The 57,671-nt window shown below is 62.6% G+C and carries 33 protein-coding genes and 4 tRNA genes (2 of these 37 running past the window's edge); 6 read left to right on the top strand and 31 right to left on the bottom strand.

Annotated elements, in window-relative coordinates; all coding sequences use genetic code 11:
- The 9 genes from HX866_RS22420 to HX866_RS22380 form a co-directional block, all read right to left on the bottom strand.
- On the bottom strand, positions 1-1,724 hold the beginning of the coding sequence (locus HX866_RS22420; protein ID WP_177140422.1) for an amino acid adenylation domain-containing protein. Its footprint begins 2,089 nt before the window's first position; only the first 1,724 of its 3,813 coding nucleotides appear in the window; its start codon is at positions 1,722-1,724; its stop codon lies off the left edge, out of view.
- Positions 1,721-10,738, bottom strand: a complete 9,018-nt coding sequence (locus HX866_RS22415; RefSeq protein WP_177140421.1) for a non-ribosomal peptide synthetase — start codon at positions 10,736-10,738, stop codon at positions 1,721-1,723. Before HX866_RS22415 ends, HX866_RS22420 begins: the two co-directional genes overlap by 4 nt.
- Positions 10,739-10,740: 2 nt before the next feature.
- The gene (locus tag HX866_RS22410; RefSeq protein ID WP_177140420.1) at positions 10,741-20,277 is read right to left on the bottom strand and encodes a non-ribosomal peptide synthetase; all 9,537 of its coding nucleotides are present in this window, start codon (positions 20,275-20,277) and stop codon (positions 10,741-10,743) included.
- A 46-nt stretch (positions 20,278-20,323) separates the two neighbouring features.
- Positions 20,324-24,925, bottom strand: a complete 4,602-nt coding sequence (locus tag HX866_RS22405; RefSeq protein WP_177140419.1) for a condensation domain-containing protein — start codon at positions 24,923-24,925, stop codon at positions 20,324-20,326.
- 75 nt (positions 24,926-25,000) lie between these two features.
- Positions 25,001-25,981, bottom strand: coding sequence for a TauD/TfdA family dioxygenase (locus HX866_RS22400; RefSeq protein WP_177140418.1), 981 nt, complete (start codon positions 25,979-25,981; stop codon positions 25,001-25,003).
- A 188-nt stretch (positions 25,982-26,169) separates the two neighbouring features.
- Positions 26,170-27,120, bottom strand: coding sequence for an ABC transporter substrate-binding protein (locus HX866_RS22395; protein ID WP_371316799.1), 951 nt, complete (start codon positions 27,118-27,120; stop codon positions 26,170-26,172).
- Positions 27,121-27,148: 28 nt separating this feature from the next.
- Positions 27,149-28,195 (bottom strand): FecCD family ABC transporter permease, encoded by a 1,047-nt coding sequence (locus HX866_RS22390; protein WP_371319278.1) that lies wholly within the window; start codon positions 28,193-28,195, stop codon positions 27,149-27,151.
- The gene (locus HX866_RS22385; RefSeq protein WP_371316801.1) at positions 28,192-29,172 is read right to left on the bottom strand and encodes a FecCD family ABC transporter permease; all 981 of its coding nucleotides are present in this window, start codon (positions 29,170-29,172) and stop codon (positions 28,192-28,194) included. The genes HX866_RS22390 and HX866_RS22385 overlap by 4 nt, the downstream gene beginning before the upstream one ends.
- Positions 29,169-29,972 (bottom strand): ABC transporter ATP-binding protein, encoded by an 804-nt coding sequence (locus HX866_RS22380; protein ID WP_177140417.1) that lies wholly within the window; start codon positions 29,970-29,972, stop codon positions 29,169-29,171. The genes HX866_RS22385 and HX866_RS22380 overlap by 4 nt, the downstream gene beginning before the upstream one ends.
- Before the next feature lie 292 nt (positions 29,973-30,264).
- Between HX866_RS22380 and HX866_RS22375 the strand changes: the two genes are divergently transcribed.
- Both HX866_RS22375 and HX866_RS22370 read left to right on the top strand, forming a co-directional pair.
- Positions 30,265-32,475: a TonB-dependent siderophore receptor gene (locus tag HX866_RS22375; protein WP_177140416.1), complete on the top strand. Its 2,211-nt coding sequence runs from the start codon at positions 30,265-30,267 to the stop codon at positions 32,473-32,475.
- Positions 32,476-32,973: 498 nt separating this feature from the next.
- A complete protein-coding gene (locus HX866_RS22370; protein WP_177140415.1) occupies positions 32,974-33,330 on the top strand; it encodes a BrnA antitoxin family protein in 357 nt (118 codons plus the stop codon).
- A 135-nt stretch (positions 33,331-33,465) separates the two neighbouring features.
- Here the strand turns inward: HX866_RS22370 and HX866_RS22365 are convergent.
- The 4 genes from HX866_RS22365 to HX866_RS22350 form a co-directional block, all read right to left on the bottom strand.
- A tRNA-Gly gene (locus HX866_RS22365) sits at positions 33,466-33,541 on the bottom strand.
- Between the two features lie 3 nt (positions 33,542-33,544).
- Positions 33,545-33,620 (bottom strand) — tRNA-Glu (locus HX866_RS22360).
- A 105-nt stretch (positions 33,621-33,725) separates the two neighbouring features.
- A tRNA-Gly gene (locus HX866_RS22355) sits at positions 33,726-33,801 on the bottom strand.
- A 2-nt stretch (positions 33,802-33,803) separates the two neighbouring features.
- Positions 33,804-33,879: transfer RNA gene (locus tag HX866_RS22350), tRNA-Glu, on the bottom strand.
- Between the two features lie 343 nt (positions 33,880-34,222).
- On the opposite strand from HX866_RS22350, the gene HX866_RS22345 reads away from it, so the two are divergent.
- Positions 34,223-34,981, top strand: coding sequence for a hypothetical protein (locus HX866_RS22345; protein ID WP_177094615.1), 759 nt, complete (start codon positions 34,223-34,225; stop codon positions 34,979-34,981).
- Positions 34,982-35,047: 66 nt separating this feature from the next.
- On the opposite strand, the gene HX866_RS22340 is transcribed toward HX866_RS22345, so the two are convergent.
- Positions 35,048-35,392 (bottom strand): YggL family protein, encoded by a 345-nt coding sequence (locus HX866_RS22340; RefSeq protein WP_177094613.1) that lies wholly within the window; start codon positions 35,390-35,392, stop codon positions 35,048-35,050.
- 231 nt (positions 35,393-35,623) lie between these two features.
- Here HX866_RS22340 and dacB point away from each other — a divergent pair, with 231 nt between their 5' ends.
- The gene (dacB, locus tag HX866_RS22335; protein WP_177140414.1) at positions 35,624-37,078 is read left to right on the top strand and encodes a D-alanyl-D-alanine carboxypeptidase/D-alanyl-D-alanine endopeptidase; all 1,455 of its coding nucleotides are present in this window, start codon (positions 35,624-35,626) and stop codon (positions 37,076-37,078) included.
- Positions 37,079-37,115: 37 nt separating this feature from the next.
- Here dacB and rlmKL read toward each other — a convergent pair whose 3' ends face one another.
- A complete protein-coding gene (rlmKL, locus tag HX866_RS22330) occupies positions 37,116-39,383 on the bottom strand; it encodes a bifunctional 23S rRNA (guanine(2069)-N(7))-methyltransferase RlmK/23S rRNA (guanine(2445)-N(2))-methyltransferase RlmL (RefSeq protein WP_177094609.1) in 2,268 nt (755 codons plus the stop codon).
- Positions 39,384-39,999: 616 nt separating this feature from the next.
- Between rlmKL and rmf the strand changes: the two genes are divergently transcribed.
- Positions 40,000-40,215: a ribosome modulation factor gene (gene rmf, locus HX866_RS22325; protein ID WP_002553055.1), complete on the top strand. Its 216-nt coding sequence runs from the start codon at positions 40,000-40,002 to the stop codon at positions 40,213-40,215.
- 116 nt (positions 40,216-40,331) lie between these two features.
- Here the strand turns inward: rmf and HX866_RS22320 are convergent, their stop codons facing one another.
- From HX866_RS22320 to ppsA, 13 genes are all read right to left on the bottom strand, one after another.
- Complete coding sequence (locus tag HX866_RS22320) at positions 40,332-41,354, bottom strand: quinone-dependent dihydroorotate dehydrogenase (protein WP_177105687.1); 1,023 nt, start codon at positions 41,352-41,354, stop codon at positions 40,332-40,334.
- A gap of 87 nt (positions 41,355-41,441) precedes the next feature.
- Entirely contained in the window at positions 41,442-42,062 is a 621-nt protein-coding gene (locus tag HX866_RS22315) for a winged helix-turn-helix domain-containing protein (RefSeq protein ID WP_371319277.1), read from the bottom strand.
- A gap of 287 nt (positions 42,063-42,349) precedes the next feature.
- The gene (locus tag HX866_RS22310; protein ID WP_177094602.1) at positions 42,350-42,643 is read right to left on the bottom strand and encodes an acyl carrier protein; all 294 of its coding nucleotides are present in this window, start codon (positions 42,641-42,643) and stop codon (positions 42,350-42,352) included.
- Positions 42,640-43,095: a SycD/LcrH family type III secretion system chaperone gene (locus HX866_RS22305; RefSeq protein WP_256344978.1), complete on the bottom strand. Its 456-nt coding sequence runs from the start codon at positions 43,093-43,095 to the stop codon at positions 42,640-42,642. The genes HX866_RS22310 and HX866_RS22305 overlap by 4 nt, the downstream gene beginning before the upstream one ends.
- Positions 43,096-43,141: 46 nt before the next feature.
- A complete protein-coding gene (locus HX866_RS22300) occupies positions 43,142-43,951 on the bottom strand; it encodes a helix-turn-helix domain-containing protein (RefSeq protein ID WP_177125074.1) in 810 nt (269 codons plus the stop codon).
- Positions 43,952-44,073: 122 nt separating this feature from the next.
- The gene (locus HX866_RS22295; protein WP_177094597.1) at positions 44,074-45,057 is read right to left on the bottom strand and encodes an OmpA family protein; all 984 of its coding nucleotides are present in this window, start codon (positions 45,055-45,057) and stop codon (positions 44,074-44,076) included.
- 107 nt (positions 45,058-45,164) lie between these two features.
- Positions 45,165-45,755: an RNA polymerase sigma factor SigX gene (sigX, locus tag HX866_RS22290; protein ID WP_177094595.1), complete on the bottom strand. Its 591-nt coding sequence runs from the start codon at positions 45,753-45,755 to the stop codon at positions 45,165-45,167.
- Between the two features lie 91 nt (positions 45,756-45,846).
- Positions 45,847-46,671, bottom strand: coding sequence for a mechanosensitive ion channel family protein (locus HX866_RS22285; protein WP_100940800.1), 825 nt, complete (start codon positions 46,669-46,671; stop codon positions 45,847-45,849).
- 2 nt (positions 46,672-46,673) lie between these two features.
- Positions 46,674-46,925, bottom strand: a complete 252-nt coding sequence (locus HX866_RS22280; protein WP_371315529.1) for a CrfX protein — start codon at positions 46,923-46,925, stop codon at positions 46,674-46,676.
- A gap of 58 nt (positions 46,926-46,983) precedes the next feature.
- Positions 46,984-47,979: a zinc transporter ZntB gene (locus HX866_RS22275; protein ID WP_177094593.1), complete on the bottom strand. Its 996-nt coding sequence runs from the start codon at positions 47,977-47,979 to the stop codon at positions 46,984-46,986.
- A gap of 27 nt (positions 47,980-48,006) precedes the next feature.
- Positions 48,007-48,498 (bottom strand): ribonuclease E activity regulator RraA, encoded by a 492-nt coding sequence (gene rraA / locus HX866_RS22270; protein WP_177094592.1) that lies wholly within the window; start codon positions 48,496-48,498, stop codon positions 48,007-48,009.
- Between the two features lie 153 nt (positions 48,499-48,651).
- On the bottom strand, positions 48,652-49,641 hold the full coding sequence (locus tag HX866_RS22265) for an alpha/beta fold hydrolase (protein ID WP_177094591.1): 990 nt from the start codon (positions 49,639-49,641) through the stop codon (positions 48,652-48,654).
- A 190-nt stretch (positions 49,642-49,831) separates the two neighbouring features.
- On the bottom strand, positions 49,832-52,207 hold the full coding sequence (ppsA, locus tag HX866_RS22260) for a phosphoenolpyruvate synthase (protein ID WP_177094590.1): 2,376 nt from the start codon (positions 52,205-52,207) through the stop codon (positions 49,832-49,834).
- Positions 52,208-52,382: 175 nt separating this feature from the next.
- Here ppsA and ppsR point away from each other — a divergent pair, with 175 nt between their 5' ends.
- The gene (gene ppsR, locus HX866_RS22255; RefSeq protein ID WP_100940806.1) at positions 52,383-53,201 is read left to right on the top strand and encodes a posphoenolpyruvate synthetase regulatory kinase/phosphorylase PpsR; all 819 of its coding nucleotides are present in this window, start codon (positions 52,383-52,385) and stop codon (positions 53,199-53,201) included.
- Positions 53,202-53,332: 131 nt separating this feature from the next.
- Here the strand turns inward: ppsR and prpD are convergent, their stop codons facing one another.
- From prpD to acnD, 3 genes are all read right to left on the bottom strand, one after another.
- A complete protein-coding gene (prpD, locus tag HX866_RS22250) occupies positions 53,333-54,817 on the bottom strand; it encodes a 2-methylcitrate dehydratase (protein ID WP_177140412.1) in 1,485 nt (494 codons plus the stop codon).
- Positions 54,818-54,824: 7 nt separating this feature from the next.
- Positions 54,825-56,009, bottom strand: coding sequence for a 2-methylaconitate cis-trans isomerase PrpF (gene prpF, locus HX866_RS22245; RefSeq protein WP_177140411.1), 1,185 nt, complete (start codon positions 56,007-56,009; stop codon positions 54,825-54,827).
- A 168-nt stretch (positions 56,010-56,177) separates the two neighbouring features.
- Positions 56,178-57,671, bottom strand: partial view of a Fe/S-dependent 2-methylisocitrate dehydratase AcnD gene (gene acnD, locus HX866_RS22240; protein WP_177140410.1) — the 3' portion only. 1,104 nt of this gene lie beyond the right edge of the window; the window shows 1,494 of its 2,598 coding nt (coding positions 1,105-2,598); the start codon falls outside the window, past its right edge — the gene reads right to left on this strand; the stop codon is at positions 56,178-56,180.

Here is a 57,671-nt window from a genome sequence, read left to right as displayed (position 1 = left end):
GGTTTGCCACTGGTGCCGGAGGTGTACAGCACATAGGCCAGCTGTTCGGGCGCAGGCGCGCTCGACTCAGTCCAGGGCGTGCCCGCGCTGACCGCCGACCAGCTCAGGCCCGGGATCGACGTCTCGGCAGCCAGGTCATCCAGATGCAGCAAAAGCCGGGGCCGCGCGTCGTCGAGAATGCCTTGCAGGCGCAATGGCGGCTGCTGCGGGTCCAACGGCAGGTACGCCGCGCCCGCCTTGAAACAGGCAAGCATGGCAATCAGCATCTGCGCGCCACGCGGCAGGTACAGGCCCACCACCTGTTCGGCACCGGCACCGGCGCGATGCAGATGGCCGGCGACCACGTCGCTCAAACGGTCCAGTTCGGCGTAGGACAACAGCCAACCGCCATCACGCAAGGCCGGATGCGTGGGCTGGCGCCGGGCGTGCTCGCGAAAGCTCGTCACCAGATCGGCATCGGCCTGCGCCGGGACCGGCGTTTGCATGACTAGGGCATCGTCCGCCAACAAGGCCGAGACCTCATCCAGCGGAGACTGCGAATGGCTCAGCAGGTTATCCAGCCAAGCATGATAGCGACGCAACAACAGCGTTATCTGCCCGCGAAGATACAGACCGTTGTCATGAATCAGCAGCAACTGGCCGGCGCCGTGGGCATCAAGGCTGCAATGCAGGAGCAGTTCGACCGGGCCGTCGAACGACAGCGGTTCCAGCACCTGGCTGGCCGGCGCGTGCAACAGTCGCAGACCGGCCTGCAAAGCACCACGCCAGTCGGGCAGCACCTGGGCCTGGGCCACGTACTCTTGCCAATCGACGGCGTTTTCCACCTGGCGCGCCAGTTGCCGGGCCAGGCTCAGCCAGTTGCTCTGCGCCGACAACTGCATCAGCAGCGGCAGCGGCTGCTCGAACAGGCCATAGGCGCCCGCCAGCTCTTCATAGTCATCACGGGGATCATGCATCAACACCAGTTGCGCGTGGGCCTGGCCCTTGAGGCGCCCGAGCAAGGCGCCCCAGGCCGCCAGCAACAGTTGCTCAAGGCTCACCGACTCACGCCGGGCCAATGCCTGCAAGGCCGCCAGGGTACTCGGCGACAGCGCCTGGGAAACCGCTTCACGCTCACCGCTGGCCTGGCCGTAACGTTCGATCAGCCGTAGTCCCGGGGCCTGGGCAAAGTTCAGGTTGCGCCAGAACTGCGCGCCCTGTTCCGCATCCTCATCCTGCAACAGGCCATTGACCCATTCACTGTACTGGCCGTACTGCATCGCCGGCTCGGCGTCGGGGCTGTCCGGCACCGATGGCGCCACACCCAGCAAACGCGCCTGCAACTGGACCACGCTGCGCAAGTCCAGCGAGCAGACCGGAAACGCCAGCAGCAGTTGTTCGCCCAGGCTCCAGGCCAACACATCGGGACGCTGCGCCCGGTCGCGCAGGTGCTGCCGGGCGGCGGCCTGCCAGGTCGAAAAGTCGGCGCTGGCGGCATCCGCCTGACGCCAATCGAGGTCAACGTCGGCACCCTCTGCCACGATCTGCCGCAGACCGGTGGCCCCCTCCGGACGCACATAACGCAGGCGCAACGCTTCATGCCCCTGCAACACGTCGAGCAGGCGCCCGCGCAGCGTCTCGGCGGCAACCCCGGGAAGGCTCAAGCGCAGCCAGTGCCACGCCTCATGGCCGCCCTCGGCCAGGTGTTTTTGCTGTGCCGACAACGGCAATCCAAGGTTCATCATGCTGTGGTCTCCACGGCCGGTGCGGCCACGACCTGATGCCGGGCGTAGATATCGCCCATGGCCACGACAATTTTGCGTTCGCCGTCGAACGGATCCCGCGCATGGGCGGCGAGCATGTTATCCAGCATCACCACGTCGCCCTGTTGCCAGTCAAAACGCACGGCACAGCGGTCGTAGGCGGCATTGATCGCCTCGATCGCCTCGGGCTCCAGTGCCGAACCGTCCCCGTAATACACCTGACGGGGCAGCGCCTGTTCACCGCCGAGGAGGAACTGCTCGCGGATGTCGGCGTCGAGGAACGCCGGATGATAGAGCTGGACCTGGTTGAAGAAGCTTTCTTCACCGGTGATCGGGTGCAGGATCACCGCCGGGCAGACCTGGCGGGTATGCAGGTCATCGGCACCGCGCCATTCGAAGGCAATATCGCTTTCACGGCAGACGCGCTCCACTTCGGCCCGGTCTTCGGTGCGGAAGAAATGCTGCCAGCTGACATCGATGTCACGGGTAAAATTGCGCACATACATCAATTGCCGACGACGCAGGTTGTCCTGCAGCCAGCTCGGCAACGCCCGGTAGACTTCACGGCTGTCGACAATCGGCGTGGCCCCGCCGACCGTGGCCGGGATCTCGCAGTAGAACCACTGACGCCGTGGCCAGCGATGCTGGTGCGCGCTTTCGTTGTGGAACAGGATCATCCGGTCCTTGGGGTACGGCGTGGACTTGTAGATCTTGTTGCCGCCTTCCTTCTTCGGCAGGTCGCCGTACTGACCGTACAGCTCCGGGCACAGCGCCTGGCAGAACTGTTCGAAATCCGCCGGGGTCGGCAGATCGAAACCACGGAACAGGATCCCGCCATGGGTGCGCAACCAGCCTTCGACCTGTTCGCGGTGGGCTTGGGCCCAGACCGCCGGCGCCAGTTCGCGCTCACGGACCTGCACCAGCAAAGGGAACGGCGAATCGGCGCGCAACGGCCGGGTTTCAATCGGTTCGAGCACTGCGGCCGGGCCGCTCTGGCGCAGCTTGCCGAGTTTGCTCATTTTGCGTTGCACGGGGTTATCCGTGGACATGGAAGCCGCTCCCTTGGCGGAAAGAATTTCAATAGGCGTGTCGGGACGTTCCAGCGCCTGCTCCAGCAGGTCGGTGAAGGCGTCGCGCAGGCGCTCGACCGTGGCATGTCGGAACAGGCTGCTGCGGTAGACCCAGCGCAGGCTCAGCTCATCGCCGTCTTCGCTGGCAAACAGCGCCATGTCGAATTTCGAATGGTGCTGTTCGGCACTGATCGACACTACCTCGAGGCCACCCAGACGCTGCTGTTGGCGTGGCGTGTTGTCGAGCACAAAGAGGGTTTGCAGCAATGGGTGAACATTGCTCGCACGGGGCAGTTGCAGCCCTTCGACGACCTGGTCGAACGGCGTGTCCTGGAACGCGAACGCCTCCAGGCAGACCTCGCGCACCCGCAGCGCCTGCTCGCGCAGACTCAGCTCCGGTTGCGGACGCAGGCGCAAGGCCAACAGGTTGACGAAGAAACCGATCAGCCCTTCGGTGGCCGGGTGTTCGCGGTTGGCGACATCGGTACCGATCACCAGGTCGCGCCCCTGGGTCTGCTGTTGCAGGACCACGCCATAGGTCGTCAGCAGCAGCATGAACAGCGAAACGCCGCTGTCCTGCTGCAGGGTTTTCAAGCGCTGCACAGTGGCGGCACAGAGGCGGAAATCCACCGCGCTACCGGCGCCGTCATCATGCTCGGGGCGCGGAAAGTCGAACGGCAGCGGCACCTGCGGCGGAATTCCGGCCAGGGTCCGTTGCCAGAACGCGACACCTTGCCGATGACGCTGTTGCAATGCCGTCGAGGCTTGCCAGACCGCGTAGTCGACATATTGAATCGGCAACGCCAGCAGCGCCGGCTGAGTGCCCTGGCAGTAAGCTTCATAGCTCTGGATCAGCTCGTCGACCAGGATCGCCCCGGACCAACCGTCCGAGGCCACGTGGTGCAGGACCAACTGCAGCACATGCTCCCGGGGCGCGACCTGGACCAGCGCGGCGCGGATCGGCGCATCCCGGCCAAGGTCGAAGACCGCCAGCGACAGCTCGCGCAAGCGCGCGGGCCAGTGCTGTTCATCGAGGCTCAGCAGCTGCAGTTCGACCGGCAGATGCGGATGAATACGCTGCCGGCCTTCGCCATTGATCGAGTGATAGGTGGTGCGCAAAATGGCATGGCGCTCGATCACCTGTTGCAGTGCCCGCGCCAGTGCCTCCGACTGCAGATCACCGCGCAGGCGCACTCGGGTGCTCATGTTGAAGCCGCTGTCCTGCGGGTTCAGTTGCTGCATCAACCAGACCCGTTGCTGGGCCGACGACAAGGGTTGATCGTGCTGCACATCCACCCGGGCAATCACCTGGTTCAGCGCTTCACCTTCGCCCAGGCCGTCCAGGCGCGCCGCCAGTTCAGCCAGCACCGGGGTTTCGAACAACCAACGCAACGGCATGTCCAGCCCATGCTCACGCAAGCGCGAGCGGACTTGCGCGGCCATCAGCGAGTGTCCGCCAAGCAGGAAGAAATGCCCATCGAGCGGGATCTGCGCACGCTGCAGCACCTGCGCCCAGATGACGCCCAAACGTGCAGCATTCTCCGACCAATCCGCAGTGGACTGCACGGCCACGGGGCTATCGATAAACTCCAGCGTCGGCAATTGCTTGCGGTCGACCTTGCCGTTGCTGTTCAACGGCAGGTGCTCAAGGCGGCTCAGGTGCGTCGGCAGCATATACACCGGCAAGCGCTGGCCCAGGTGCTCACGCAACGCCTCTTCGTCCACGGCGGCGTTTGAGTCCGCGACCCAGAAGGCCGCCAGGTGTTCACCCTGCACGACCACCACGGCCTGTTTGACTGCCGGATACATCAGCAACGCGGCCTCGATTTCGCCCAGTTCAATGCGGAAACCGCGCAATTTGATCTGGTCGTCCGAGCGGCCGAGGTAATACAACTGGCCGTCCGCCTGCCAGCGCACCAGGTCGCCGGTTCGATACAGGCGTTCGCCCTGGCCGCCGAACGGGTCGGCGATAAAACGCTCGGCCGTCAGCCCCGGTTGCCCGGCGTAACCACGGGCAAGTCCGGCACCGGCGATGTACAACTCGCCGACGCAGCCCGGTGGCACCTTGCACAGAGACTCGTCGAGCACATGGCAACGGGTGTTGAGCAGCGGACGGCCAATCGGAACGACCACCTCGTCACCGTCGCTGACCTCCCCATAGGTGGACCAGACGCTGGTTTCGGTCGGGCCATAGACGTTGATCAACTGGCTCAGTTCAGTGCGCAGTTGGTCCGCCATCTCCCGGGGCAGCGCTTCGCCGCCCGCCAGCCCCAGGCGACCACTCAGCGCCTGGCGGTCGTTGTTGAGCAACAGGTTCCAGGTCGCCGGCGTCGCCTGGATCAGGTCCACCGCCTGCTGCCGGATCAATTGCCCGAGCAGCAATGGATCAAGGCGCTGCTGTTCGTCGGCAAGGACCACGGTCGAGCCGCGTACCAGCGGCAGGCAAAGCTCCAGGCCGGCAATGTCGAAGGTGATGGTGGTCAGGGCCAGGTAACGTTGCACGCCCTCCAGCGGCAGCGCCTGCTCCATCGCCAACAGGAAGTTGGCGAAGTTGCCACGGCTGATCTGCACACCTTTGGGCTGCCCGGTCGAGCCCGAGGTGTAGAGCGTATAGGCCAGGCGGTGCAGGCCGATATTCAACTGCGGCGGGTATTCGGGCTGTGCGCTCAGGTCCAGCTGCGCCCAGCGCTGTGTGCTCAGGCCTTCAGGCAGGTCGCCCGCCGCCGGCAGTTCATCACACAGGTACAGCCAAGGCTGCGCCCGTTGCAAAATGCTGTTCTGCCGGGCCGGCGGATGGCTCGGATCGAGGGGCAGGTACTGCGCCCCGGCCTTCTGAATCGCCAACAGGCAGATCAACAGCCGTTCGTCACGGGGCAGGCAGAAAGCGACCGTGGCCTCGGCCGGCACGCCCTGGTTCAACAACCAGTGCGCCAGGCGGTTGGCCCGGGCTTCGAGCTGACGATAGGTCAACTGCCGCTCACCGCAGAGCAGCGCCACGGCATCGCCGTGAACACTGGCTTGATGCTGGAAGCGCTGGACAAAATCCATCTCCGCCGTCAACGCCCGCGATTCGCCATGCTCAGGCAAAGTGGCCACCGAGGCCAGCGGCAGGTCGTTGAGACGGCTCTGCACATCGACTCGGCTCAGGCTCTCCAGCAGCCCCAGATAATCCGTCACCAGACGCTCGGTGGTTGCCGGACGGAACAAGGCCGTGGCGTACTCGACGATCAGTCGGGTCGTGGCCTGCTCGCCGCGCCCCTGGCTGAACAGGTTGAAAGTCAGGTCGAACTTGGCACTGATCGAATCGGCCGGCAAGGCCAGGGGTTCAACCGTGACCTCGGGCAGCTCGATGCGCCGCGCCTGGCTGGCATCGGCCTGGTAGTTGAACAGGGTCTGGAACAGTGGCGTACGGTCGAGGCTGCGGGGCACATCGAGTACGTCGAGCAACTGCTCGAACGGCAACTGCTGATGCGCCAGGTCGGCGCTCAACTGCCGCTGCAAATCGCGAATGAACGCTTCGACACTCTGCACGCCATCGATGCCGACCCGATACGCCAGGGTGTTGACGAAGAGCCCGACCAGCCCCTGGGACTCGGCGGACTCGCGCCCCGCCACCGGCAACCCGACGGCAAAATCCGTGCGCCCGGCATGGCGCCAGAGCAGCAGTTGCTGGGCAGCGAAATACAACACGAACGGCGTCACCCCCCAGGTCCGCGCGCGGCTTTCCAGCGCGGTGCTGAGGGCCACCGGCAACAGGTACTCGGTGCGCGCACCGCTGTGGACCTGAACCGGTGGTCGCAGCCAGTCGGCCGGCAACGCCAGTGCATCGTGATTCAAACCATCCAGGCGTTGCTTCCAGTAATCCAGCAACACGACGTTGCGTTCGCCTTCCAGCGCCTGGCGCTGTTGTTCGACCAGCGTCAGCAAGCCAGTGGCAGGCAGCGGCAAGCTGTCCACCGGCAACTGGCTGCGCAGGGCCGTATAGAGCGCGGTCAGATCCTGCACCAGCAGGCTCATGGACCAGCCATCGACGGCAATATGGTGCACGTTGAACAGCAGTCGATAGTCCTCGGCGCCGAGCTGGAACAGGTCCAGTGCCAGCAACGGTCCGTGGGCGAGGTCAAACGCACGCACCGCGCATTGCCCGATGCGCGCTTCGACTTGCGCCGCGCTCATGCCACGCACGTCATGCAGCTGGAACACCGACACCGCGGAATCATCGAGACGCTGCCAGACCTGGCCCGCCTCCTCGAAGAACCGGCAACGCAATGCCTCATGACGTTGTAGCAGCAGGTCCGTGGCCCGGCGCAGGACATCGACCTCCAGCGCGCCGTGCAAGGCCAGTGACTGGGTGACGTTGTAGGCAGTCGACGCCGGATCCAGTTGCTGCATGAACCACAGGCGTTGCTGGGCATGGGACAAGCGATGCGGCCCGACCACGGCGACCGCCGGAGGGGGAGCAACCTCGACCCGTCCATCCAGCACCGTCGCCAAGGCGCGTGGTGTCGGGTGCTCCAGCAGTTGCTTGGGCAACAGGCGCAATTTCGCCTGGCGCAGGCGAGCGATCAACTGCAGGCTGAGAATCGAATCACCACCGGCGGCGAAAAAGTCGCTGTCCGCATCGATCTCCGGCTGCTGCAGCAATTCGCGAAAGGCCATCAGCACGGTCAGCAACGCGGGCAAGGAAGCGCAGTCGGCGTGCAATGCCATGGCCGACAAACGCGAATGCTCCAGCACGGTTCGGGGTTTGAGCTTCAGCCCCTCACGGCGCGCCAGCCCGATCAACTGCAGGCTGAGGATCGAGTCGCCGCCCAAGGCAAAAAAATCATCCTCGCGACTGACGTCGGCACAGCCCAGCAACTGGCACCAGAGCTTCGCCAGGACCTGCTCGGTTGCGCTTGCTGGCGCCTGGCCAGAACCCGTGGCGAGCAACTGTTCTTCCGGCACCGGCAAGGCACGCCGGTCCAGCTTGCCGTTGGCCGACAGCGGCAGCGCTGCCAGGCTCAACCAGTGGGCGGGCACCAGAGCGTCCGGCAACTGCTGCCGGGCGGCGGCCTGCAGGGCGGCCAATGCCCGGTCGTCCTGGAGTGGCGCCAGGTACGCGACCAATTGCAGGCGGCCCTTGATCTCCAGCGCCAGCACGGCGGCCTGCTCGACCGCGGGCTGGGCGTTCAACCAGGCCGCCACTTCGCCCGGTTCGACGCGGAAACCGCGAATCTTCACCTGGTCGTCCTGACGCCCGAGGAACCATAGGCGGTCCTGCCGATCCAGGCGCACCCGATCACCGCTGCGATAACAACGCATGCCATCGCGGACTCCGAAAACACTCGCGTCGGGCTGTCCCAGGTAACCCAGCGCGACTTGCGGGCCGCCGATCAACAGCTCCCCGGCGACACCCCGAGGCACCAGGTTGCCGGCCGCATCGACCACCTGCACGCGAGCGCCGGCCAGCGCCTGCCCCAGGGGCAGATAGGCACTGGAGGCGCCGTGTTCATCGGCGGGAATTTGCGCGCAAACCACACCCACGGTGGTTTCCGACGGTCCGTAGTGGTTGAAGATGCGCAGTTGCGGCGACAGCTCGCGCACCCTGGCCAGCAGCGCCGCATCGAAGCCTTCGCCACCGAGGATCAGCAGGCGCTTGGGCAAGACCCGCTCGGCGTCGGCCAGGGCCAGCAAGCCGCGCAGATGCGACGGTGCGATTTTCAGGCAATCCACCGGCTGGCGTTGCAGGAAGTCAGCCCAGCCCGGAGGATCGAAGGCCAACGCCGCGTCCGGCAGCACCAACGGGTCACCGCTGTGCAGGGCGGCGAAAACGCAGGTCAGGCCGAGGTCCGCCGCAACCGTGGCCAAGGTCGCCCAACGGCTGCCGGCAGGTGCCTGCAAACGCTGCGTAACGGCTGCCGCGTAATGGGCCAGGTTGCCATGGCTGACCAGGACACCCTTGGGCTGGCCGGTGGAACCCGAGGTGTAAATCAGGTAGGCCGGGGCGTCGAGCCGACTGTTGGCGGGGCCTTGGGGAGGAGCCTGCGCGGTCAGCAGGTCGGCGAACGACAGCATCAGGCGGGGCAGTTCGCTGGATAACCCCGGAGCCTGCTCCAGGGTCAGCAGCGCCACGGCCTCGCTGTTTTCCAGCAGCCGCTCCAAGCGCTCCGCAGGTTGCGTCGGATCGAGAAACAGGCACACCGCGCCCAGTTGCCAGCAAGCCAGCATGGCGCTGATCTGCTCGGCCGTGCGCGGCAGGCACAAGCCCACCACCTGCCCGGCGCCGACGCCCAGGGCGGCAAGCCGCGCCGCCAGGGTTTGTGAGGCCAGGGCCAGATCGGCACGGCTGATTTCAACACCGTCGCCGAGCAACGCAGTGGCCTGCGGGTTTTCAGCCGCCGCGTGCAACAGGCGCTGATCCAGCGGCAACAATGGCGTCGTGAGGGCCTGGCCGGTGCATTCGCTCGGCGGCGAAGCCAGGCGCATTTCACTCAGGCGTTGTTGTGGGTTCAACGCCGTGCTGTGCAGGACGTCCAGTAGATCGTCGAGCAGTTGTTGCGCGGTGGCGGCATCGAACAGTTCGTCGCTGTATTCCAGCTCGCAACGAATCTGCTGGCCGTCGGTGCGCAGCATGCGCAAGGTCAGGTCGAAACGTGCGTGACGCTGCGGCGGGTCAAGCACCTCGACCGCGACGCCGGGCAACTCCAGGCGGCGGCTCTGCGGCAGGTCGACCTGGACGAACATCACCTGAAACAGCGGTTCGCCACGCGGGCGCTGCAAGGCTTGCAACAGGGTTTCAAACGGCAGTGTCTGGTGGTCAAAGGCCCCCGCCACGGTGTCGCGGGTGCGCAGCAAGGCACTGGCAAACGCCGGGTCGTCGTGCAGCGTTTGGCGAATCACCAGGGTGTTGAGCAACGGGCCGATCAGCGGGGTCAGTTCCGGGCGATCACGCTGGGCAATCGAGGTGCCGAGGCACAGGTCGCGCTCGCCGCTGTAGCGCGCCAGCAACCAGCTGAACGCGGTCAAACCGTAGATGTACAGGGTCACGCCCTGGCGGCGGATCGCCTCGTCGAGATCCCGCGACAGCGCCGCCGGCAATTCACGCGTCAACACCGCGCCACTGTACCGACGCTGGGCGGCACCTGGCCGTGGGCGATCCAGCGGCAACGCCAGGGGGCCTGGCGCGTCGGCCAGCACCGAGCACCAGTAGTCGAGTTGCTGGCGACACTGCTCGCTGTCCAGCCATTCCCGTTCCCAGGCGGCATAGTCACGGTATTGAATGCTCAACGCCGGCTGCTCGGGCGCGTCCCCCTCAAGCAGGGCACGGTAGGCTTCGGCCAGCTCGGCGGTCAGTTGTTGCGCCGACCAGGCGTCGTAGGCGACGTGATGAATGGTGAAAAACAGCCAGGTCCAGCGTCGCTCCTCGTCACTGAACGCGCGCAGGCGCAAGGGCGCGCCCTGGGTCAGGTCGAAGGGTTCGGCCAGTTGCCGTGCGTACTCTTCGGCACACCATGAGTCCTGTTGCGCCAAGGGCACCGGCAGCGCTTGCACCTGCGGCGCCTCCACCAACCCGTCACGGCACAGCGCCGAAGGCCGACCCTGCTCGTCCAATGGATAGTGGGTGCGCAGCACTTCGTGGCGTGTCACCAACTGCTGCAACGCCTGTTGCAGGCGCTGTACATCCAGTTGGCCTTCGAAACGCAGCACCGAACACAGGTTGTAGAGGGCTCGCCCGCTGGCGGCTTCGGCCGTCAGAAAACGTTGCTGCGCCGCCGACAGCGGGGCCGCCGCGCCGCTCTGCAGCGGCGTGGCGACGATTGGCAGGCGCCAGCTGTCGATGCCCTTTTGCGCCAGACGCTGGCGAAACAGGGTTTTCTTGTCCGCCGGCAGGGAAGCCAGGCGCTGGGCAATGTCGTGGAATGCCTGTTGCGTCATTGCGTCCATCTTCACTCTTCCATTTCTGATAGCAGGCGCTGCATCTCGTCCAGCGCCTCGTCCGCGGACGGTGCCTGCGGGGATTCAATCTGCTCGGCAAGACCGGCAATCGTCGGGTTGTGGAACAAGGCCCGCAGCTCGACTTTCACGCCGTAGCGGCTTTCGATCCGGGTCATCAGGCGCATGGCCAGCAACGAGTGCCCGCCCAGCTCGAAGAAGCTGTCCTGGACCCCCACCGTCGGCAGTCCCAGCAGCTCTTGCCAGACCTGCACCAGCTCGGCTTCGAGGGTCGTGCGCGGCGCCACCGAGCTGCGCTCAGCCGCCAGGTTGGGCTGCGGCAAAGCCTTGCGATCAATCTTGCCGTTGCTGTTCAGGGCGAAGCGCGGCAGCGTGACAAAGGCGCTCGGCACCATGTAGGCGGGCAAGCGGCTTTCGAGGTACTGACGCAGCGCCGCGCTGTCCGGCGCGCCGGCATCACCGACCTGCAGCCAGGCAGTCAGGCTGTCCTGGCGGGCATCGACCATCACCACCGCCTCCTCCACGCCCGGATAACGCCGCAGCAGGGATTCGATCTCACCCGGCTCGATGCGGAAACCCCGCACCTTGATCTGGAAGTCGGCACGACCGACGTACTGCAAGCGACCATCGGCACTGCGCTTGACCACATCGCCGGTGCGGTACATGCGGCTGCCCGGCTGCGGGTTGAACGGATCCGGCAGGAACGCCGCTGCGGTCAAGGTCGGCGCGAGGTGGTAGCCACGGGTCACCCCGACGCCACCGATGTACAACTCGCCGGTACTGCCCAATGGCACTGGACGATAGTACTCGTCCAGCACATAGCAGAAGGTGTTCAGCAACGGCGAGCCGATCCCGGCGATGCCACGCTGCTCATCGGACAGCGCTTCGGTGGTCGACCAGACGGTGGTTTCCGTCGGACCGTAGGCGTTGATCAACTTCACGCCGTGGTGCGTAAGGGCATTGGCCAGTTCGGCCGGTACCGCTTCGCCGCCGATCAGGCCACGCAGGGGCGGCCACTGGCTTTGCCCGGTTTCCAGCAACAACTGCCAGCCCGCTGGCGTGGCCTGGAACACCGTGGCCTGACGCAGCAAGGCAAACAGGCGATGACCGTCGACCACCTGTTCGCGACGCGCCAGCAGCAGCGAGGCACCGTTCACCAATGGCAGGAACAGCTCGGGCTTGCACATGTCGAAGGCGTAAGTGGTGCTGGCCAGCCACACATCGCTGGCGGTCAGCGGTACTTGCCGATCGAGCCCGGCCAACAGGTTGCTCAGGTTGCCTCGGGTGACCTGCACGCCTTTTGGCGTGCCGGTGGAACCCGAGGTGTAGATCACATAGGCGCGTTGCAGTGGCTCGACCGCCTGCGCCGGGTTTTCGGCAGCCAATGGGTCCAGCGCCAGAGTGTCGACCTGATGGCAGGCCAGCACACCGGCCAGGGACCCCAGCACGTCGGCACACGCCTGCTCACTGAGCAGCAACGCCGGACGCGCGTGTTCGAGAATAAAGCGCAAACGCTCAGGCGGATGCTGCGGGTCCAGTGGCAGGTAAGCAGCCCCGGCCTTGTGTATTGCGAGCAAGGTCGGCAACAGCCAGACGCCACGGTTCAGGCACACCGCCACCAGCGCATCGCGTTCAACCCCCTGCTTGCCCAGCCAGTGCGCCAGGCGATTGCTCAAGGTATTGAGTTGCGCATAGCTCAGGCTTTGCTCCTGGCAATCCACGGCCAGGGCGTCCGGGGTCAGGCGCACCTGCCGCTCGAAACGGGCGATCGGATCCTGTTCGGCACTCAATGGCTGCAACGGACGATGCCAGGGACGCTCGGCCAGCGCATGGTCGGCATTCGCCAGGTCCACCGCCCACAAACGTGCCTCGGGGCTCTCCAGCATGCCCTCCAGCAAGTACTGGAACTCGTCGGCATAACGCTGGGCCGTGGCCGCGACGAACAGGTCGGTGTTGTATTCAATGACGCACTGCCAGTGCGCACCGTGCTGTTCGATGTGCAGGCCGATGTCCACCAGGGCGGTGCTGCTGTCGATGTCCAGCCGTTGGGCCGGCAATCCGGCAAAGTGCTGCGTATCGGTGGCGGCCGTGTCCCGCTGGATCAGGTTGAACAGCGCCTGGAACAACGGCGTATGGCTCAGGTCGCGGCGTACCTGCAAGGCCTCGACCAGGCGTTCAAACGGCACGTCGCCGTGCTGCTGCCCGGCCAGCCAGGTGCTTTGCAACTGTTGCCAGAAATCCGCGACCGATTGTTGCGGATCGATCCGGCTACGCAACACCTGGGTGCTGGCGAAATAGCCGATCAGCGGGTCGGTGTGCGCTTGATGCCGTTGCGCAACCGGCAAGCCGAGCCAGAGGTCGCGCTGCCCGGAATGACGGGCCAACAGCAGGCTCCAGGCCGCGAGCAACGGCGAAAATGCCGTCAGGCCGTGTTGCCGGGCGGTCTCGCGCAGGCGGGCGATCAGCCTGCCCGGCAGACTGAAACGCAGGCGCTGTCCGTGGTAACGCTGTTGAGCCGGGCGCGGCAGGTCCGTCGGCAGGTCGAGCACCGGAGGCTCGCCGGCCAGTTGCTCGCGCCAATAGGCCAGTTGCGCCTCGATACGCTCCTCGCCCGCCGGGCTTTGCCAACTGGCCGCCACATCACGGAACTGCAGCACCAGTTCGGGCAACTGCGGAGCGCGGTCCTGGGCCAGCGCCTGATAGAGCTGTTGCAGCTCGTCGAAGAGGATTTCCAGCGAGCGCGCATCGGCAATGATGTGGTGCAAGGTCAATTGCAGCACGCCGGAGGCCGGCCCCTGATACAAACACGCACGCCACAGCGGCCCATTCACCAGGTCGAAGTCGGCCAGGGCTTCGTCGCGCAGGGTCTGTGCGAATGCCGGGCCGTGTACATCGCCCAGTTGAGCGAGGCGCAACACGGTGCCCGCGAGGTCCACCGTGGTTTGTCGTGGACCTTCGCCGGTTTCACTGAACCGGGTGCGCAGGCTGTGCTGACGCGCCGCCAGTTGCACCAGCGCCTCTTGCAGCAGGTCCGGCTGCAGTTGCCCTTGCAGATGCAGGGCCAGCGACAGGTGATAAGCACGGGTTTCGCCTTGCAGGCGATCCAGGAACCACAGCCGTTGCTGGGTGAAATGCAACGGCGCCGAGGTGCCGCAGACCGGGCGCACAATCATCTCCGGGGTCTCGTCGCCGGCTTCGAGCGACGCCGCCAGTGCCTGCAACGTGGGTTGTTCGAACACCGCGCGCAATGGCAGGCGCTGTTGATAGCGTTCGGAGATCCGCGCCACCAGGCGTGCCGCCAGCAACGAATGGCCGCCCAGCTCGAAGAAGTTGTCGTGCGGGCCGATATCGCCACAGCCCAGCAGCTCCTGCCAAAGCACGGCCAGCCGGGCCTGGGCTTCAGTCAGCAGCGGCTTGGTTTCGCCGCCCTGGCGCGCCGGCAGCGGGAGCGCCTTGCGGTCGACCTTGCCGCTGCTGCTCAAGGGCATCTGCGCCAGATAGACGAACTGGCTCGGCAGCATGTACTCGGGCAACTGGGTGGCCAAGGGGCCGCGCAAGTGTTCGGTGGGGATTTCCTCACCCGAATAGTAGGCCACCAGGCGGGCTGACTCACCGTGTCCCAGCAACAACACGGCAGCGCCAGTGACACCGGGCAAACGTGCCAGCAATGCCTCGATCTCGCCGAGTTCGATACGGAAACCGCGCAGCTTGACCTGGAAATCCAGGCGTCCCAGATAATCCAGGCTACCCTGCGCATTGCGCCGTACACGGTCGCCGGTGCGGTACATCCGCGCCCCCGGCACAAAAGGGTCCGGCAGGAAAGCGGCGGCGGTCAGGCCCGGGGCGGCGAAATAACCACGACCCAGGTGTTCACCCGCCAGGAACAGCTCGCCCGGCACGCCGGGGGCTACTGCCTGCAAGTCGGCATCGAGGATATAACCGCTGGTGTTGACCACCGGCACGCCGATCGGCACCTCCACCCCTTCGGCGCCCGGGGTACGGACTTCAAAGGTGCTGTAGACCGTGGCTTCGGTCGGGCCGTAGCCATTGATCACACGCGCGCCACGGGCTTCCATGGCTTCGGCCAACGCCGTCGGCAAGGCTTCGCCACCGGAAATCACCCGCACCCCCTCCCAGCGCCGCTGGGTGTGCGCCACCAGCATGCGCCAGGTGGCCGGCGTCGCCTGCAGCACCGTCGGCCGTGCGGCACCGATCAGCGCATCGATGGCCTGCGGATCGCGCGCCTGTTCGCGGTCGGCCAGCACGATACGGGCGCCCTGGGTCAGCGGCAGCAGCAACTCGACGATGGCGATGTCGAAGGTCGCCGTGGTCAGGGCCAGCACCGCGTCGTTCGCCGAGAGTGGCAGCACGGCGTTCATCGCCAGCAACAGGTTCGCCAGGTTGCCGCGATTGACCGCCACGCCCTTCGGCTGCCCGGTGGAGCCGGAGGTGTAGAGGATATACGCCAGTTGGCTCGGCTCGGCCCGTGGCGACAGGCTCGGGCTATCCGGCCCGCTAGCGGCGGACTGATCAAAGACCGGCAACAGGTCCTGGATATCCAGCAGCTCGACGTCACTGCCCCAGGCGGCCAATACCGGCAACTGTGGTGTTGTGGTCAGGCACAGCCGTGGTCGTGCATGGGCCAGGACATAGCCGCCACGTTCCTGCGGTGTGTCTTCGGCCAGCGGCACGTAGGCGGCACCCGCCTTGAGCACCGCGAGCATGGCCACCGGCAGGTAGGCATTGCGTGGCAGGCACAGGGCGACCCGATCATCGGTATCGACACCCCGGGCGCGCAAGGCACTGGCCAGGACGTCGACCGCCCGGCCCACCTGGGCGTAGCTCAGCGTGCCGTCGGCCACGCTCAGCGCCGTGGCGTCGGGATGCGCAAGCACCTGGTGTTCGAACGCCAACAGCACGTCCTCGACCGCGTCGACGCGCTGACCGATCAAACGCGAAGCGGCCCGCTCGAAGGGCTGCCAGCTCAGTTCACCCAACGCGCATTCCGGCGCCTTGAGGATTGCTTCGAGCATCGCCAGGTACTGCCCGGCCATGCGCTGCACGGTCTGCTCACGGAACAGGTCACTACTGTACTGGAAGCTCAAGGTGATGCCGTGCTCACTGTCGCGCACATCCAGGTGCAGGTCGCACAGGGCACTTTGCGGCGGGTTCGACAGCGGTTCGGCCACCAGGTCGGTCAGCTCGAAACGCTCCAGGGCATTGCCCGGGAAGTAGTTGAACATGGCCTGGAAAACCGGGTTGTAACTGACCTGCCGGGAGACACCGAGTTGCTCGATCAGGTAGTCGAATGGCAGGTCCTGATGGGTCTGGATCGCCATCGAACGTGCTTGCAGGTCCTGCATCAGTTGCACCGGGCTACGGGCGCCGCTCAAGGTCTGGCGGTACACCAGGGTATTAACGAAGCACCCGACCAAAGGCTGCAGCACCCGGTGATGACGGTTGGCGACCGGCACACCGACGAGGATGTCATCGCTGCCGCTGCGGCTGCGCAACAGGCACTGGAAGGTGCTGAGCAGCGGAATGAAACTGCTCCAGCCGCGGGCACTGCTGAAGCTGCGCAAGCGCTGGGTCAAGGCATCCGACAGGCGCTGTTCGACACGGCCGCCGGCCTGGCTGGCCTGGTTCGGCCTGGGGAAATCCGCCGCCAGTTCGAGCACCGGCAACTCGCCGGACAGTTGCTCGCGCCAGAAGCCCAGTTCTTTCTGGCAAACCTCACCGCGCATCCACTCATGCTGCCAAAGCGCATAGTCGGCGTATTGCAGGTCCGTCGCCGTGGCGGGGATCGCCGGTGCCTGGCCCTGAACCCGCTCGCGGTAACGCTGGCACAACTGATCGATGATCAATTGCAGTGACCAGCCGTCGGCGATGATGTGATGGCAACTCAAGGACAGCACATGCTCCTGCGGCGCCAGGCGGTACAGCACCGTACGCAACAGGGGCGCGGTGTCCAGGGCAAAAGGCGTCATGGCGTCCTGGCGCAGACGTGCGCTCAGATCGTCCTCACTGTCGATCTCCAGCAGCGGCAGGTGTGACGTCATCGACGGCAGGATCTGCAACTGCGGCTCGCCGGCGTTGCTGATAAACAGCGTCCGCAGCACTTCGTGGGCATCGAACAGGTCCTGCAACGCGGCGTTGAACGCCTCGACCTGCAATGCGCCAGTCAGGCGCACGGCACCGGACAGGTTATAGGCGGGGCTGGCGGGGTCGAGCTGTTGCAGGAACCACATGCGTTGCTGGGCAAATGACAGCGGCAACGACTCCGGGCGCGGCAAACGTCGCGGGCCCGTGGTGCTGCTGCCGTCCTGGGTCTGCAGCCATTCGGCCATGGCGGCGATGGTCGGCAGCTCGAAGACCTTGCGCAATGGCAGGTCCTTGCCGCTGATCTTGCCCACCAGGCCGATCAGTTGGGTGGCCAGCAGGGAATGCCCGCCCAGCTCGAAGAAATTGTCTTCGATACCGACCCGATCCAGCCCCAGCAGCTCTTGCCAGGCCTGGCTCATCTGCTGTTCCAGTTCGTTGCGCGGGGCGACATAACGGGCCTGGCTCTGCGCGGCGAAATCCGGTGCCGGCAGGTTCTTGCGGTCGATCTTGCCGTTGGCATTCAGCGGCATCCGCTCCAGCAGCATGAACGCGCCGGGCAGCATGTACGGCGGCAGGCCGGCGAGGACAAACTCGCGCAGTTGCTCAAGGGTCACCGAGGCTTCGGCGACGACGTAGGCCACCAGCACCTTGGCACGCTGCTGATCGTCACGGGCCACCACCACGGCTTCACGCACACCCGGACAGCGGGTCAGGCACGCTTCGATTTCGTCCAGTTCGATACGGTGCCCACGGACCTTGACCTGGTGGTCGGTGCGCCCGACGTATTCGAGGTCGCCATTGGCCAGAAAACGCGCCAGGTCGCCGGTGCGATACAGGCGGCTGCCATCGTTGGCGATCAGGTTGGGCAGGAACACCGCCGCCGTACGCGCTGGATCGGCCATGTAACCGCGCCCGACACCGACCCCGGCAACATAGACTTCACCCACCGCGCCCACCGGCAACGGCTCAAGATCGCCATCGAGCAGGTACAGGCGATTATTCAGGGTCGCACGGCCGATCGGCACGCCGCTGCGGTTATCGGCCAGGCGCTCGGTCAAGGCGTGGAAGGCCACGTCATCGGAACATTCGGCCGGGCCGTAGGCATTCATCAACGGGATGCTTGGGTAGCGTTCGAACCAGCGTCGGGCCAGGGCCGGTGGCAGGGCTTCACCCGTGGCCAGTACCCAGCGCAGCGACGAACGCTCCAGATCGGCGTCGAGCAGGCTTTGCATCAGCGAAGGCACGGCTTCCAGAATACTGATGCCCTCGGCGCTGATGGCATCCGCCAGGGCCTGGGGGTTCTGCACCACGCAATCGGCGAGGATCACCGTGCGTGCACCGAGCACCAGACCGGCCAGGGTTTGCCAGACCGAAATGTCGAAACATTGCGGCGCGGTCTGCGCAATCACATCGCTCGCGCCGAGCCCCAGGCCGTTGGCCTGTTCGGCCCCCGGCAGCTTGCCGAGCATGTTGTTGAGCATCCCGGTGTGGGTCACCATCGCGCCTTTTGGCGTGCCGGTGGAACCAGAGGTAAAGATGCAGTACGCCAGCGATTGCGAGTCCACAGCGATGCCGAGATTGCTGTCGCTGTAATCCTCCAGCGTGCGCAGGTCATACCCCTGGGCTTTCGGTGCGGCTTCAAGCAGCGCCAGGGCCTCTTCGGCCAACGGCGTTTGCCCCAGGCCATGGACCAGCAACGGCGTGCGGCTTTGTTTCAGTACCTGGGCCAGGCGCTGCGGCGGGTTGCGCGGGTCCAGCGGCAACCAGCCGGCACCGGCCTTGAGCGTTGCCAGGATCATGATCAACAGATCGAAGCCGCGCTCATCGAGCAGCGCCAGCAGGTCGTCATTGCCCACACCCTGGTCACGCAGGCTACGCGCCATGCGGTTGGCGGCGCGGTTCAGCTGATCGAAGGTCATGCTGCGGCCATCGAACAGCACTGCGACCTGATCGGGGGTCTGGCGTACTTGCTGCTCGAAGCGTTCGATATACAAAGGCTGCAGGGCCTGGAGATCCGCCACGACACCGCCCGTGGCCCAGTCCTGGAACTGCCGTTGCACGTCCTCGGTGGCAAGCATGCCAATGCGCTGCAGCGCGATGTCGGTCTGGGCCGCCAATGCGTCGCCCATGTTCAACAACAGCGTGCGGAAATGCCCGAGCATGGCCTGGATTTCCGCCGCCTCGAACCAGTCGGTCTGGTAGGTCAGTTGCAGGTGCAGGCGCTCGCCCGGCACGATCACTACCGTTACCGGGTAGTTGGTGTGGGTGCGGTTGGTCATGTCGCTGATCAGGTAATCCAGCGCGCCCTGGCGCAGGTCAGCGGTGATCGGCGCGTTCTCGAAAACGAACAGGCTCTGGAACAGGTCCTGGCCATGCACCTCGCTCCAGCGCTGAATCTGCGCCAGGGAAACACTTTCGTGTTCGCGCAGGCTGAGGTTTTCCACCTGCAACGCCGCCAGCCACTGGCCGAGGGTCTGCTCCGGCTGCAACTGCCAGCGCAACGGCAGGCTGTTGATAAACAGGCCGACGACTTGCTCCATGCCTTGCAGGTGCAACGGACGCCCGGCCACGGTAACGCCGAACAACACATCGCGATCACCGCTGTAGCGCGCCAGCAACAACGCCCACGCGCCTTGCACCAGGGTGTTGAGGGTGATGCCGTGAGTGCCGGCGACCTGTTGCAGTTGCAGGGTTTGCGCGACCGTCAGGTGTTCGACGCAATCGCGTACCGGTTCATCGGCGTGCAGGATGCGCCCGGCATGGCCGAAGCCGAACTCGGTCGGCGTATCGAAACCGGCCAGGCGCTGTTGCCAGAATGCCTGGTGATCATCCGGGTTCTGCTGTTCGAGCCAGCGGATAAAGTCCTTGTACGGGCGTGGCGCCGGCAGCGCCAGGCGCCGACCTTCCTGGGCGGCCCGGTAGCCGTTGAAGAAGTCCATCATGATGATGGAGAAACACCAGGCATCCATCAGGATATGGTGATAGCTGCGCACGAACTGATAAGTGTCGGCCGCCAGCTTGAACAGGCGCACGCGCATCAGCGGCGCCTTGGTGAAGTCCAGGCCGTCGCGGCGCTCTTCGCTGAGCAACTGCTCCAGGCGCCGCTGTTGTTCGGTCTCGTCGATCTGCGACCAGTCTTCATAGGTGATCGGCAGTTCAACCTGCTTGTGCACCACCTGCATCGGGCGCTTCTGCTGTTTCCAGACGAAGGAGGTGCGCAGCAGTTCGTGACGCTCGACGACCTCGGCCCAGGCCTGGCGAAACGCTGGCAGATCGAGGTCGGGCATGACCATCACATGGCGATACTGCAACAGGTACATGCCTTGGCCGGGGTGCATCAGGCTATGGAACAGCAGCCCCTGCTGCATGGGCGCCAGAGGATAGATAGCCTCGATATTGCGCGACAGTGCTTTTACCTTGTCATTCATGCAGCCGGTCTCCAAATCTTGTGCAAAGGGGTCATGGCAGGCGCTGTTACAGTTGCTCGAGCAGCCCCAGGAATTCGTCGTCGGACAGCCCGGAATCGGCAAAGTCCGAGGCGGTGGCGCGACCGGCGGCCGGCGCCAGGCAATGCTCGATCAGCGCACCCAGCCGCTGCTGGAACTGCCGCGCCAATTCGCCGACCAGCGCCACGTCATGCAGCGCCGGCGCATAGCGCCATTCGATGTGCAGGCGGCCGGCGATCACCAGCGCATTGACGTCCAGCAGGTGGCTGCGCCGGCCGTCGGCCGCGCGCATCCCCGGACACAAGGGTTGCTCCAGTTGCCACAGGCGTGAAGCACCCAGCCATTGATCGACACGCCCCAGGTAGTTGAACGAGAGCAACTGCGCGGCCCCCAGCCCGTTGGCGGGATCCTGGCGCAACAGGCCATAGCCGATGCCCTGTTCCGGCACCCGGCGCAAGGCCTCCTTGGCCGCGACGATGGACTGTTCGGTGTCGTCATGAACGCTGAGCAGCAGTGGGTAGCGACTGGTGTGCCAACCCACCGAGCGCGACAGGTCCGGCGCCTGTTCCCAGGCACTGCGACCGTGGCTTTCCAGTTCGATGGTGATGCGTTCGCGGCCCAGCCAACTGCCGAGGGTTTCGGCCAGGGCCGCGATCATCAGGTCCTGCACCTGCGTGCCATAGGCATCGTGGCAATCGCCAAGCAGTGCCTGGGTCAGCTCGGCAGAAAGCTGGCTGTCGAGGGTTCGACTGCTGCCATAGCGATTGTCGACGGCGGCCGGTGCGTGCTCGGCCGACAGTTGCTCCTGCCAGTAGCCGCGCTGCTCCTGCAGCGAAGCACTGCGGCTGTGGGCCTGAAGCGCCTCGCCCCATTGATGGAAGCTGGCGCTGACCGGCGTCAGCGCGGCCTTGTCGCCCAGATACAGGCTTTCCAGTTCCGGCAACAGAATCTGCCACGACACCGAATCAATGATCAGGTGGTGGGCAGTGCACAGCAGTTGCTGGCTGTGGCTGAAATACACCCAGCGGATCAGCGGCGCGCGGTCCAACTGCATGCCGGTCTGGTAATGTTCCAACAACGCATCGTCGACGGGCGCCTCGACCACCTCGAACAGCGTCGACAACCCACGCTCGTCCAGGGCCTGGTAACGCTGCTCCCAACCCTGCCCGTCGGCTCGCGGCGCAAACATCAGGCGCAGGCTCGCATGCCGTTGCAACAGGCTGCGCGCCGCTTCGGCAAAACGCGCCGCCTCCAGCGGTTGTTGCAGGGTCAGTAGCAGTGACTGGTTCCAGTGCGCGGGGGCCCCGATCTGATGGTCGACGTACCAGTTCTGGATCGGCGTCAGGGCAAAGGCCTCGGTGGGCAGCGAATAGCTCGGCGCCGGCGCACGCTTCAGGCTCAGATCTACGGCACGCGTGGCCCAACCACTGACGCTGGGAAATTCAAAGATCTGTTTCGGGGTCAGCTTCAGGCCTTGCTGTTTGGCCCGGGCAATAATCTGCAGGCTGAGGATCGAGTCGCCGCCCACGGCGAAAAAGTTGTCGTCCAGGCGCAGATCCGGCTTGCCGAGAATCTCGGCGGCGATGTCCAGCAAGCGCTGTTCAACACTATTGGTCGGCCCGGCAGATTCAGCCGTAGCCGATACGGCGGTCTGTGGCACGGTCTGTTCGGCAAGGGACACCAGGGCCCGACGATCGACCTTGCCATTGGCCAGCAACGGGAACACCTCCAGGCAAAACCAGCGGGCCGGCTGCATGTAGTCCGGCAAGCGCGCGGCCAGGCCTTGTTGAATGCCCGGCAGCGCGGCTTCGGCTGCCAACACAAACGCCACCAGGCGATTGCCCGAGGGGGCGACCGGAATGTTCAGCACCCGCGCATCGCCGACCGCTTCCAGACCGCGCAGTTGCTCGGCAATCTCGCCCGGTTCGACCCGATAACCACGGATCTTGACCTGTTCATCCAGGCGCCCGAGGAACAGCACTTGCCCCTGCGCATTCAGGCGTACCCGGTCGCCGGTACGGTAGCCATATTCGGTAAAACGTTGCAGATCGCTGGCGGGTGCCCGCAGATAACCCAGGGCGACCGTCGGTCCCTGGATGCACAGCTCGCCGATGACACCGACGGGCAGCACGGCACCGTTCGGCCCGCGCACGCTGATGCTGACATTGGGCAGTGGCCGTCCGAGGCTGATGGCCTCTTGCGGGATGATGTCCTGGGTCAGCACACCGACCGTGGTTTCACTCGGACCGTAGTGGTTGAGGATGCGCAGCCCCGGAGCCAGGGCCCGCACACGCGCCACCAGTTCCTCGCTCAACGCCTCGCCACCGACCACCAGGCACTGGCGCGGCAACAAGCGTTGCGGTTCGCTGGCAATCAGCAAGGCATTCAGGTGCGATGGCACGATCTTCAGCAGGTCCACCGGCTGCTGCCCCAGCGTCTGTGCCAGCGCTTCAGCATCAAAGGCCAGCTCTTCATCGAGCAAACGCAAACGGCGCCCGCTCAACAGTGCACCGAACAACGCCGTATGCCCCAGGTCGGTGGCACAGCTGGCAAGGCTGCTCAGGCTGGCATCGACGCCTAACTGCAAGCGCTGCAAACAACCGGCCACGTAATGGATCAGGTTGCCCTGGCTGACCTGCACCCCCTTGGGTTGGCCACTGGAGCCCGAGGTATAGACCACATACGCGGCCTGCCCTGCCGGCAGCGCCGTACGCAAGGTGCCTGCCGCCAAAGCCTGGCCCTGGCCGGGTTCGGGCAGTGCCAACCATTGCACCGAAGCCGGCAGCCACTGCGGACGCTGCCCCTGGGAGATCCACAGCCGTGGGCTGGCATCTTCACAGATACCCTGCAGGCGTGCGTCCGGCCAGTTCGGATCGAGGGCCATATAGGTGGCGCCCGACTGCCAGCTGGCAAGCATGTGCATCACCAATTCACGGCTGCGCGGCAGGCACAGCGCAACACGATCGGCAACACCGACCTGAAGCGCCTGCAGGCGTTCGCTACGCCCCAGCACGGCGGCCGCCAACTGGCGGTAACTCAAGGTGCCCTGCTGGTCTTCGATGGCCAGCGCATCCGGGCGCTGTGCACACTGCTGCACGAAGGCCTGCCAGGCGTTATCGACCGGCAGCGCCAGGCTTTCGCCCTGCACCTGCGAGCGCTGCCGGTCCGACAGCCAGGCCAACTCGTTGAAGGGCACATCCGGTTGCTCGATCGATGCCAGGACCAATGCGTTGAACTGGTCGCGATAGCCTTCGACCGTTTCACGTCGGTACAGCGCCTCGTTGTAGCGCCAACGCCCAAGAAAGCCCTGTTCGTCGTCGATCACCACCAGGTTCAGCTCATGGGCGGCGCCGCGCTGCTCCGAGAGCAGGCGCTGCACATCCTGCTCGAAAGGCGCGGTGCGCTCGCGGTTGAGGGTGAACATATGCTGGAACAAGGGCGCACGGCCCATCTGCCGCGGCAGGTCGAGTTGCTTGATCAAGCGCGAAAACGGGTATTTACGCTGCCTCAGCGCCTGCTTGAATTGCTGCGCCACCTGTTGCGCCCATTGCCCGCTGGACAACTCGGGGCGCAGGCGGCAACGAACCGGCAACGGGTTGACCAGATACCCCGGCAGACGCGAATGCGCTCGTTTCAGGCGCCAGCCACTGGGCGTGCCGAGAACAAAATCCTGCTGGCCACTGAGGACGCCGAGAAACTGCTGAAACAAGGCAAACCAGTACGCAAAGGGGGTCACGCCGAAACTTTGGGCCACCGCTCGCAAACGTTCGGCATCGGCACCGGGCAAGCGAAAGCTCATCTCACCGCCCTTGAACGCCTGGCTGCTGCCGTAAGGGAAGTCGGTCGGCAACTCCAGCGTCGGCACCTCGGCCAGCTCGGCCTGCCACCACGCCAATTGCGCGGGCTCACGCAGATCGGCCTGCAGTTGCAGTTCGCTGCACCAATGGTGATAGGCCTCGGGATCGACGTCGCCCAGGGGCTCGCCCTTGAGCAGCGCGAACAGCTCATCGGCGATGATGTAGAAGGTCTCCAGGTCAGAGGCAATGTGGTGAATGCCCAGGACCAGGACGGCGGCTTGACCGGGCACGCTCAGCAACACGGCGCGGCTGACCTCACCGCTTTCCAGGTCGAAGGGTTTGTCTGCCAGTTCGGCCACGCGCTGTTGCAGCGATGCCGCGTCGGCGGCCGGCAGATCATCGTGTTCCAGCGGACGGGGACGGGGCTGCCGATACCACTGCAGCGGTCGACCGTCACGCTCGGCGAAAGCGCTGCACAACTGTGGATGACGGGCCTGTACCGTCAGCCAGGCGCGCTCCAGGCGCGCGGAAAAGCCGGCGTCGAGCCATGCCTCATTGAGGCGTACCGCGTAGGCAATGTTGTAGGCGCAACTCTGCGGAGCCATACGGTGCAGAAAGAACAGTGCCTGCTCGTTGTCAGTCAGCGGCCGCGCGGTGAAATACTCGGGGTGCGCAATCAGCCACTGGACCACCTGCGGGCGCTGCGCGTCGAGTTGCTCAGCCAATTCCGCGCTCAACACCCCTTCAGGCGCGGCATCCATATGCAACTGCCCATCGCGGACCGAAAGACGAATTCCACGCAACCAGCAGCCCTGCATCAGACCTTCGAGCATTTCTATTCCTTGTTGGCTTGTCTGCAGAGGCAGGCGCAGTGCTGCCTCTGGTTTAGAAGAGTGACGCGCTATCGGTCATTGACCGACCGATGCAGGCTCGGCCATGGCGACCACAACTTTGCGAGTGCCCTGAAAGGTCGAGCGACCGTGGGCCACCAGCATGTTGTCGAGCATCAGGACATCCCCACCCTGCCAGGGGAAACTCACCTGATGACGCTGCAGCACACCGCGAATATGCTCCAGCGCCGATTCCTCGATGGGCGAACCGTCGCCGTAGAACACGTTTCTCGGCAGGCCCTCTTCGCCGACGATGGAAATCAGCGTTTCACGCAAGGCCGGCGCCAGGTTGGAGATATGGAACAGATGCGCCTGGTTGAACCACACCCACTCGCCGGAAACCGGGTGCTGTGCCACCGCCTGGCAGACTTGCCGGGTGCGCAGCTCATCCTCGTCCAGCCATTCGAAATCGATGTGGTTTTCGCGACAGAAGCGCTCGACCTGCGCGCGATCTTCGGTGCCGAACGCCTGCTCCCAGCTCAAGTCCAGGCCGTTGCCATAGTTGCGCACGTACATCAGGCGCTTGTTGGCAAAACGCTGGCGAATCGCCGGATCGATCTGTGTGTAGATCACCCGGCTGTCGGCGATCGGCGTTTCACCCCCCACTTCGGAAGCCTTGATGCAATGGAACCAGATTTTCATCGGCCAGTTGCGCGAGTACGACTGCTCGTTGTGCAGGGGGATGACCTGGTGTGCGGGGTATTCGGTGGAGGTGTAGACGCGACTGTGGAGTTTGGTGCGGGGCGTCGAAGCGTAGTCATAGGTCAGCAGATCGTGACCGAAGCTACGGGCAAAGGCTTCGAAATCCGCCTCGCCGTCAAACTGGAAACCCCGAAACAGCACACCCCCGGACATCGGCAGTTGCTGCTCCACGGTACGCTGGATGACGTCCAGTTGTTCACGCCAGGAGACACCACTGGCGTCGGCCTGAAGGACGTAAGGCAGAACCTCGGCTTGAGCGTTGAGACGGGCAACAGGCACTGCCAATTCAATATCCATTTGCAATCATCAACCCGTGTTGGCTGCTTTTCAGTGTGTGTACGCTAATACAAACACTACACAACAGCAATAGATAATGATTCACATTTAGTATTTATGACAAGTGCCTGATTTTTTTGTGATGGGTGCCATGAAAACCGCATGCAATCGGCGGCACGGCACCCATGAATGATGCGTACAAGGCTCTATTACTGGCCTTTCAAGACCGCCTCACGCTCGCCGATATGGGAAAACAGCAGGTAGGCGGACCCCAGGAGGCCCTGCAGGGTGTCGGCGTAACGACTGCGATTGAGGTAGAGGAACTGACGGTTTTTCACCGCAAACAGGTTCTGCCATTGCGGGGAACGGCGGAAGTCAGCGGTACTGGCTTCCGAATCCAGCAACTCTTCGTAGGTGTCGATAATGAAGTCGCTGTCGAAGTCACCGATGCGCTCCAGGCTATAAGGCACATTGGGTTTGCCTTCGCGATAAGCGGCGACTCGACCCAGGCCGAAATCGGCGATCACATCGTCCATGCCGCCCCGCCCGATCAACTGAAAGCTGTCGGGGTAAACCTCCAGCGTGGTCACGGTGATGCGCGCCGGGTCTTTCACCCGTTTCTTGAATTCACTGACCACCGACTGATACTCGGTGAGCATTTCGTTATAGCGTTGTTGCTTGCCCACCAGGTCGGCGAGCTCCTTGGCGTAGGCCTTGATATTGCCCTCGCGCACAGGCAACAGCACCACCGGGGCGATCTTGCTCAGCTTATCGCGGATGTCCGCGTGATAAGACAAACCGATAATCAGGTCAGGCTTCAGCGCGGCGATGGCTTCCAGGTCCGGCGATTGCTGGGAGCCGACATACTGGATCTTCGAGACATCGAAACGTGGTTGCGCGCCGCGAAACAGCACCGGCGACAGCAGTTTCTTGCGTCCGACCGAACCACAGGGCGTCACGCCCAGTTCCAGCAATTGCGTGGTCAGGCTGAGGTCGTGCAGCGACACAATGCAACGCGGCGCCACCGGCACTTCCGTGCGCCCAAAACTGTTTTCGAAGACCCGGGTTTCAGCGGCACTCGCCGACCCCATCCCGATCGACAAGACCACGCCAAGCAGCGCCCATAACCCGAACACACCGTTTCCCGCCCATTTCGCCACGCTTGATCTCCCGTCGAAAAAATAACCGTCAGCGATTGCGTTGACGGACCAGCAATATCATCAGGTAAGGCGCGCCGATCACCGCCACCACCAGCCCCGCCGGCAGTTGCAGGGGAGTGAACAGACCTCGCCCCAGCGTGTCGCCAAACAGCACCAGCAAGGCCCCGGACATCGCCGACAGCGGAATCAACGGCCCATGCCGCTCATTGCACAATTGCCGGGCCAGGTGCGGCGCGATCAGGCCGACAAAGGTCATGGTGCCGACGTTGGCCACCGCCGCGGCGGTGAGCATCACGCTGCACAGCAACAGACCGCCCATCAACGCACTGACGTTCAAGCCACGACTCATGGCCACGCTGTCGCCCAATTGCAGCAGGTCAAGCGGACGGTGGCAGAACAGCAGCGGCCCCCCCGCCAGCAACAGCCACAGGCTCATACTCCGGACATGACCCCAATCCGCGCGATGCAGGCTGCCACCCAGCCACATCAGCGCCGATTCGACCCGGTCGATGTTGCCGTAGGTGATCAGCAGGTCCGCCACGGCACTGAGCATGGCAGTGAGGCCGACACCGACCAGTATCAGGCGCAACGGTGAAATGCCCCGGCGCCAGGACAAGGCCATGACAAAAGCCGCCACCGACAGGCCTCCGATCAGTGCCGCCAGCGGGTATAACGACAACGGCAACAGTGAGGGCCAGAGCACCAGGATCAACAGCATGGTGACGCTGGCACCTGACTCGACTCCGACCAAACCGGGGGCCGCCAGCGGGTTGCGCGTCAACGATTGCAGCAGCAAGCCGGCCAGGGCCATGGCCGCCCCCGCCGTCATCGCCAGCAGGATGCGCGGCAAGCGCAACTCCCAGACCACATTGAGCACCGAATCCTCAACCTGCTCCGGCGCGATCAGCGCCTGCCAGACCTGGCCGAGGCCGAGGTGATAACTGCCCACGGTCAGTGAATACAGGGCCATGCCGATCAGGGCCAACAGCAGCAGCACGCCACTGCACAGATCCCGCGTTCGCCCCAGGCGCCAGGCGGAGGGCCGGCGCAAGGCGCCTACTGTGGTTTCGCTCACCGGATCCTCCGCAACACCAGCACCACGAAGATCGGCCCACCGAGCAGCGCCGTGACGATGCCGGTATTCAATTCATAGGGACGTACCATCACCCGCGCGGCGATGTCCGCGAGGATCAGCAGCAAGGCCCCCAGCAGCGGAGCGATCAGCAGCACCCGGCGGTAGTCATCGCCGACCAGCAAGCGCGTTGCATGGGGTACCACCAGCCCGACAAAACCAATCGGTCCCGCCAGCGCCACCGCGCAGCCGGACAACAACACCACCGACGCCAAGCCGCAGACACGCATGCGCAGCAGGCTCACGCCCATGCCGGCCGCAGCCTGCGCGCCCAGGCGGTGCGCATTCAAGGCACCGACATTGACCACACACAACAACAGCCCCACCAGCAGGTACGGCCAGACCCACTGCTGCATGTTGCCTCCGGTCACACCCAGCGAACCGGTCAGCCAACGGCGCAGGCTGTCCAGCCCTTGCTGATCGAGCAGCAACAGGATCGAGGTAATCGCACTGAACAACGCCGCCATCATTGCCCCGGACAAGGTCAGGCGCACCGGGTTGTGGCTGCGTCCGGCCAGCATCAGGACACCGAACGCGGCGGTCAGCGCGCCACAAAAGGCAAACAACGGAATCATCGACATGTCGTTGCCGGGCAGCACCAGCAGACCGAACACCACGAACAACGCGGCGCCGCTGTTGATGCCGAGAATGCCGGGGTCGGCCAGCGGGTTGTCACCCACCGCCTGCATCACGGTGCCGGCCAGCCCGAGGCTGATCCCCACCAGAATGGCCACCAGCAGACGCGGCAGGCGGGTGCCACGAATCACGCTGTGATCGGGATTGCCCGGCACATAGGCCACCAGGGCCTGCCAGACATCACGCCAGGGAATGTCCTTGGCACCGACGGCCAGATGAACCATCGAGGCCAGGGCAATGCACAGCAGCACGACCACCACCAGGGTCGGCGTATTACGCCTCACGACACAGCCTCGGCGCTGACCGCCCGCGGGCGCGTGGACTTCGGCACGCAGAGCAGATCGCCGGAATGCGGGTCGGTAATGATGTGCGCCTCCAGATCGAACACCTGCTTGAGATTGGCCGCCGTGAACACTTCACGCGGGTTCCCCTGGGCCAGCAGGTTGCCCTTGCACATCATCACCAGGTGGTCGGCGTAACGCGCCGCCTGATTCAGGTCGTGGAGCACGGCGACAATGGTCCGGCCCTGTTCGCGAAGGTCCACAAGCAGTTCGAGCAAGGCGATCTGATGGGCGATATCGAGGAAGGTGGTCGGCTCATCCAGCAGGATCACCGGAGTGTCCTGGGCCAACGTCATGGCGATCCAGCAGCGCTGCAGTTGGCCGCCGGACAGGGTCGAAAGGGAGCGGTCGAGCAAGCTGTGGATATCGGACAGGGCAATGGCCTGGTCAATGGCACGCTGATCCTGCTCCGACCACTGCCGCCACCAGCCTTGCCAGGGAAAGCGGCCCTGCATGACCAACTCACGCACCGTCATACCGGCGGGCGACGTGGTGCGCTGCGGCAACAAGGCCAACTGGCGCGCCAGGGCTCGACGCGAGTAATCGTCATGGGGTTTGCCGGCCAGCGAGACGCTGCCGGCGTCGGGCTTCTGCATCCGGGCCAGGACATTCAAAAGCGTGGTCTTGCCGCAACCATTGGCGCCGATCAGCGCGGTGAAGCGTCCAACAGGGATGTCAAGGCTGACATCATCCAGTACCTGCAAACCACCGAAGCGCAGACTCAAGTGTGACGCTTTTAACATGAACTCAATTCCATGATTCGTGTAGTGCGCGCTTGTCAGCAAGGGCACAAGGACGTCCCATCCGGCCTTCCCGACCCATGCCGGGCCCGCTTCAGGAACGTCGATTCTGTCACGAAGCCATGGTCAAGTGCATTCAAATGCTTACAAACAAAACAATACTAATGTAAATACTTATCATTTAGTACTAAAGTATGGCCCATCGACACCAAGCCATCAGCCTTCTGTCGACGCGGGAGCAAGCAGGAATACCCTTTGCCTCAGGCAAACAAAAACTATCAGGGACTTTTTTTCGATGTTCGACAGCAAACCACAACGGCTTTTGGCTAACCGCGCCAATACAATCAATCAAATGTTCGGCATGACCGCGCTGGCGCTGGCACTGGGGAGCGCCCTTGCCGGCAACGCTTACGCAGAAGACAGCGGCGAGAGTTCGGGGACAGCCCTGCAGCTGTCCCCACTGAATATCACCGGCAAAGCGGATGAGCTACCGACCGCCCATGTCGATGGCTACGTTGCCCTGCAGAACGGCAGCGCCACCAAGACCAACACACCGATTATCGAAACGCCGCAATCGATCTCCGTGGTCACCAGCGATGAGATGAAAGATCGCCTCTCCGACACCTTGGCCGATGCCTTGAGCTACACGCCGGGGATCACCAGCCAACCGTCGAGCTTCAACCGTACCTCCGACCGCTTCCGCATTCGTGGATTCAACGTCGAGTCCGCCACCGGTGGCTTGCTGCGCGACGGCATGCGCCTGCAGAACAACTCCTACGACGGTGTTCAGGAGCCCTACGGCCTGGAGCGGGTTGAAGTGATTCGCGGCGCGGCGTCGGTGCTGTACGGCCAATTGTCACCGGGCGGCATGATCAACGGTGTCAGCAAACGCCCGACCGATACACCGCTGCACGAGTTGAACCTGGAAGTCGGCAACAATGATCGCAAGCAGCTTTCCGCAGACTTCGGCGGCGCGCTGACCGACACCCTGAGCTATCGCCTGACCTTGCTCAATCGTGACAGCGAAACGCCAGTGGACTACATCAACGACGACAAGACCTATGTCGCCCCCGCACTGACCTGGCGCCCCAACGAAGACACCTCGCTGACAATCCTGTCGTTCTACCAGAAGAGCGACACCAGGTTCTCCGCGCCCCTGCCGTACCAGATGACCAAAGGCGTGGGCAACGGCCCGTTCTTCATCGGTCGCCACGATTTTGTCGGCGAACCGAACTACGACGACATGAGTGGCGAGATGTCGGCGCTGGGTTACGAGTTCGAACACCGCTTTGACGAACACACGAAAATCATCAACAAGCTGCGCTACTACGATGCCGACGTGAAATGGAACTACATGCAGATCCAGACCTCGGCAGCCGCACTGGCCGCTTCGGCCAACACCGGGATCCTGCGTCGCCAGTACAGTGATCGCCGCGAGCGCTCGCGCAGCTGGACCACCGATACCGGCATCGAGTCGAAGTGGAACCTGGGCGGCGCGGAACACACCTTCCTGGTCGGGTTTGACGGTTACGACACCTCGTATGACTCGCACAACTTCCGCGCCAACTCGGCCTCGTTGAACCTCAACACCTTCAACTACGGTCAACCGATCGTGGTCAACCACAACCCGTTGCTGGATCGTGGCTCGCAACTTGATACCCTGCAAAAAGGTATCTACCTGCAAGACCAGATCAAGTTCGACGATCACTGGATCCTGCTGCTGGGCGGCCGCCACGACTGGGCCGATCAGTCGCAGCAAGCCTTCGCCTCCGGTCTGCGATCCGGCCAGAAAAACGAGGCCACCACCTACCGGGCCGGCCTGGTGTACAAGGCCGACAATGGCCTGGCGCCGTATGTCAGCTACGCCGAGTCGTTCTTCCCGGTGGCCGTCGCCGAAATCACCACACCTGGACAAACCTACGCCCCAACCATGGGCAAGCAGTACGAAGTGGGGATCCGTTATCAACCCGAAGGCCGCAACCTGCTGCTGAGTGCGGCACTGTACGAGCTGACCCAGACCAACGCCTTGTCGGTCGACTTGCTCGGCAATGCCCGCCAAATCGGCGAACAACGCTCCCGCGGCCTGGAGCTCGAAGCCAAAGCCGACCTGACGCCTCAACTCAGCGCCATCGCCTCGTACGCCTACACCGATGCACGCATCACCAAGAGCGTGAACCCGGGCGAAATCAATCAGCGCATCGACGACACGCCGTATAACCAGGCGGCACTGTGGCTGAATTATGACTTCGCCCTGCTCAACATTCCGAAGCTGAAGGTCGGTGCCGGCGCCCGCTACCAGGGCACCACGCGCGCAACCGGGATCCCGACCGACCAGCCGGCCTACACCCTGTTCGACGCGATGGCCAGCTACCAGATCGACAAGAACTGGACAGTGAGCGTCAACGCCAACAACGTCACCAACAAGCAGTACGTCTACTGTGAGGCGGCGATCTGCCGTTATGGCGACGAGCGGGAACTGGTGACTGCGGTCAACTTCCGCTGGTAAGTCGCTGAACCATGCCTGGCCCGGGCAGGCTTTTCAGGCGTTTTGAAAGGACCTGCTGAGGATGGTCGGCATCAGAGAGTTCATGGATGAACTCGAACGCCACAGCCATGGAAAGATGAAGCTGCGGCTCATACCTGTAACGCGCACAAACAAAAACGCCGCTCATCACTGAGCGGCGTTTTTTGTTGAATGTGGAACGGGAAACGAGTCACGCTGCAAGCTTCTATCCCGTTGAAAACGGTCAAAATTTTTCGACCTCGAGCGGCTTCGACAGACATGATTCTGGGCTGGTTTTTCGAGGGGGGCAATCTTCGCCCCGCCTTCAAAATAATGATCAGTAACACTCAACCCCAGTCATTTATGCCTGTCCCTGATACAAGCATCTGGCTCTCTTCTTTTTCGCGGGGACTCCCGCCCTGCCCCCCCCAAAAAATCCACGCAGCCCACCTGAAATCTGCCCTGGATAAACGAACGCGCCATTACCTGGAGGGTTAACACATGAAAGACGAATATGATTTCAGTTCGGCCAAGCGCGGCCCAGTAGCCAGTAGCAAGGGCAAAACACGGATCACGATCATGCTTGATGACGACGTCATTGATGCTGCTCGCGAGCGCGCCGAAAGCGCTGGAACCGGCTATCAAACCATCATCAACAACCTCCTGCGCCAGGCCCTTGTTTCTCAGACAGCCCACACGCTGGTGCCTGTCTCTCAAAAGAGGTCCAGAGCACTCAGGCCCTATGCAAACGGCGTTACTCGGGCTGACGTCAAGGACCTTGAGAAACGCATGATCGCCATGGTTAAAGAGCTGCACAACATCGCGGAACCCACCAAACCCGAAAAACTCAAAGCATAGCGTTCACTTTCTCAAAGCCGGGATGCGCTCCTATAGGAGTGCCCGCTGACACCCTGATAACCTGAACCCGGCCAGCACTAAAATCCCACGCAAACAAAAACGCCGCTCATCACTGAGCGGCGTTTTTGTTGAATATGGAGCGGGAAACGAGACTCGAACTCGCGACCCCGACCTTGGCAAGGTCGTGCTCTACCAACTGAGCTATTCCCGCAAATGGCGTCCCCTAGGGGACTCGAACCCCTGTTACCGCCGTGAAAGGGCGGTGTCCTAGGCCACTAGACGAAGGGGACACGCTAACTGAAACACATGGTGTGTATTTCAGTGCCCAAATCCGCATCCGAAGATGTCGGTTCTGGTTTCACTCAGCCCCGCCCGAAAGCAGTGCTGTTTAAAAATGGAGCGGGAAACGAGACTCGAACTCGCGACCCCGACCTTGGCAAGGTCGTGCTCTACCAACTGAGCTATTCCCGCATTGGCGTCCCCTAGGGGACTCGAACCCCTGTTACCGCCGTGAAAGGGCGGTGTCCTAGGCCACTAGACGAAGGGGACACACTACAACTTCACTCCCTGCTGCGCTTCGCTGTGTGCTTTACGCTGCAAGTGGCGCGCATTCTATGGATGGATCGAAGGGTCGTCAACCCCCATGGATAAATTTATTTAAATCAATGACTTCGCCCCCCTTTATAGGGCTTTCCCGGGCATCCTCGCGTCCGCCCCTTGGCGCCTATATTCTGACGCCCGACAAGGCGTTATAGTTGACCCAGGGAAATAGTGGCTATGTGCTCCACCCCTGGGGCCATGCAGCGCGTCGATCAATGCTATCGGCGAAAACGCCAAGCCACTACACTCGTTCGCACTACACCTTGAAGAGGTCTTAACGGTGACACCATTCATGATCACCCTGCTGGTCGCAGCCGGGATCTTTCTCCTGATCGCCATCGGCTTCCTCAATCATATGGCAGAAAGCCGCAAGCTGGAGAAGGCCCGATCCAAGGTCGAACTCAATGACCGCATGCGTCGCTGTGGCGAAATCACCGAGACCTTCCCCGGCCAACTGATGAGCCCAGCCCTCAAGCTGCTGCTGACACGCCTGGAACTCAATGTGAACCAGCGCCTGTTGAACCTGGAAAAGACCAACAGCAAGGTCAAGGCCCGCATTGCCGAGCTCTCCGCGCAGGTCAGCCAGGGTGAATCGATTCCGGTCAACAACCCGCCCAGCCCGATCCAGACCGAAGCCAAGGCCAAGGATGTGCGTTTCCTCCTTGAAGCCCTGCACGGCCAGATCACCCGTGCCGCCCAGGACGGTTTCCTCCCCGCCGCCGAAGCCAAGCACTGGATTCGCGAAGTGCGCCATATCCTCGTGCTGCTGCACATCGAGTTCTTCAACAACCTCGGCCAGCATGCCCTGCAACAGGAACAACCGGGGCAGGCGCGCCTGGCCTTCGAGCGTGGTGTGCAATACCTGCGCAAGCAGCCAGAACCTGCGGTCTATAACGAACAGCTGATCTTCATGGAGAAGCTGCTGGCCCGCGCCAACTCCATGGTACTCACCAACATCAAGCCGACTGAAGAAGACGTCAACGAACTGACCCAGGGCCTGAAGGACGTCGAAGCCGACGCCGACTGGAAGAAGAAAGCCATCTACGACTGATGGAATCCCAGGCAAAAAAAACGGACAAGCCAGGCTTGTCCGTTTTTTTATGCGTGTACCGGGGAATCAGGCGACCGGATTGATCGGCTTTTCCGGGTACCAGACGTCCATCAGCGGGCTGACTTCAGCGGAGGTCAGTTCGCTACGGGTCTTGAGCCAGGCTTCAACGTTGGCACGTTGCTCAGCGCTGACCGAGCCACGTTTCTGCAGGCAAACCAGACCGTAGTCATCGCCGCCGACATAGCCTAGACCGTTGGCTTCCATCGCTTCTTTCAGGAACGCGTCGAGGAAAGCGTCGATAGCCTCTTCACTCAGGTCTTCTTTGAAATCCAGGTTCAGCTCAAAACCCAACTCCTGAAATTCATCGACGCACAGCTTTTTGCGCAGACGCTGGGAACGGTTAGTCGCCATGAAACAATCCTCAAAAGTAATAACGGGCGGCACTTTATCAGTTTAAGGCTGCAATTGCCCGGTTCCGTGGTGACGGCTGGTCGATCAGTGGAAAAAAATCCGGAATACGCGGCCGGCCCAAGGCCCACGTTTCCTTACCTTGGGGCATAATGCCGTCACTTTCACGACCATTGAGGGATTTTTGTCCACATGCCCTCGTATTTCCCCCCTCGACGGTAGGGTCTATTTCAGATGATCAAATCTTTGCGTCCGCTGTTGCTCGCCGGCCTTTTCCTTCCCCTGGCCTTTCCCACCTACGCAGCACCCGTCAACACCACCCTCCCTCCCAAGGTCCAGCAGGCACTCAGCGCCAGCAAGCTGCAAAACGATGCCCTGTCCCTGGTGCTGCTGCCGCTCAACGGCCCCGGTACACCGACCTTCGTCAATGCCGACGTGTCGGTGAACCCGGCCTCGACCATGAAGCTGATCACCACCTATGCCGCCCTGGAAATGCTCGGCCCCAACCACCAGTGGAAAACCGAGTTCTACACCGACGGCACCCTGAGCAACGGCGTCCTGCAAGGCAACCTTTACCTCAAGGGCGGCGGCGACCCGAAGCTGAACATGGAAAAGCTCTGGCTGCTGATGCGTGACCTGCGGGCCAACGGCGTGAACCAGGTGACCGGTGACCTGGTCCTCGACCGCAGCTTCTTCATCCAGCCGCAACTACCGGAGTTCAATGACGACGGCAACGACGAGAACAAGCCGTTCCTGGTCAAGCCCGATGCATTGATGGTCAACCTCAAGGCCCTGCGTTTTGTCGCGCGCAACGACTCGGGCAAAGTGCTGGTCTCGGTGGAACCGCCGATCGCCAGCATCCGTATCGACAACCAGGTCAAGGTGCTCAACGCCAAGCAGTGCAGCGGCGATGTGCGCTACAACCCGGTGCCCCAGGACGACGGCACCACCCTGGTCACCGTCAGCGGCCAACTGGCCGAAGGCTGTAGCTCGCAGACCTACCTGTCGCTGCTCGACCACCCGACCTACACCGCCGGTGCCGTGCGCGCCATCTGGCAGGAACTGGGGGGCAGCATCCATGGCAAGGATCGTTCCGACGTGGTGCCCAAGAGTGCCCGCCTCCTGGCCCGGGCCTACTCGCCGGACCTGACGGAAATCATCCGCGACATCAACAAATACAGTAACAACACCATGGCCCAGCAATTGTTCCTGAGCCTGGGTGCGGAGTACCGCAACGATGCCGACGGCGATGACGCCAAGGCGGCGCAGCGGGTGGTCCGTCAGTGGCTGGCGAAAAAAGACATTATCGCGCCACACCTGGTGATGGAGAACGGTTCCGGCCTGTCCCGTGCCGAGCGGGTCAGTGCACGGGAAATGGCGAGCATGCTGCAATCGGCCTGGAAGAGCCCGTATGCCGCGGAGTTCATCAGTTCGCTGCCGATCGTCGGTACCGACGGCACCATGCGCAAACGCCTGAAGCAGACAGCCATGCGTGGCGAGGCGCATATCAAGACCGGGACCCTGAACACCGTGCGCGCCATTGCCGGCTTCAGCCGCGACGATAACGGCACCACCTGGGCGGTGGTGGCCATCCTCAACGATCCGAAACCCTGGGGCGCCTCATCGGTGCTGGATCAGGTGTTGCTGGACTTGTACCGCCGCCCCAACGTGGCCGACTCGGACGAATAACCCGGGCCCCTGCATCAGGGCCCGGGATCCTGGCTGATCAGCGGGCGCTGATTTTCCAGGCGCGGTGGATCTTGCTGTTACGGGCGAAATCCGGGTCCAGGGTCTGGGCGCTGATTTCCTCGACGGCATAACGGCTCGCCAGGTGCTCGTCCAACTGGAACTTGCGGAAGTTGTTGGAGAAGTACAGCACGCCACCAGGTGCCAGACGGGCCACGGCCAAGTCGAGCAACTGCACGTGGTCACGCTGGACGTCGAACACGCCTTCCATGCGTTTGGAGTTGGAGAAGGTCGGCGGGTCGATGAAGATCAGGTCGAACTCATCGCGACTGGCCTCCAGCCAAGCCATCACATCACCCTGCTCCAGGCGGTTCTTGTCGGAGAAACCATTGAGCGACAGGTTGCGCCGCGCCCAGTCCAGATAGGTTTTCGACAGGTCGACGCTGGTGGTGGTGCGCGCACCGCCCTTGGCCGCGTGCACACTGGCAGTCGCGGTGTAGCAGAACAGGTTGAGGAAGCGCTTGCCGGCCGCCTCTTTCTGGATCCGCAGGCGCATTGGCCGGTGGTCGAGGAACAGGCCGGTGTCGAGGTAATCGGTCAGGTTGACCAACAGCTTCACGCCGCCTTCGTTGACCTCGGTGAACTTGCCCTGGGCGCTCTGGCGCTCGTATTGCTTGGTCCCGCTCTGGCGCTCGCGGCGCTTGATGATCACGCGGCTCTTGTCGACGTTCAACGCCTGGGGAATCGCGGCCAGGGCATCGAACAGACGGGCCTGGGCCTTTTCCGGGTCGATGGACTTCGGCGCGGCGTATTCCTGGACATGCACCCAATCGTGGTACAGGTCGATAGCCAGGGAGTATTCCGGCATATCGGCGTCATACACCCGATAGCAGTCGACACCTTCGCGTCGGGCCCACTTGCCCAACTGCTTGAGGTTCTTCTGCAAACGGTTGGCGAACATCTGCCCACCTTCGCTCAGGCGTGCCTGCTCGACCACGGGTGCGGGAGCCGGTGCCGGCTTGATCGGGTTACCGTTCTTGTTGAATTTCGGGGCTTCGGCCACTTCCTGAGCCAGAACCTCGGCCTGTTCGCGCTCGATCTGGCGCTGCTCCGGCGTACGCCGTTCGCCGGTGACGAACTGATCCGGCAAGACCTTGATCAACAGCAGCTTGCACGGCAACGCGCCGTTCCAGAACGAGTATTGCTTGTGACTGCGAATGCCCATGCGCTTGCCCAGGTCCGGGGCGCCGGTGAACACCGCCGCCTCCCAGTTCAGGCAGGACTGACGCAGGCGCTCGCCGAGGTTCTGGTAGAGGTAGAGCAGGCTGGCTTCATCACCCAGGCGTTCGCCGTAGGGCGGGTTGCAGATCACCAGGCCTTTCTGGTTCTGGTCCGGGCGCGGCTCGAAGGTCGCCACTTCGCCCTGGTAGACCTTGATCCACTCGCTCAGGCCGGCACGCTCGATGTTGTTGCGCGCAGGCTGGATCAGCCGTGGATCGGCCTCATAACCGCGAATCCACAGCGGCGGCTTGGCCAGGCCGGCGTCGGCACGCACCGTGGCTTCTTCGTGGAGCTTTTTCCACAGCGCCGGCACGTGGCCGAGCCAGGCGTCAAAGCCCCAATGGATACGGTTGAGGTTGGGGGCCATGTCGGCCGCGATCATGCCCGCTTCCACCAGGAAGGTCCCGACACCACACATCGGGTCGGCCAGGGCCCCGCCTTCGGCGGCAATGCGCGGCCAACCGGCGCGAATCAGGATCGCTGCCGCGAGGTTTTCCTTCAGCGGCGCCGCGCCCTGCTGCAGACGATAGCCACGCTGGTGCAGGCTGTGGCCGGACAGGTCGAGGGAAAGAATCGCTTCGCCACGGTCCAGGCGCAGGTGAATGCGCAGGTCCGGGCTGATCTTGTCGATGGAGGGACGCTCGCCGGTCGGAGTACGCAGCTTGTCGACAATCGCATCCTTGACCTTCAGGGCGCCGAAATGGGTGTTGTCGATGCCCGAACCATGGCCGCTGAACTCAACGGCCAGGGTCCCGTCGGAGACCATATGGTCCTGCCAATCGACGTCCAGCACGCCATGGTAAAGGTCCTCGGCGTCCTTCATGGGGAAGCGCTTGAGCACCAGCAACACGCGGTTGGCCAGTCGCGACCAGAGACACAGGCGATAGGCGGTCTCCATGTCGGCCACGCCACGAATGGCCGAGGTGTGCTCGCGCGCCTCCTCAAGGCCAAGCCCGACGGCTTCCTCAATGAGCAGGCCTTCAAGGCCTTTAGGACAAGTGAGGAAGAGTTCGTAACGATCCGACATGGGAATTCCAGGGCTTCAAGCCTTCAAGGAACGGGCAAACGCATCGCCCGCTCGGTTTCGATCAAGCGCTTTTCTCGAAGAGCGCTCGTGTGGCGCACCATTGCGCCTGTCCATCCAGGCAGATCCGGCAACCCGGGGTTGAAGGAACTCTGATGCCTGGACAGCTCAACTCTCGTAATAGAACCTTTTTAACAAAAATCATCGTAACAAAAAGTCACATCGTGACCCTTCGTCGAATAATACCCAACCCCAACAGGTTGGTATTCGCAATAGAGAATGAAACTCATCATTCATCTAAGGGCTGATCATAGCTAGGATTTCTCCAGCGACTCGAGCAAACAGCCATCATATCTTATGGCCTTAACACCATTATCGTTACGTCCTTATGACAAAACGATCATTCACACGCCCCTGCGCATTGGTTAGAACTCACTACAGGTTGACGTCGCAATGGCGTCAACACCCCGCTCTCTACCGCGAAACCGCCCAGGCGGCTTCTCGTACCAGAGCGGCGCTCGCCACGCCGGCAGCGAGCACCAACGGCAGATGCATTCTGCCCGACCTCGCCGAGAGGTCTACGGGACATATAACAGTCAACCAGTGAGGGCAACACCCTATGAGAAGACTTAAGCGTGATCCGTTGGAAAGAGCATTTTTACGCGGATATCAATACGGCGTTCATGGCAAATCCCGTGAGCTTTGCCCCTTTACTCTACCGTCGGTACGCCAAGCCTGGATCAATGGCTGGCGAGAAGGACGCGGCGACAACTGGGACGGTATGACCGGCACTGCGGGAATCCACAGACTCAACGAACTTCACGCTGTCGGCTGATCAGGGCACATTCCGACATGACAATCTGAGCAACAACCGACTTACCACGCACGCCCCATCCGGGCGGCGGGCTTCGGCCCAGGGGCTCCTACGGAGCCCTTTTTAATGCCGCCGACTCAGCGCCGCAACGCCGCGATGGCATCCACCGACTGGCGAATCAGCGCCGGCCCCTTGTAGATGAACCCCGAATACACCTGCACCAGGCTTGCCCCGGCGGCGATCTTCTCAGCCGCGTGCTCGCCCTCGGTGATACCACCGGCCGCGATGATCGGCAAACGCCCGGCCAGTTCAGCGGCCAGCACCTTGACGGTATGGGTACTCTTCTCGCGCACCGGCGCACCGGACAGACCACCGGCCTCATCACCATGGGCCAGGCCTTCGACACCGACGCGGCTCAGGGTGGTGTTGGTGGCAATCACCGCATCCATGCCCGACTCCAGCAGCGCCTGGGCCACCTGCACGGTTTCTTCGTCAGTCATGTCCGGGGCGATCTTGATCGCCAGGGGGACATGCCGGCCATGCTGCTGGGCCAACTGCGCCTGACGCACGTGCAGGGCCTCGAGCAGTTGCTTGAGGGAATCGCCGAATTGCAGGCTGCGCAGGCCCGGGGTATTCGGGGAGCTGACGTTGACCGTCACATAGCTGGCATGGGCGTAGACCTTGTCCAGGCAGATCAGGTAGTCATCGACGGCACGCTCCACCGGCGTGTCGAAGTTCTTGCCGATATTGATGCCGAGGATGCCGGTGTAGCGCGCGGCGCGAACCCGCGACACCAGGTTGTCCACACCCAGGTTGTTGAAGCCCATGCGATTGATGATCGCCTCGGCTTGCGGCAGGCGGAAGATCCGTGGTTTCGGATTGCCCGGCTGCGGCCGTGGCGTCACCGTGCCGATTTCAACGAAACCGAAGCCCAGCTGGGCAAAACCGTCGATGGCCGCGCCATTCTTGTCCAGGCCCGCAGCCAGGCCCACCGGATTGGGAAACTCCAGGCCCATCACCGTCACCGGGCTCGAGGCCGGGGCCTTGCACAACAGGCCGTTGAGCCCCAGACGGCCGCCCGCGCCGATCAGGTCCAGGGACAAGTCGTGGGAGACTTCCGGGGAAAATTTGAACAACAGCTGGCGGGCCAGGTTATACATGGGCGGGCTTGACTCGGATGGCGGCGATAGTGGCCGGCGATTATAGCCGGGAGCCAAGAAAAACCATAGGCGCACCACGAGCCCGGCTCACCCGCAAGGCGGCAACGCTGTCGGCTCCCCACAACCTTGCAGGCTGGTCACCAGGGCCAGGCGCGCCAGGGCTTGATGATTGCCCGCTTCCAGCTCCAGGACCCGGGCCACCGCCGCCCGCGCCTGCTCCACGCCCGCCCCCCGATCACACAGCCCGAGCATCGACAAGGCCAGCCAGGTATCGGCCAGTTGCAGCGCATTCCAGGGTTCACAACAGACGGCCATCGGCACCGCTGGCAAGACACTCAACACGTTCGTCAGTTGCCGGATCACGGCGTGCTGCGGATCCCCCGCAAACACCTCTTCGGAAGGGCGAACAGGCACCGCAGTGAACGCAGAGACCGCCGCCGGCTCGATCAGCGCAGGCAGCAACGGCAGCACCGGACCGGTAAAGCGATAGCCCTTGCCGTAGACGGTAGCAATATAGCCCTTGCTGTCCTCGAGCAACTTGCGCAGGACATAGATACAACGTGTCAGCGACTCCTCCGCCGCGTCCATGCCCGGCCAGACACTGTCGAGCAAACGATCCTTGGTCACCAGCCGTCCAGCCGAGCCGAGCAGCAGACGCAGCACCTGCAGCTCCTTGGGCGGCAGATGAATGCGGCGACCGTATCTCACCAGGCTTCCATCGTTGTGCAATATCCATTGACCAAAGACGAAGGCTTGTCGTGGAGTCTTTCCAATGACGCTGTCCATAACCTCGACGCAATCCTCTATAGAGATGTACGACCATTCAAAAATAAACCCGGGAAAAGGGCTTATTCGCGAGGAACGCCACGACTATAGGAATTCGCATCGAGCCATGTCGGTAGGACATTTCCCGCATGCAAAAGGAATATTCAACAGGACTGTAGACTCGACAAAACCTACAACCCAGAAGCCGATTCCCTCATACAAACTGCGCGTCAAAGCAGGAGCTTTCGTCGCTCCCCGCCCTCTCCCCGGGCGTTTCCTACAAGGCGACATAGATCAGCCACGGTCCGCCAGCATTCGGCCTCATCGACCGACAGTGCGACGCGGAACGCTCCATTGATCCGCCCAACCAGTTCGACCAGGTCGGCGCTGCCGATGCCCAAGTCGTCCAGCAGCCTCGACTCGAAGCGGATCTTTCGGCGCGGCACGGAGAAATGCTCAGCCAGCAACACCATCACCTGCTGCTCGATAAAGTAATCACACCCTCCCGGAACCAGGTAATTCATGGGCTGGTTTTCCCGCAAAGCGCTTCGGAACAGGACAACAGGACGTCCGTACTCAAATCCTCGAGATAGACCCGCGAGCGCCGCGGCAGCTCACCGTCGGCCGCGTGCCTGAGCACATAGTCGAAGCAGTCCCTGGCTTTGGCGTGCGCTCCAAGCGCCAGTTGGCACTCGCCGGTATAGAACATCGGTCGGTAGTCGCCGCGATCCTGGGCAAACGCCACCGCATACAGCTCCATGGCCTTGCGGTAGTGCCCGGAGACCTGGTAAACCGCCGCCAGCCCCATCCAGTAATGACTGTTGTAAAAATCGTAGATACACAGGAAACGGAAGAGTTTTTCCGCTTCCTCCAGGCGTCCTTGCTCATGGAACTGGCAGGCGTGGGCATAGAGCCCTTGCACCTGTTCGTCACCGGTTTCGCTCATCTCCTTGAGCGCCTCTTTGCGGCCACTCATCGCCATTCCCCCGAGAAACACGCCAGTTGCGCTGACGCCTTGACTGTCACGAGATCGTCGATCCCATGGACGCCTGGATATCGCAAAGGCGGCTGGGCGCCACGCCCAGCAGCTCACGAACCTCTTTGGAAAAGTGCGACGAAGAGGCATAACCGAACTCCAGCGCCACATCGGTTAACGAACACTCGCCACCGATCATGCTCAACAAGGCCTTGGCCGTGCGCCAGTCACGCAACTCGGGTTTGGCCGCACAGCCCAGGGCCTGGTGGCACAACCGGCGAAAATGCGAGACCGAGACGCCATAACGCTTGGCCAGACCGATCAGCTTCTCGCTGGCGGTGCCCTGCTCCAGGAGAAAACGCACCAGCCAGTAGTTCGGGCTTTGCCGCAGGACTTCGGCAAAGCGTTGATAAGCGGGATCGGCGCGCAAGGCGCAGTCGATATACCAGGATTCCAGCAAGGCCCTGCTGGTCGATACCTCGCAGGCCAGGGGCAATGCCGCCCAGGGTGCGGCGGCCGATCGCACCCGCTCGAAGCTCATGCCCTGGTCGATAAACACCTGCAACTTGACCAGGCTCGCCTCCACCGGGCGTTCGCTGAGCAGGTCACCGCCAATGACCCGCAACATGCCCCGCGCCACCAGCAAGCCCTGCCAACCCGCGGGCAGGCACCAGGACACGCTCGCCTCGTCATGGGCCAGGCACACGCCGGCCTCCCCCGCCTGTACCTGTACAACCTGTTCACCACATAAAAAGCCCGGACACCTGGTCGCGGATAGTTGATCACTCTGCACGCTGCGCCCCGTCTCGTTCTTATTGAGCGGTGCGATGATGGCCGGGTGGCGCCAGCCAATCATGATGAAAATCTGATGAAGCACTGTCCGAAAGTACGCCGAAGCGGGTCGATGGCGGCGCGGCGCTCAAATCGCAGGCGAAAAAAAGCCCGGCCGAAGCCGGGCTTTTTCTTACCGCAAGCTAATTACTGAGCTTGGGCTTCTACCGACGCTTCTACGCGACGGTTGATTGCGCGACCAGCTTCAGTAGCGTTGTCAGCCACTGGACGGGTTTTGCCGTAGCCAACCGACTGGATGCGGTTAGGAGCCACGCCGTCTTTGACCAGAACTTGTTTCACAGCGTCAGCACGACGCTGGGACAGCTTCTGGTTGTAAAGGTCAGGACCGACGCTGTCAGTGTGACCGCTAACAGTAGTAGTAGTATGTGGGTACTGCTTCATGAAGTCGGCCAGGTTTTTCACGTCGCCGTAGCTGTTAGGCTTGACCACGGACTTGTTGAAGTCGAACTTCACGTCCAGCTCAACCTTAACAACTTCTGGAGCTGGAGCGGATTCAGCTACTGGAGCTGGAGCCGGCTCTACTGGAGCAGGAGCTGGAGCCGGAGCTACTTTGCCGCCGCTGCCACCGAAGTTCACGCCCAGGCCGATCAGAGCCTGGTAGTCCCAACGACCGTTGTCCAGCTTGTAGTCAGCTTCACCGCCGGCACGAGCGTACAGGTTGTCGGTGATGTACATCTTCACACCGGCACCGGTGGTCAGGTAGGTCGAACCGTCACGGCCAGTGTGGCCATCAGCGGCTACGTTGGTCATGCTGCCGTGGGCAACGCCGCCTTCAACATAAGGACGGAACATGTCGCCGACTTGGCCGAAGTGGTACTGGGACTTCAGACCGAAGTGATCACCATTGATCTCTTGGTTGCCAGTGGCGCCGTTCGAACGAGTGTAGTCGTCCTTGCGGTAGGTCAGGTTCACGGAAACGTCGTCGGTCAGGAAGTAGCCGAACGAGACGCCAGGACCGCGGCCATTCTGGTAGTCGTCGACGCTGTGGTTATAGGTTTTGCTGTAGAAAGCTTCACCTTCAACCGCGCCTTGGCCTTGTGCCAGTGCGCCGAACGAGGTAGCGGCAATCATAGAACCAATGGCAAAGCCCAAGGTGTTTTTCAGTTTCATCCGTTAAATCCCCATCTGGTGATTGTATAGCAGTCCCACAAACCGGGGGACAACTCGGCGGCAAGTGTAGCAGAACTTGCCTACACGTAAGAGACATTTGCGCTGAACTAAGATTCAGCGATACCCGCAAATTTCTCACGCAATTTATCAAGGGCCCGTTTATAGCGCATTTTCGTGGCGCTCAAGCCCATGTGCATGATGTCTGCAATCTCCTGAAACTCCAGCTCTGCGACAAAACGTAGCACCAGAATTTCTCGGTCAATCGGGTTCACATGCACTAACCATCGATCCAGTCCGCCCTTTTCCTCAGGTTTCGGCGTCTTCTCTTCAGACGCTTCCTCGAGGGGGTCAAGACTCAACGCATCCATCAAACGCCGCTTTCGACGCTCTTTGCGATACTGCGTAATACACTCGTTGTACGTGATGCTATATAGCCATGTCTTGAACTTCGATTTACCCTCAAAGTTCTTGAGGCCATACAGCACCTTCAACATCACTTCCTGACAGACATCGTCCGCATCACGTTCGTTCCCTAAATATCTTGAACAAACGCTGAACAAGGTTCGTTGATAGCGCCGCATCAACTCTTCATAGGCGCGGGTCACATGAAACAGCTCCGAATGCGCACGCGACACCAACTCCTCATCGGTGAGTTCGCGGGGGTCGTAGCGCATGGAGAGCGATTGAGCTTTATTCAAAACGAGTCGGGCCGACAGTCAGGTCAATGTCCGCCGCAGCCCATGGCTGCGGGCTTTTTTGCGGCGGCATAGAGTAGCAGGGTTTGCCGGGTTAGCGGCTGCTCACATGCTGCTCCAGCAAGATCCGATTGGAGAGAGAGACTAGTTCACCCTCGTCAGTCAGCAACGTGGTCTTGACCGTGCCGATCTCCTCAATCTGTCCTTCGACCTCTCCCACACGCACTTGTTGCCCAACCTGATACAGCTCACGCACATAAATTCCCGCCAGAATCTGTCCGGCGATCTCTCGACTACCCAAGCCCATGGCCAGCGCAACAGCCAGACCAACGGTAATAAGCACGATGACAATCACATGGTTCAGCAGGTCGGTCTTGACCTCCAGCTGACTGATCGCCACCGAAATACTGATGATAATCACCAGCCCCTGGGCAACCCGCCCCAGGCCTGAAGCGTAATCCAGACCCACGCCTTCAGCTGCGCCGCGCACCAGCCCGCTGACCAATTGCGCCAGCAAGACGCCCACCAACAGCACCAGGGCCGCGCCGAATACTTTCGGCAAATACAGTGCCAGCATGTCGAGCGTAGCTGAAACTCGCTCAAGCCCAAGTGATTCGGCCGCAGAAACCAGGAAAATCAGCAAAATGAACCAATAGACGATCTTGCCGATCAGTGTCGAGATCGGCACCTGGAGGCCGGCACGACCGAGCAGCTTGGTCAATCCGGTGCCGCCCATCAGGCGATCCAAACCCAATTTTGCCAGCAGCTTGGACAGCAAGGTATCGAGCAGCTTGGCCACCACGAAGCCCAGCAACACCACCACCAGCGCCCCGAACAGGTTGGGGATGAAGTTTGCGACTTTGGTCCACAAGGCGGTCATTGCCGTGACGAGGCTCTGGGTCCAGAGGTCAAGTTCCATATTCAGTCAGCCTTATCCGTGGAGCGAGCAATAGGGGTTCGACGGGAAACCGGCGAAACGTGGGCCGATCCGTTGTTCAAGGCGATCATCAGCGCCTGCAGCCAACGGCCCATCAGACTGAAGAGATCACCGGCGCCCACCTGACGGTTGGCGGTTTTCAGGACACGCCCCAGGCAAGCGTCGTCGTCACGGGTGGACGGCGAGGCCTTGAGCATGTCACGCAAGGATTGTTCAAACGGATCGTGCATACGCACCTCTCGGTATATCTGTGAAAGACGCGATCATTTTTTTGCAGGTCACATGAAACATGTTTCAAACCCAACGCAAACGTCGGAAAAGCCACCATTGTCCGACGGCAACGGCGACGATCAGCAGGCACGCGATGATAAAACCGTAGGGGTTGCCTGACCACGGAATACCGCCGACGTTGATCCCCAACAGACCGGTCAGGAAGCTCATCGGCAGGAAGATCCCGGTGATGATCCCGAAGCGGTACATGGTCTTGTTCATGCGCACGTTCAGACGCCGGTCCTCGGCTTCAAGCACAAGCCCCACGCGCTCGCGGGTCAATTCGAGCTCTTCCAGGTAACGGGTCAGGCTGTTGTTCAATTCGTTCCAGTAACCGGCTTCTTCATCGGCGAACCAGGGCAGCTTGATCCGGCTCAACTGGCCAAAAATATCCCGTTGCGGCGCGAGGAAACGTTTCAGCCCGGCAGCTCGACGACGTATCTGCACGATGGCGCCATGTTCAGGACTATACCGTTCGTCGGCATCTATCTTTTCTTCTTCGTCATCGACCACTTCCGAGAGATCGCTGACCAGGTCCTGCACCTTCAGGGTGAGGTATTGCGCGATGTAAAGAATCAGCTCGGCGGCGTTTTTCGGCCCCTTGCCCTGCTCCAGGTGCACCAGCAATTCATCGGTGGCACGCAGCGGTCGCAAGCGCAGGGAAATCACCCGCTGGTGCGCGGCAAACACCCGTACCGAGACCATGTCTTCGGGCTCGGCACCGGGATTGAGGTTGACCCCACGCAAAAACAGCAGCAGTTCGCTGTCGGGCAAGGGCAACAGGCGCGGCCGGGTATTTTCTTCCAACAGCAGATCGCAGTTGAATTCGCTCAAGCCGCTGGAGGTGCGCAACCAGGTGTGGGTTTGCGGATGGCTGCGATCCCAGTGCAGCCAGAGGCTTTCCTCGGGCCGCAACTGCAGACCATCAAGCTCCGTCCGAGCAATCGAGCGCGCACCGCCCTTACCATCCAGAACCAGGGCATAAACCAGCCCCCATTGCGCGTTTTCTTCCTCGAACATCCTTACCCCATTTTGTGTTGCAAAGTTTTACTCAGGCATCTTCAGCGGGCTCGGCGCGATGATCACGCCGTTATTGTCCGCATAGATGTATTCACCCGGGCGAAAGGTCACACCGGCAAAAGTGACCGCGATATTCAGGTCGCCAATGCCACGCTTGTCGGTTTTCATCGGGTGACTGGCCAGGGCCTGCACCCCCAGGTCAGTCTGGGCGATCACGTCGACATCACGGATGCAGCCGTAAATCACCAGCCCTTCCCAACCGTTCTTCGCCGCTTTCTCGGCCAGCATATCGCCGAGCAGGGCACGCCGCAGGGAACCACCGCCATCGACCACCAGCACCTTGCCCCGGCCGTCGAGCTCGACCTGATCCTTGACCAGGGAGTTGTCCTCGAAGCACTTGATGGTGACGATCTCACCACCGAAGGAGTCGCGGCCGCCGAAGTTGCTGAACATCGGCTCAAGCACCTGTACCAACTCCGGATAGGCGTCGCACAGGTCGGGGGTGACGTAATGGTCCATGGGTAAACTCCTGTAGGTGGAATCGAGAATGCCAGACTTCGCAGGTCGCGCTACAAGGTGAAACGCTTGTCCCGGGAGAATGTTTAGACAATGACCCAAACCGCTCAATGCGTCATATCTTAGCCTTTACCACCCGTCAGCGGAATGCCCTTGTCAGGGCGTTTCCTGAACAACGGCTGACTCACGCTGCAAGAAAGCCTGCTGATCCCGCAGCCAATCGGCCACCCGCGGCCAGACTTCGGCCTGTGCCGGCTTGCTGACGAGCATCTCGACATGGCCGAAATCCGAGCTGAAACCCTGCTCGCGTCCCAGGCAGAGAAAGTGCTTGTGGGCCGAGCCGACCTGCTCGAACAACTTGCGGCAGGCCCAGGCCGGGTCCTGGTGATCACCGACCGCGCTGACGGCCAGCACCGGCACGTCCACCTCCGCCAGGCCACCCCACCAGTCCCGCTCGGCATCACGGAAGCGCCCGAACAGGCCGTACCAGCGCAGGCTTTCCAGGGCCAGGCCGATGGGCTCATCCTCCGGGCCGCGCTTGAGACGCGAACCGGACAAATGGGCGAAACGTCGAAGCAGCAAGCGACCGCCCCACTCCACCGGCGGAATCTTCAACGGCCAGTAGGTGCGACTGACCTGGCAACCGAACAAGGCCGCCGAAGCGACGCCGGGCGCACCCAGGTACTGACCGCCGAGGGCGGCCGCCAGGGTGGTACCGCCGAGGGAATGACCGATCCAGTGGGGAATCTGCCCGCTTTGCTCACGCACGAACGCGGCGATGGCTGGCAAGTCATAGCGGGCGTAATCGGCCACGCGGTTGCGTCGATAGTTGTGGTTGCGCGCCGACAATCCATGACCGCGCATTTCCGGGATCCACACATCGAACCCGGCACGCGCCAGATAGGCGCCCAGGCCGATGCCTTTGGCGGAATACCAGAAACGCCGATTGGAAAAGCTGCCATGCAGCAGGACGACCGGAACACCCCGTGCCTCGGGCTCGTCGGCCAGGCCCAGGCGGGTGACCGCCAGTTCCACCGTGCTGTCGGGGCTGTTGCCCGGTTTCAAACGATAGACGTCTTCACAGAGATCGCCACGACGCTCGGCGCTGATCAAAGCCACCGGAAAAAGATTGCTGCTGCTTTGCATAAGGCTCTTGCACAAAAAAGGGCGGCCCAAGTGGACTCGCCCTGAAAATAAGGTTTGTAACACGTCACTTCAAAACACCACCAACCTGTAGGAGCTGGCTTGCCAGCGATGGCGTCCGCTCGGCCAATGCCGAGCTCAAGGACCTCACCGCCGGCAAGCCAGCGCCTACAAGGGGAATGGCCCCAAGCCGTCAGGCCTGCGCCTGCCCTTCTGCCAGGAAGAACCAGGTTTCCAGCACGGAGTCGGGGTTCAACGACACGCTTTCAATGCCCTGCTCCATCAACCAGCGCGCCAGATCCGGGTGATCGGAAGGCCCCTGGCCGCAGATGCCGATGTACTTGCCGGCCTTGTTGCAGGCCTGGATGGCGTTGGACAACAGCTTCTTCACCGCCGGGTTACGCTCGTCGAACAGGTGCGCAATGATCCCGGAGTCGCGGTCCAGGCCCAGGGTCAGCTGGGTCAGGTCGTTGGAACCGATGGAGAAGCCGTCGAAGTACTCGAGGAACTCATCGGCGAGGATCGCGTTGGACGGCAACTCGCACATCATGATCACCCGCAGGCCGTTCTCGCCACGGGCCAGGCCGTTGGCGGCGAGCAGGTCGACCACCTGGCTGGCTTCGCCGAGGGTACGGACGAAAGGCACCATGATCTCGACATTGGTCAGGCCCATCTCGTTGCGCACGCGCTTGAGGGCACGGCATTCGAGTTCGAAGCAGTCACGGAAGGATTCGCTGATGTAGCGCGAGGCCCCACGGAAACCCAGCATCGGGTTTTCTTCTTCCGGCTCGTAGAGCTTGCCGCCGATCAGGTTGGCGTATTCGTTGGACTTGAAGTCCGACAGGCGCACGATGACCTTCTTCGGCCAGAATGCCGCCGCCAGGGTACTGATGCCTTCCACCAGCTTCTCGACATAAAAACCGACCGGATCGTCGTAACCGGCGATGCGCTTGTCGACGCTGTCCTTGATTTCCGGTGGCAGCCCGGCGTAGTTCAGCAGCGCCTTGGGGTGCACACCGATCATGCGGTTGATGATGAATTCCAGGCGGGCCAGGCCCACGCCGGCGTTCGGCAACTGCGCGAAGTCAAAGGCGCGGTCCGGGTTGCCGACGTTCATCATGATCTTGAACGGCAGTTCCGGCATGGCATCGACGGAGTTTTTCTTGATATCGAAGCCCAGTTCGCCTTCGAAAATATAACCGGTGTCGCCTTCAGCGCAGGAAACGGTCACACCCTGGCCGTCTTTCAACAGCTGGGTGGCGTTGCCACAACCGACCACCGCTGGAATCCCCAGCTCACGGGCGATGATCGCCGCGTGGCAGGTACGCCCGCCACGGTTGGTGACGATGGCACTGGCACGCTTCATCACCGGTTCCCAGTCCGGGTCGGTCATGTCGGAAACCAGTACGTCACCCGGCTGGACCTTGTCCATCTCGGACACGTCCTTGATGATCCGGACCTTGCCGGCGCCGATGCGCTGGCCGATGGCACGGCCTTCCACCAGCACGGTGCCGGTTTCCTTGAGCAGGTAGCGCTCCATGACGTTGGCCTGGGTGCGGCTCTTCACGGTTTCCGGACGAGCCTGGACGATGTACAGCTTGCCGTCGTCACCGTCTTTCGCCCACTCGATGTCCATCGGGCACTTGTAGTGTTTCTCGATGATCATCGCCTGCTTGGCCAGCTCGCTGACTTCCGCATCGCTGAGGCAGAAACGCGCGCGCTCGGCCTTGTCGACGTCGACGGTCTTGACCGAACGACCGGCCTTGGCTTCGTCGCCGTAGATCATCTTGATCGCCTTGCTGCCCAGGTTGCGGCGCAGGATGGCGGGACGACCGGCTTCGAGGGTGCCCTTGTGTACGTAGAATTCATCCGGGTTCACCGCGCCCTGGACGACGGTTTCACCCAGGCCGTAGGCGCCGGTGATAAACACCACGTCACGGAAGCCCGACTCGGTGTCGAGGGTGAACATCACGCCGGCGGTGCCGGTTTCCGAACGCACCATGCGCTGCACACCGGCGGACAGGGCCACCAGCTTGTGGTCGAAGCCCTGGTGCACGCGGTAGGAGATGGCGCGGTCGTTGAACAGCGAGGCGAAGACTTCCTTGGCCGCACGAATGACGTTTTCCACGCCGCGGATATTCAGGAAGGTTTCCTGCTGGCCGGCGAAGGACGCGTCCGGCAGGTCTTCGGCGGTGGCCGAGGAACGCACGGCGACGGCCATGTCCGGGTTGCCCGCCGACAGCGCGGCAAACGCGGTACGGATCTCGGCGTTGAGCTTTTCAGGGAACTCGGCTTCCATGATCCACTGGCGGATCTGTGCGCCGGTCCGGGCCAGGGCGTTGACGTCATCGACATCCAGCGCATCCAGCGCCGCATGGATCTGGTCGTTCAGGCCACTGAGTTCGAGAAAATCACGATACGCCTGAGCCGTAGTGGCAAAGCCGCCGGGGACCGATACACCGGCACCCGCGAGGTTACTGATCATCTCGCCCAGGGATGCGTTCTTGCCCCCTACGTGCTCTACATCATGGACGCCGAGCTTATCGAGGGAAACTACGTACTCTACCAAGGTGATCTCTCCACTAACTGTGTTGGAAAAGCTCAGGAGCGGGCTGCTCTAAGGGCAGGTTAGTCCGCTATATGGCCTGGACCTGGAAAATAAGTGAGAATGCCAGCCATTCCAGGCCGGCAAATCGCGCCTATCATATCCAAGAATCGTCACCAGCTTAAGGCCCAAGGCGCAAATGAAACGATCTGCTTTCTTTATCTCCGATGGCACCGGCATTACCGCCGAAACCCTGGGTCAAAGCCTGCTGGCGCAGTTCGAAAACATTACCTTCGCCAAATTCACCCGTCCGTACATCGACAGCGTGGACAAGGCCCGGGCCATGGTACAACAAATCAATATCGCCGCCGAAAAGGACGGATTTCGCCCGATCATCTTCGATACCATCGTCAACCAGGACATTCGTGAGATCCTCGCCACGTCCAATGGTTTCATGATCGACATCTTTTCCACCTTCCTCGCCCCGCTGGAACAGGAACTGAGCGAACACTCGTCCTACTCGGTGGGCAAGTCCCACTCCATCGGCGGCAACTCCAACTACATGGAGCGTATCGAGGCGGTGAACTTCGCCCTGGACAACGACGACGGCGCCCGCACCCACTATTACGACAAGGCCGACCTGATCCTGGTGGGCGTGTCGCGCTGCGGCAAGACTCCGACCTGCCTGTACATGGCGATGCAATTCGGCATCCGTGCGGCCAACTACCCGCTGACCGAAGACGATATGGAGCGCCTGCAACTGCCCGCCGCCCTGCGCGCCCACCAGCACAAGCTGTTCGGCCTGACCATCGACCCGGACCGCCTGACCGCGATCCGCAACGAGCGCAAACCCAACAGCCGCTATTCCAGCTATGCCCAGTGCGAGTTCGAAGTACGTGAGGTGGAGAACCTGTTCCGCCGCGAGAACATCGCCCATATCAATTCCACGCATTTCTCGGTGGAAGAGATTTCCGCGAAGATCCTCGTGGAGAAAGGCGTGGAGCGGCGGTTCAAGTAACCCCGCCCTTGTGGGAGCCGGCTTGCTGGCGATCCCTGTGGGAGCTGGCTTGCCAGCGATGGCGGCCGATGAGACAGCGCAAGGCTCAAGGGCCTCATCGCCAGCAAGCTGGCTCCTACAAGGGATTAGGCTCAGATCACGAACAAGTCCACAAAGCGCTGCACCGGCGTCGCTTCCAATCGCGCTTGATCCCTGCACAGGGCCAGGATCTCGGCACTGCGTTGAGCAGTGAAACGGGTCGCCAGATTGGCCTTGAACTTGTCTTCCAGCAACGCAATGCCCTCGGCCCGGCGACGACGATGGCCGATCGGGTATTCCACCACCACCTGATCGGTACTCGTCCCATCCTTGAAGAACACCTGCACGGCATTGGCGATCGAACGCTTGTCGGCCTCCAGGTATTCACGGCTGTAGCGCGGGTCTTCAACGATCACCATCTTCTCGCGCAACACATCGATGATCGGATGGGCCGCGTGGAAATCATCCTCGTAGTGCTCGGCCACCAGGTCGCCGAAGGCCAGCGGTACCGCCGTCATGTACTGCAGGCAGTGGTCGCGGTCGGCGGCATTGGCCAGTTTGCCGACCTTGGAAATGATGCGGATCGCCGACTCATGGGTGGTAATCACGATCCGGTCGATCTCCCCCAGACGATCCCTGACCTGCGGATGCAGCGTCACTGCCGCCTCGCAGGCCGTCTGGGCATGGAACTCGGCCGGAAAGCTGATCTTGAACAGCACGTTTTCCATGACATAGCTGCCATACGGCTGGGAAAGGCTGAAGCGGCGCCCTTCTTCGGGCTTGAGCGCCAGATCCTTGTTGGTATGGCTGAACAGCACGTCGTAGAAGCCCCATTGCGGTGCGCTCAACACCCCCGGAATGCCCATTTCCCCACGCAAGGCGATATCCGCCAGGCGCACACCGCGACTGGTGGCATCCCCCGCCGCCCAGGATTTACGCGAACCGGCATTCGGCGCATGCCGATAGGTGCGTAGCGCCTGGCCATCGACAAAGGCATGGGACAGCGCCGCCAGCAGTTGCTCACGGCTGGCGCCCATCAGTTTCGCGGTGACGGCGGTGGAGGCCACTTTCACCAGCAACACGTGATCAAGGCCGACCCGATTGAAGGAGTTTTCCAGGGCGATCACGCCCTGAATCTCATGGGCCATGATCATCGCTTCCAACACCACCCGCACACTCAGCGCGGCTTCGCCGTTGGCCACGCGCTTCTGTGACAGATGGTCGGCCACCGCGAGAATCCCGCCGAGGTTATCCGAAGGATGACCCCACTCGGCCGCCAGCCAGGTGTCGTTGTAGTCGAGCCAGCGGACGATGCAACCGATATCCCAGGCCGCCTTGACCGGGTCGAGGCGAAAGCTCGTCCCCGGTACACGGGCGCCAAACGGCACCACGGTGCCCTCGACCAGCGGCCCCAGGTGCTTGGTGCACTCGGGAAAGCGCAACGCCAACAGGCCGCAGCCCAGGGTATCCATCAGGCAGTTACGAGCGGTATCCAACGCCTGCGCGGACTCGATTCGATAATCGAGGACATAGTCGGCGATGTCCTGCAGCACCTGATCGTAATCAGGACGGTCATTCAGATCGACGTTGGCGCTCATCTTCAACTCACTCCCCGGGTACCCGTACCCAACCTTCCATCAACACCCGCGCACTGCGGCTCATGATGGCTTTGACCACCGTCCACTCACCATTGACCAGAGTCGCTTCGGCACCGACGCGCAAGGCGCCCGACGGATGACCGAAACGCACCGCACTGCGTGCGCCACCGCCTGCCGCCAGATTCACCAGGGTGCCGGGAATCGCCGCCGCCGTGCCGATGGCCACCGCCGCCGTGCCCATCATCGCGTGGTGCAACTTGCCCATGGACAACGCCCGCACCAGCAGGTCCAGATCAGCCGCCACCACCGGCTTGCCGCTCGACGCGGTATAGCTCGCCGGCGCCGCGACAAACGCCACCTTCGGCGTGTGCTGACGGGTGGCAGCCTGGTCGATGCTCTGGATCAAGCCCATGCGCAGCGCACCGTAGGCGCGGATCGTCTCGAACATCGCCAGCGCCTTGGGGTCGCCGTTGATATCGCCCTGCAACTCGGTGCCGGTGTAACCGATATCCGCCGCGTTGACGAAGATCGTCGGGATCCCGGCATTGATCATCGTCGCCTTGAAGGTGCCAACGCCCGGGACTTCCAGATCGTCCACCAGATTGCCGGTGGGAAACATCGAACCGCCGGCGCCCTCTTCCTCGGCCGCCGGGTCCATGAACTCGAGTTGCACTTCGGCGGCCGGAAAGGTCACGCCGTCGAGTTCGAAGTCACCGGTTTCCTGCACCGCACCCTCGGTGATCGGCACATGGGCAATGATGGTCTTGCCGATGTTCACCTGCCAGATCCGCACCACCGCCACGCCATTGCGCGGAATCCGGCCGGCATCCACCAGGCCGGCGCTGATGGCAAACGAACCGACCGCCGCCGACAGGTTGCCGCAGTTGCCGCTCCAGTCGATAAACGGCTTGTCGATGGAGACCTGGCCGAACAGGTAGTCAACGTCGTGATCGGCCTTGATGCTTTTGGACAGGATCACCGTCTTGCTGGTGCTGGAGGTCGCCCCACCCATGCCGTCGATCTGTTTTTCATAGGGATCAGGGCTGCCGATCACCCGCAACAACAGGGCGTCCCTTGCCGCACCGGGCAGTTGCGCCACGTCAGGCAGGTCGTTGAGGTTGAAGAACACCCCTTTGCTGGTGCCGCCACGCATATAGGTGGCGGGAATCTTGATTTGCGCTGCGTGAGCCATGAAATCGTGTCCTGTCAGGGCCGAAGTCATGTGGCGAGGGGGCTTGCCCCCGCTCGACTGCGCAGCAGTCGTAAAACCGGACACCTCGCCGTGTCAGACACAGCGAATTCTCTGGTTTTAGGGGCGCTCCGCACCCCAGCGCGGGCAAGCCCGCTCGCCACAAACTTTCTATACGGCGGTGGTCGATGATTGAAGGAAGTCCTGGGCAAAACGCTGCAAGACACCACCGGCCTCATAGATCGAGACTTCTTCGGCGGTGTCCAGGCGGCAGGTCACCGGTACGTCGACACGCTCGCCATTGTGGCGCTGGATCACCAGGGTCAGGGTCGCCCGTGGCGTACGCTCGCCGATCACGTCGAAAGTCTCGGTGCCGTCGATCCCAAGGGTCTTGCGGTCGGTCCCCGGCATGAACTCCAGCGGCAACACGCCCATGCCCACCAGGTTGGTCCGGTGGATACGCTCGAAGCCTTCGGCGGCAATCGCCTCGACGCCGGCCAAGCGCACGCCCTTGGCCGCCCAGTCGCGGGACGAACCCTGGCCGTAGTCGGCACCGGCAATGATGATCAGCGGCTGCTTGCGCTCCATATAGGTTTCAATGGCTTCCCACATGCGCATGACCTGGCCTTCCGGCTCGACCCGCGCCAGGGAGCCCTGCTTGACCTTGCCGTTTTCCAGCACCATTTCGTTGAACAGTTTCGGGTTGGCAAAGGTGGCACGCTGTGCGGTCAGGTGGTCACCCCGATGGGTCGCGTAGGAGTTGAAGTCCTCTTCCGGCAGGCCCATTTTCGCCAGGTACTCACCGGCCGCGCTGTCGAGCATGATGGCGTTGGATGGCGACAGGTGATCGGTGGTGATGTTGTCCGGCAGCACCGCCAGCGGGCGCATGCCCTTGAGCGGCCGCGCACCGGCCAGGGCGCCTTCCCAGTACGGCGGACGGCGGATATAGGTGCTGGCCGGGCGCCAATCGTACAGCGGCGTGACCTTGGGACCGGTGTCTGCGTGGATGGCGAACATCGGGATATAGACCTTGCGGAACTGCTCAGGCTTCACCGACGCCTTGACCACCGCGTCGATTTCCTCGTCGCTCGGCCAGATGTCCTTGAGGCGGATTTCCTGGCCGTCGGCATCCAGGCCCAGCACGTCCTTCTCGATATCGAAACGGATGGTGCCGGCAATCGCGTAGGCCACCACCAGCGGCGGCGAAGCGAGGAAAGCCTGCTTGGCGTATGGATGGATGCGCCCGTCGAAGTTGCGGTTACCCGACAGCACGGCCGTGGCGTAGAGGTCACGGTCGATGATTTCCTGCTGGATCGCCGGGTCCAGCGCACCGGACATGCCGTTGCAGGTAGTGCAGGCAAAGGCCACGACGCCAAAGCCCAGTTGCTCCAGCTCCTGGGTCAGCCCGGCTTCGTCGAGGTACAGCGCCACGGTCTTCGAGCCCGGTGCCAGGGACGACTTGACCCACGGCTTGCGGCTCAGGCCGAGCTTGTTCGCATTGCGCGCCATCAGGCCGGCGGCGATGACGTTGCGCGGGTTGCTGGTGTTGGTGCAACTGGTGATGGCGGCGATGATCACCGCGCCGTCGGGCATCTGCCCCGGCACATCGTCCCACTGACCGGCAATGCCTTTGGCGGTCAGGTCCGAGGTCGCCACACGTGCATG

The sequence above is a fragment of the Pseudomonas gingeri genome (assembly GCF_013386165.1).
Lineage (GTDB): Bacteria > Pseudomonadota > Gammaproteobacteria > Pseudomonadales > Pseudomonadaceae > Aquipseudomonas > Aquipseudomonas gingeri_C.
Note: the sequence above shows the minus strand (reverse complement) of the source record. Positions and strands in the feature narration are given on the sequence as shown.

Excerpts from the sequence above, each read along its gene's own strand:
- HX866_RS22380 (WP_177140417.1), bottom strand. The coding sequence starts at position 29,972 with ATGTTAAAAGCGTCACACTTGAGTCTGCGCTTCGGTGGTTTGCAGGTA.
- dacB (WP_177140414.1), top strand. The coding sequence starts at position 35,624 with ATGATCAAATCTTTGCGTCCGCTGTTGCTCGCCGGCCTTTTCCTTCCC.
- HX866_RS22300 (WP_177125074.1), bottom strand. The coding sequence starts at position 43,951 with ATGATTGGCTGGCGCCACCCGGCCATCATCGCACCGCTCAATAAGAAC.
- HX866_RS22340 (WP_177094613.1), bottom strand. The coding sequence starts at position 35,392 with ATGGCGACTAACCGTTCCCAGCGTCTGCGCAAAAAGCTGTGCGTCGAT.
- HX866_RS22295 (WP_177094597.1), bottom strand. The coding sequence starts at position 45,057 with ATGAAACTGAAAAACACCTTGGGCTTTGCCATTGGTTCTATGATTGCC.
- HX866_RS22370 (WP_177140415.1), top strand. The coding sequence starts at position 32,974 with ATGAAAGACGAATATGATTTCAGTTCGGCCAAGCGCGGCCCAGTAGCC.
- HX866_RS22285 (WP_100940800.1), bottom strand. The coding sequence starts at position 46,671 with ATGGAACTTGACCTCTGGACCCAGAGCCTCGTCACGGCAATGACCGCC.
- rraA (WP_177094592.1), bottom strand. The coding sequence starts at position 48,498 with ATGGACCATTACGTCACCCCCGACCTGTGCGACGCCTATCCGGAGTTG.
- HX866_RS22310 (WP_177094602.1), bottom strand. The coding sequence starts at position 42,643 with ATGAATTACCTGGTTCCGGGAGGGTGTGATTACTTTATCGAGCAGCAG.
- HX866_RS22320 (WP_177105687.1), bottom strand. The coding sequence starts at position 41,354 with ATGTATAACCTGGCCCGCCAGCTGTTGTTCAAATTTTCCCCGGAAGTC.
- ppsR (WP_100940806.1), top strand. The coding sequence starts at position 52,383 with ATGAAACGATCTGCTTTCTTTATCTCCGATGGCACCGGCATTACCGCC.
- HX866_RS22400 (WP_177140418.1), bottom strand. The coding sequence starts at position 25,981 with ATGGATATTGAATTGGCAGTGCCTGTTGCCCGTCTCAACGCTCAAGCC.
- HX866_RS22375 (WP_177140416.1), top strand. The coding sequence starts at position 30,265 with ATGTTCGACAGCAAACCACAACGGCTTTTGGCTAACCGCGCCAATACA.
- HX866_RS22265 (WP_177094591.1), bottom strand. The coding sequence starts at position 49,641 with ATGCAAAGCAGCAGCAATCTTTTTCCGGTGGCTTTGATCAGCGCCGAG.
- HX866_RS22275 (WP_177094593.1), bottom strand. The coding sequence starts at position 47,979 with ATGTTCGAGGAAGAAAACGCGCAATGGGGGCTGGTTTATGCCCTGGTT.
- HX866_RS22405 (WP_177140419.1), bottom strand. The coding sequence starts at position 24,925 with ATGCTCGAAGGTCTGATGCAGGGCTGCTGGTTGCGTGGAATTCGTCTT.
- HX866_RS22305 (WP_256344978.1), bottom strand. The coding sequence starts at position 43,095 with ATGAGTGGCCGCAAAGAGGCGCTCAAGGAGATGAGCGAAACCGGTGAC.
- HX866_RS22345 (WP_177094615.1), top strand. The coding sequence starts at position 34,223 with ATGATCACCCTGCTGGTCGCAGCCGGGATCTTTCTCCTGATCGCCATC.
- rlmKL (WP_177094609.1), bottom strand. The coding sequence starts at position 39,383 with ATGTCGGATCGTTACGAACTCTTCCTCACTTGTCCTAAAGGCCTTGAA.
- HX866_RS22410 (WP_177140420.1), bottom strand. The coding sequence starts at position 20,277 with ATGAATGACAAGGTAAAAGCACTGTCGCGCAATATCGAGGCTATCTAT.
- prpF (WP_177140411.1), bottom strand. The coding sequence starts at position 56,009 with ATGGCTCACGCAGCGCAAATCAAGATTCCCGCCACCTATATGCGTGGC.
- prpD (WP_177140412.1), bottom strand. The coding sequence starts at position 54,817 with ATGAGCGCCAACGTCGATCTGAATGACCGTCCTGATTACGATCAGGTG.
- rmf (WP_002553055.1), top strand. The coding sequence starts at position 40,000 with ATGAGAAGACTTAAGCGTGATCCGTTGGAAAGAGCATTTTTACGCGGA.
- HX866_RS22415 (WP_177140421.1), bottom strand. The coding sequence starts at position 10,738 with ATGGACGCAATGACGCAACAGGCATTCCACGACATTGCCCAGCGCCTG.